At 60.7% G+C, this 53,286-nt stretch carries 62 protein-coding genes and 4 pseudogenes; 38 read left to right on the top strand and 28 right to left on the bottom strand.

The window, feature by feature from the left end; all coding sequences use genetic code 11:
- Positions 1–56 precede the first annotated feature (56 nt).
- Positions 57–314, bottom strand: coding sequence for a hypothetical protein (locus ACZIRK_RS32235; protein WP_035691600.1), 258 nt, complete (start codon positions 312–314; stop codon positions 57–59).
- A gap of 638 nt (positions 315–952) precedes the next feature.
- Here ACZIRK_RS32235 and ACZIRK_RS32230 point away from each other — a divergent pair.
- The 3 genes from ACZIRK_RS32230 (at position 953) to ACZIRK_RS32220 (ending at position 2,522) form a co-directional block, all read left to right on the top strand.
- Complete coding sequence (locus tag ACZIRK_RS32230) at positions 953–1,774, top strand: YihY/virulence factor BrkB family protein (RefSeq protein ID WP_245287502.1); 822 nt, start codon at positions 953–955, stop codon at positions 1,772–1,774.
- Positions 1,775–1,895: 121 nt separating this feature from the next.
- Positions 1,896–2,072, top strand: a complete 177-nt coding sequence (locus ACZIRK_RS32225; protein ID WP_165435233.1) for a hypothetical protein — start codon at positions 1,896–1,898, stop codon at positions 2,070–2,072.
- Between the two features lie 147 nt (positions 2,073–2,219).
- The gene (locus ACZIRK_RS32220) at positions 2,220–2,522 is read left to right on the top strand and encodes a hypothetical protein (protein WP_130226125.1); all 303 of its coding nucleotides are present in this window, start codon (positions 2,220–2,222) and stop codon (positions 2,520–2,522) included.
- A 156-nt stretch (positions 2,523–2,678) separates the two neighbouring features.
- On the opposite strand, the gene ACZIRK_RS32215 is transcribed toward ACZIRK_RS32220, so the two are convergent.
- Together ACZIRK_RS32215 and ACZIRK_RS32210 are read right to left on the bottom strand one after the other, a co-directional pair.
- A complete protein-coding gene (locus ACZIRK_RS32215; RefSeq protein WP_245474734.1) occupies positions 2,679–3,422 on the bottom strand; it encodes a C13 family peptidase in 744 nt (247 codons plus the stop codon).
- A gap of 21 nt (positions 3,423–3,443) precedes the next feature.
- Entirely contained in the window at positions 3,444–3,800 is a 357-nt protein-coding gene (locus ACZIRK_RS32210; RefSeq protein WP_130226126.1) for an Mth938-like domain-containing protein, read from the bottom strand.
- A 472-nt stretch (positions 3,801–4,272) separates the two neighbouring features.
- On the opposite strand from ACZIRK_RS32210, the gene ACZIRK_RS32205 reads away from it, so the two are divergent.
- From ACZIRK_RS32205 to ACZIRK_RS32195, 3 genes are read left to right on the top strand one after another with little or no spacing between them, the layout of a single operon-like run.
- The gene (locus ACZIRK_RS32205) at positions 4,273–4,725 is read left to right on the top strand and encodes a (2Fe-2S)-binding protein (protein WP_130226127.1); all 453 of its coding nucleotides are present in this window, start codon (positions 4,273–4,275) and stop codon (positions 4,723–4,725) included.
- A gap of 1 nt (position 4,726) precedes the next feature.
- Complete coding sequence (locus ACZIRK_RS32200; protein ID WP_474418824.1) at positions 4,727–7,045, top strand: xanthine dehydrogenase family protein molybdopterin-binding subunit; 2,319 nt, start codon at positions 4,727–4,729, stop codon at positions 7,043–7,045.
- 55 nt (positions 7,046–7,100) lie between these two features.
- Positions 7,101–7,361, top strand: a complete 261-nt coding sequence (locus ACZIRK_RS32195) for a hypothetical protein (RefSeq protein ID WP_130226129.1) — start codon at positions 7,101–7,103, stop codon at positions 7,359–7,361.
- A gap of 187 nt (positions 7,362–7,548) precedes the next feature.
- Here ACZIRK_RS32195 and ACZIRK_RS32190 read toward each other — a convergent pair whose 3' ends face one another.
- The 3 genes from ACZIRK_RS32190 to ACZIRK_RS32180 all read right to left on the bottom strand — a co-directional run bounded on the left by ACZIRK_RS32190 (position 7,549) and on the right by ACZIRK_RS32180 (position 10,356).
- On the bottom strand, positions 7,549–9,276 hold the full coding sequence (locus tag ACZIRK_RS32190; RefSeq protein WP_130226130.1) for a methanol/ethanol family PQQ-dependent dehydrogenase: 1,728 nt from the start codon (positions 9,274–9,276) through the stop codon (positions 7,549–7,551).
- A gap of 90 nt (positions 9,277–9,366) precedes the next feature.
- Positions 9,367–9,957: a QcrA and Rieske domain-containing protein gene (locus ACZIRK_RS32185; RefSeq protein WP_130226159.1), complete on the bottom strand. Its 591-nt coding sequence runs from the start codon at positions 9,955–9,957 to the stop codon at positions 9,367–9,369.
- A gap of 120 nt (positions 9,958–10,077) precedes the next feature.
- Positions 10,078–10,356, bottom strand: coding sequence for a hypothetical protein (locus ACZIRK_RS32180; RefSeq protein WP_130226131.1), 279 nt, complete (start codon positions 10,354–10,356; stop codon positions 10,078–10,080).
- A 1,311-nt stretch (positions 10,357–11,667) separates the two neighbouring features.
- Between ACZIRK_RS32180 and msrA the strand changes: the two genes are divergently transcribed.
- On the top strand, positions 11,668–12,213 hold the full coding sequence (gene msrA / locus ACZIRK_RS32175; RefSeq protein ID WP_130226132.1) for a peptide-methionine (S)-S-oxide reductase MsrA: 546 nt from the start codon (positions 11,668–11,670) through the stop codon (positions 12,211–12,213).
- Positions 12,210–13,849: pseudogene (locus ACZIRK_RS32170) on the top strand (acetolactate synthase large subunit). The gene msrA and the pseudogene ACZIRK_RS32170 overlap by 4 nt, the downstream one beginning before the upstream one ends.
- Positions 13,850–13,913: 64 nt before the next feature.
- Here ACZIRK_RS32170 and ACZIRK_RS32165 read toward each other — a convergent pair.
- Positions 13,914–14,060: a hypothetical protein gene (locus ACZIRK_RS32165; RefSeq protein WP_165435234.1), complete on the bottom strand. Its 147-nt coding sequence runs from the start codon at positions 14,058–14,060 to the stop codon at positions 13,914–13,916.
- Between the two features lie 687 nt (positions 14,061–14,747).
- On the bottom strand, positions 14,748–16,262 hold the full coding sequence (pdxR, locus tag ACZIRK_RS32160) for a MocR-like pyridoxine biosynthesis transcription factor PdxR (RefSeq protein ID WP_130226133.1): 1,515 nt from the start codon (positions 16,260–16,262) through the stop codon (positions 14,748–14,750).
- A gap of 77 nt (positions 16,263–16,339) precedes the next feature.
- On the opposite strand from pdxR, the gene ACZIRK_RS32155 reads away from it, so the two are divergent.
- Both ACZIRK_RS32155 and ACZIRK_RS32150 read left to right on the top strand, forming a co-directional pair.
- A complete protein-coding gene (locus ACZIRK_RS32155) occupies positions 16,340–16,960 on the top strand; it encodes a CinA family protein (RefSeq protein ID WP_474418823.1) in 621 nt (206 codons plus the stop codon).
- Positions 16,957–17,955 carry a CobW family GTP-binding protein gene (locus tag ACZIRK_RS32150; RefSeq protein WP_474418822.1) on the top strand — a complete coding sequence of 333 codons (999 nt, stop codon included), beginning with the start codon at positions 16,957–16,959 and terminating at the stop codon, positions 17,953–17,955. Before ACZIRK_RS32155 ends, ACZIRK_RS32150 begins: the two co-directional genes overlap by 4 nt.
- Here the strand turns inward: ACZIRK_RS32150 and ACZIRK_RS32145 are convergent.
- Positions 17,918–18,844, bottom strand: coding sequence for a ribose-phosphate pyrophosphokinase (locus tag ACZIRK_RS32145; RefSeq protein WP_130226135.1), 927 nt, complete (start codon positions 18,842–18,844; stop codon positions 17,918–17,920). The genes ACZIRK_RS32150 and ACZIRK_RS32145 overlap by 38 nt on opposite strands.
- 183 nt (positions 18,845–19,027) lie before the next feature.
- Here ACZIRK_RS32145 and ACZIRK_RS32140 point away from each other — a divergent pair, with 183 nt between their 5' ends.
- The 10 genes from ACZIRK_RS32140 to ACZIRK_RS32095 all read left to right on the top strand — a co-directional run bounded on the left by ACZIRK_RS32140 (position 19,028) and on the right by ACZIRK_RS32095 (position 28,835).
- A complete protein-coding gene (locus ACZIRK_RS32140) occupies positions 19,028–19,759 on the top strand; it encodes an orotidine 5'-phosphate decarboxylase / HUMPS family protein (protein WP_474418821.1) in 732 nt (243 codons plus the stop codon).
- Between the two features lie 2 nt (positions 19,760–19,761).
- Entirely contained in the window at positions 19,762–21,222 is a 1,461-nt protein-coding gene (locus tag ACZIRK_RS32135; protein WP_130226137.1) for an aldehyde dehydrogenase family protein, read from the top strand.
- 116 nt (positions 21,223–21,338) lie between these two features.
- Positions 21,339–22,595 (top strand): metal-dependent hydrolase family protein, encoded by a 1,257-nt coding sequence (locus tag ACZIRK_RS32130; protein WP_130226138.1) that lies wholly within the window; start codon positions 21,339–21,341, stop codon positions 22,593–22,595.
- Positions 22,596–22,611: 16 nt separating this feature from the next.
- Positions 22,612–23,502, top strand: coding sequence for a carboxylating nicotinate-nucleotide diphosphorylase (gene nadC / locus ACZIRK_RS32125; RefSeq protein WP_130226139.1), 891 nt, complete (start codon positions 22,612–22,614; stop codon positions 23,500–23,502).
- Between the two features lie 46 nt (positions 23,503–23,548).
- On the top strand, positions 23,549–24,292 hold the full coding sequence (locus ACZIRK_RS32120; protein ID WP_474418820.1) for a pyrimidine 5'-nucleotidase: 744 nt from the start codon (positions 23,549–23,551) through the stop codon (positions 24,290–24,292).
- A gap of 148 nt (positions 24,293–24,440) precedes the next feature.
- On the top strand, positions 24,441–25,574 hold the full coding sequence (locus tag ACZIRK_RS32115; RefSeq protein WP_474418819.1) for an ABC transporter substrate-binding protein: 1,134 nt from the start codon (positions 24,441–24,443) through the stop codon (positions 25,572–25,574).
- Between the two features lie 16 nt (positions 25,575–25,590).
- A complete protein-coding gene (locus ACZIRK_RS32110; protein WP_130226142.1) occupies positions 25,591–26,475 on the top strand; it encodes a branched-chain amino acid ABC transporter permease in 885 nt (294 codons plus the stop codon).
- Positions 26,472–27,368, top strand: a complete 897-nt coding sequence (locus tag ACZIRK_RS32105; protein WP_130226143.1) for a branched-chain amino acid ABC transporter permease — start codon at positions 26,472–26,474, stop codon at positions 27,366–27,368. Before ACZIRK_RS32110 ends, ACZIRK_RS32105 begins: the two co-directional genes overlap by 4 nt.
- On the top strand, positions 27,365–28,138 hold the full coding sequence (locus tag ACZIRK_RS32100; protein ID WP_130226144.1) for an ABC transporter ATP-binding protein: 774 nt from the start codon (positions 27,365–27,367) through the stop codon (positions 28,136–28,138). The genes ACZIRK_RS32105 and ACZIRK_RS32100 overlap by 4 nt, the downstream gene beginning before the upstream one ends.
- On the top strand, positions 28,131–28,835 hold the full coding sequence (locus ACZIRK_RS32095; RefSeq protein WP_028167117.1) for an ABC transporter ATP-binding protein: 705 nt from the start codon (positions 28,131–28,133) through the stop codon (positions 28,833–28,835). The genes ACZIRK_RS32100 and ACZIRK_RS32095 overlap by 8 nt, the downstream gene beginning before the upstream one ends.
- Before the next feature lie 363 nt (positions 28,836–29,198).
- Here ACZIRK_RS32095 and ACZIRK_RS32090 read toward each other — a convergent pair.
- The 3 genes and pseudogenes from ACZIRK_RS32090 to ACZIRK_RS32080 all read right to left on the bottom strand — a co-directional run.
- Positions 29,199–29,339, bottom strand: a pseudogene (locus tag ACZIRK_RS32090) (integrase core domain-containing protein); the annotation flags it as partial.
- Positions 29,340–30,357: 1,018 nt separating this feature from the next.
- Positions 30,358–30,978, bottom strand: coding sequence for a general stress protein (locus ACZIRK_RS32085; protein WP_028168916.1), 621 nt, complete (start codon positions 30,976–30,978; stop codon positions 30,358–30,360).
- A gap of 14 nt (positions 30,979–30,992) precedes the next feature.
- The gene (locus ACZIRK_RS32080) at positions 30,993–31,313 is read right to left on the bottom strand and encodes a PepSY domain-containing protein (protein ID WP_028168917.1); all 321 of its coding nucleotides are present in this window, start codon (positions 31,311–31,313) and stop codon (positions 30,993–30,995) included.
- A gap of 473 nt (positions 31,314–31,786) precedes the next feature.
- Here ACZIRK_RS32080 and ACZIRK_RS32075 point away from each other — a divergent pair, with 473 nt between their 5' ends.
- On the top strand, positions 31,787–32,602 hold the full coding sequence (locus ACZIRK_RS32075; protein ID WP_165435236.1) for a hypothetical protein: 816 nt from the start codon (positions 31,787–31,789) through the stop codon (positions 32,600–32,602).
- Positions 32,603–32,933: 331 nt separating this feature from the next.
- Here the strand turns inward: ACZIRK_RS32075 and ACZIRK_RS32070 are convergent, their stop codons facing one another.
- The 3 genes from ACZIRK_RS32070 to ligD form a co-directional block, all read right to left on the bottom strand.
- Positions 32,934–33,119, bottom strand: coding sequence for a hypothetical protein (locus tag ACZIRK_RS32070; protein WP_028168919.1), 186 nt, complete (start codon positions 33,117–33,119; stop codon positions 32,934–32,936).
- Between the two features lie 314 nt (positions 33,120–33,433).
- Positions 33,434–33,649, bottom strand: a complete 216-nt coding sequence (locus ACZIRK_RS32065) for a hypothetical protein (RefSeq protein ID WP_130226147.1) — start codon at positions 33,647–33,649, stop codon at positions 33,434–33,436.
- A 199-nt stretch (positions 33,650–33,848) separates the two neighbouring features.
- Positions 33,849–34,769: a non-homologous end-joining DNA ligase gene (gene ligD, locus ACZIRK_RS32060; protein WP_130226148.1), complete on the bottom strand. Its 921-nt coding sequence runs from the start codon at positions 34,767–34,769 to the stop codon at positions 33,849–33,851.
- Positions 34,770–34,893: 124 nt separating this feature from the next.
- Between ligD and ACZIRK_RS32055 the strand changes: the two genes are divergently transcribed.
- On the top strand, positions 34,894–35,085 hold the full coding sequence (locus tag ACZIRK_RS32055; RefSeq protein ID WP_028168922.1) for a DUF3606 domain-containing protein: 192 nt from the start codon (positions 34,894–34,896) through the stop codon (positions 35,083–35,085).
- A 735-nt stretch (positions 35,086–35,820) separates the two neighbouring features.
- Here the strand turns inward: ACZIRK_RS32055 and ACZIRK_RS32050 are convergent.
- Together ACZIRK_RS32050 and ACZIRK_RS32045 are read right to left on the bottom strand one after the other, a co-directional pair.
- Positions 35,821–36,147, bottom strand: a complete 327-nt coding sequence (locus tag ACZIRK_RS32050; protein WP_130226149.1) for a hypothetical protein — start codon at positions 36,145–36,147, stop codon at positions 35,821–35,823.
- 531 nt (positions 36,148–36,678) lie between these two features.
- A complete protein-coding gene (locus tag ACZIRK_RS32045) occupies positions 36,679–36,891 on the bottom strand; it encodes a DUF6894 family protein (RefSeq protein ID WP_130226150.1) in 213 nt (70 codons plus the stop codon).
- Positions 36,892–37,289: 398 nt separating this feature from the next.
- Between ACZIRK_RS32045 and ACZIRK_RS32040 the strand changes: the two genes are divergently transcribed.
- The 4 genes from ACZIRK_RS32040 to ACZIRK_RS32025 all read left to right on the top strand — a co-directional run bounded on the left by ACZIRK_RS32040 (position 37,290) and on the right by ACZIRK_RS32025 (position 39,664).
- Complete coding sequence (locus tag ACZIRK_RS32040; protein ID WP_130226151.1) at positions 37,290–37,592, top strand: hypothetical protein; 303 nt, start codon at positions 37,290–37,292, stop codon at positions 37,590–37,592.
- A gap of 711 nt (positions 37,593–38,303) precedes the next feature.
- Entirely contained in the window at positions 38,304–38,627 is a 324-nt protein-coding gene (locus ACZIRK_RS32035) for a DUF2934 domain-containing protein (RefSeq protein ID WP_474418818.1), read from the top strand.
- Between the two features lie 99 nt (positions 38,628–38,726).
- Positions 38,727–38,906 (top strand): hypothetical protein, encoded by a 180-nt coding sequence (locus tag ACZIRK_RS32030; protein ID WP_130226154.1) that lies wholly within the window; start codon positions 38,727–38,729, stop codon positions 38,904–38,906.
- Between the two features lie 533 nt (positions 38,907–39,439).
- Complete coding sequence (locus ACZIRK_RS32025) at positions 39,440–39,664, top strand: hypothetical protein (protein WP_130226155.1); 225 nt, start codon at positions 39,440–39,442, stop codon at positions 39,662–39,664.
- A gap of 322 nt (positions 39,665–39,986) precedes the next feature.
- On the opposite strand, the gene ACZIRK_RS32020 is transcribed toward ACZIRK_RS32025, so the two are convergent.
- The 4 genes and pseudogenes from ACZIRK_RS32020 to ACZIRK_RS32005 form a co-directional block, all read right to left on the bottom strand.
- On the bottom strand, positions 39,987–40,367 hold the full coding sequence (locus ACZIRK_RS32020; protein ID WP_130226156.1) for an NUDIX hydrolase: 381 nt from the start codon (positions 40,365–40,367) through the stop codon (positions 39,987–39,989).
- A 200-nt stretch (positions 40,368–40,567) separates the two neighbouring features.
- Positions 40,568–40,828, bottom strand: a complete 261-nt coding sequence (locus ACZIRK_RS32015; protein ID WP_028168930.1) for a DUF768 domain-containing protein — start codon at positions 40,826–40,828, stop codon at positions 40,568–40,570.
- A pseudogene (locus ACZIRK_RS32010) lies at positions 40,825–41,485 on the bottom strand (SOS response-associated peptidase). The gene ACZIRK_RS32015 and the pseudogene ACZIRK_RS32010 overlap by 4 nt, the downstream one beginning before the upstream one ends.
- Before the next feature lie 328 nt (positions 41,486–41,813).
- Positions 41,814–42,227, bottom strand: a complete 414-nt coding sequence (locus ACZIRK_RS32005) for a hypothetical protein (protein WP_130226157.1) — start codon at positions 42,225–42,227, stop codon at positions 41,814–41,816.
- A gap of 509 nt (positions 42,228–42,736) precedes the next feature.
- Here ACZIRK_RS32005 and ACZIRK_RS32000 point away from each other — a divergent pair.
- The 4 genes from ACZIRK_RS32000 to ACZIRK_RS31985 all read left to right on the top strand — a co-directional run bounded on the left by ACZIRK_RS32000 (position 42,737) and on the right by ACZIRK_RS31985 (position 44,882).
- Positions 42,737–42,964: a hypothetical protein gene (locus ACZIRK_RS32000; protein ID WP_080664150.1), complete on the top strand. Its 228-nt coding sequence runs from the start codon at positions 42,737–42,739 to the stop codon at positions 42,962–42,964.
- A 234-nt stretch (positions 42,965–43,198) separates the two neighbouring features.
- A complete protein-coding gene (ku, locus tag ACZIRK_RS31995) occupies positions 43,199–44,125 on the top strand; it encodes a non-homologous end joining protein Ku (protein WP_130231612.1) in 927 nt (308 codons plus the stop codon).
- A 20-nt stretch (positions 44,126–44,145) separates the two neighbouring features.
- Entirely contained in the window at positions 44,146–44,367 is a 222-nt protein-coding gene (locus ACZIRK_RS31990) for a hypothetical protein (RefSeq protein WP_130231614.1), read from the top strand.
- A 281-nt stretch (positions 44,368–44,648) separates the two neighbouring features.
- Complete coding sequence (locus tag ACZIRK_RS31985) at positions 44,649–44,882, top strand: hypothetical protein (protein WP_130231616.1); 234 nt, start codon at positions 44,649–44,651, stop codon at positions 44,880–44,882.
- Positions 44,883–44,925: 43 nt separating this feature from the next.
- On the opposite strand, the pseudogene ACZIRK_RS31980 reads toward ACZIRK_RS31985, so the two are convergent.
- Positions 44,926–45,191: pseudogene (locus ACZIRK_RS31980) on the bottom strand (hypothetical protein).
- Between the two features lie 148 nt (positions 45,192–45,339).
- Entirely contained in the window at positions 45,340–45,534 is a 195-nt protein-coding gene (locus ACZIRK_RS31975; protein WP_130231618.1) for a DUF3072 domain-containing protein, read from the bottom strand.
- Between the two features lie 97 nt (positions 45,535–45,631).
- Here ACZIRK_RS31975 and ACZIRK_RS31970 point away from each other — a divergent pair, with 97 nt between their 5' ends.
- A complete protein-coding gene (locus tag ACZIRK_RS31970; protein ID WP_474418817.1) occupies positions 45,632–45,865 on the top strand; it encodes a hypothetical protein in 234 nt (77 codons plus the stop codon).
- Complete coding sequence (locus ACZIRK_RS31965) at positions 45,859–46,083, top strand: hypothetical protein (protein WP_130231620.1); 225 nt, start codon at positions 45,859–45,861, stop codon at positions 46,081–46,083. Before ACZIRK_RS31970 ends, ACZIRK_RS31965 begins: the two co-directional genes overlap by 7 nt.
- Before the next feature lie 25 nt (positions 46,084–46,108).
- On the opposite strand, the gene ACZIRK_RS31960 is transcribed toward ACZIRK_RS31965, so the two are convergent.
- Positions 46,109–46,327, bottom strand: coding sequence for a hypothetical protein (locus ACZIRK_RS31960; RefSeq protein ID WP_349645144.1), 219 nt, complete (start codon positions 46,325–46,327; stop codon positions 46,109–46,111).
- A gap of 1,317 nt (positions 46,328–47,644) precedes the next feature.
- Between ACZIRK_RS31960 and ACZIRK_RS31955 the strand changes: the two genes are divergently transcribed.
- A complete protein-coding gene (locus ACZIRK_RS31955) occupies positions 47,645–47,848 on the top strand; it encodes a cold-shock protein (protein ID WP_474418816.1) in 204 nt (67 codons plus the stop codon).
- Positions 47,849–48,920: 1,072 nt separating this feature from the next.
- A complete protein-coding gene (locus ACZIRK_RS31950) occupies positions 48,921–49,184 on the top strand; it encodes a hypothetical protein (RefSeq protein WP_474418815.1) in 264 nt (87 codons plus the stop codon).
- 16 nt (positions 49,185–49,200) lie between these two features.
- On the opposite strand, the gene ACZIRK_RS31945 is transcribed toward ACZIRK_RS31950, so the two are convergent.
- Genes ACZIRK_RS31945 through ACZIRK_RS31935 form a run of 3 tightly spaced genes read right to left on the bottom strand, consistent with a single transcriptional unit; the run spans position 49,201 to position 50,150 of the window.
- Positions 49,201–49,344, bottom strand: a complete 144-nt coding sequence (locus ACZIRK_RS31945) for a hypothetical protein (protein ID WP_165435677.1) — start codon at positions 49,342–49,344, stop codon at positions 49,201–49,203.
- Entirely contained in the window at positions 49,325–49,669 is a 345-nt protein-coding gene (locus tag ACZIRK_RS31940) for an integrase core domain-containing protein (protein WP_474418814.1), read from the bottom strand. Before ACZIRK_RS31940 ends, ACZIRK_RS31945 begins: the two co-directional genes overlap by 20 nt.
- Complete coding sequence (locus ACZIRK_RS31935; RefSeq protein ID WP_474418813.1) at positions 49,584–50,150, bottom strand: hypothetical protein; 567 nt, start codon at positions 50,148–50,150, stop codon at positions 49,584–49,586. Before ACZIRK_RS31935 ends, ACZIRK_RS31940 begins: the two co-directional genes overlap by 86 nt.
- 586 nt (positions 50,151–50,736) lie before the next feature.
- On the opposite strand from ACZIRK_RS31935, the gene ACZIRK_RS31930 reads away from it, so the two are divergent.
- From ACZIRK_RS31930 to ACZIRK_RS31920, 3 genes are all read left to right on the top strand, one after another.
- Complete coding sequence (locus ACZIRK_RS31930; RefSeq protein WP_130226832.1) at positions 50,737–50,991, top strand: FitA-like ribbon-helix-helix domain-containing protein; 255 nt, start codon at positions 50,737–50,739, stop codon at positions 50,989–50,991.
- Positions 50,988–51,410: a type II toxin-antitoxin system VapC family toxin gene (locus ACZIRK_RS31925; protein WP_130226796.1), complete on the top strand. Its 423-nt coding sequence runs from the start codon at positions 50,988–50,990 to the stop codon at positions 51,408–51,410. The genes ACZIRK_RS31930 and ACZIRK_RS31925 overlap by 4 nt, the downstream gene beginning before the upstream one ends.
- A 70-nt stretch (positions 51,411–51,480) precedes the next feature.
- Positions 51,481–51,675 (top strand): hypothetical protein, encoded by a 195-nt coding sequence (locus tag ACZIRK_RS31920; protein ID WP_130226797.1) that lies wholly within the window; start codon positions 51,481–51,483, stop codon positions 51,673–51,675.
- 45 nt (positions 51,676–51,720) lie between these two features.
- Here the strand turns inward: ACZIRK_RS31920 and ACZIRK_RS31915 are convergent, their stop codons facing one another.
- Positions 51,721–52,194: a TRAP transporter small permease gene (locus ACZIRK_RS31915; protein WP_474418833.1), complete on the bottom strand. Its 474-nt coding sequence runs from the start codon at positions 52,192–52,194 to the stop codon at positions 51,721–51,723.
- A 254-nt stretch (positions 52,195–52,448) separates the two neighbouring features.
- Here ACZIRK_RS31915 and ACZIRK_RS31910 point away from each other — a divergent pair, with 254 nt between their 5' ends.
- On the top strand, positions 52,449–52,865 hold the full coding sequence (locus ACZIRK_RS31910; protein ID WP_474418812.1) for a hypothetical protein: 417 nt from the start codon (positions 52,449–52,451) through the stop codon (positions 52,863–52,865).
- The last annotated feature ends 421 nt before the right edge of the window (positions 52,866–53,286 follow it).

Raw genomic sequence — 53,286 nt, 5'->3', positions numbered from 1 at the left:
AGCGAGGGCCGCTTGTGGCCCATCGCATCATTTCGCTGAGTTGCGGAATTCAGCCGCTATCCGGGGTAAGCGGACTCTGCCGAGCCGTCCGCCCCGAAGGTTTGTGGGTTTACACCTAATGTGGTGACTATTCCTTTGCCGCACAGGCTGCTGCGGCGCGAGCGGCCGACCGCCATCCAGTCCCGCAGCAGGCCTCGGTCCTCTTTCGAAAAGGACGCGCGCCGCTTGAGATCCGCCAGCGTCTCGCCAGGATGGCATCGCTCGAAATCCTCGCGGATCAGCGACTCGAGGTGGGCCGTCTCCTGACAGGTCATTGTGGTGGCAGGAGCTCTCTGCTGCCGATCCAGCGCAGCGCATCGGACTGCATCGGATCGGCGTCAACCTGCGCTGCCTGGATGGTGCCGCATTTGGCGCACCGCAATGTCCAATGCTCGAAGCCGCACGGGCCGGGGCCACATACTGCACGGTCATATGGGCTTGGCACCTGGGACAGCGCCGGTGCTGCGTCGCGCGCGGCGGCAGGACGGTGGCGGATGTCTGCGTAACGGACATGGCAATGCACGTCTCAGAGCAGGATCTACTTAGGTAAATTTAAGGCGGGCAAGTTTCGCTGCAATGGAGTTGGCGGTCGAAATTCGTGACGGAGCCCTCGTTTCGCGGGCGCGAAAGACTGAACGAGGGCGGATCTGGCACGATCGTGCGGCGATCTCATACGCCTAGCCATGGAGCTCTAACAGTCTACCCAGGATCGGCGGGCGGTTTCAATCGCGATCGGAACGCAGGTGTCCCGGACGAATTGGTCCGGCGGGCCGTGCGAAAATGCTGGCCTGCGTGGCCTCGCCTCCCCAGCCCCCATAGTCCCCAAAGGCGGGGCCGCGCTCAGAGCGGTGGCTCGCTGGCGAGTGCAGGCTCAGGCGCGGACAGAAAACTGATGGGACGGCTGTGGCAGATATTGAAGGCGGCGTTCTCAGGCTTCCTGACGAACGATGCTCTGAGCCGCGGGGCGTCCATCGCGTTCTACGCTGCGACCTCGCTGGCGCCGGTGCTTCTGATTGTCGTGGCAATCGCTGGCCTGGTCTTCGGGCAGGATGCCGCTCGCGGGGCGATCAGCGAGGAGCTCGGCCAGCTTCTGGGTCCGGCCGGCGGCGAGTTCATCAAATCCATCCTTGAACGCTCCAGCGATCCTGGCTCTGGGACCATCGCGACAGTTCTCGGCGTCGTCACCGTTCTGATCAGCGCCTCGGGCGTGTTCGGCGAGATGCACACGGGGCTGAACAACACGTTCAAGGCCAAGCCGAGCGAGGAGCCGATCTCCGCCTTGATCCGGACCCGCGCCGCCAGCCTGGGCCTGGTCGCTGCGCTCGGCTTCATGCTGGTGGTGTCGCTGGCTGCCAGCACTGCTTTATCCGCCCTCGGCGACGTTTTTGCGGGGCTGCTCGCCGGCAAGGTGCTGCTGGCCGTCCTCAACACCGTCGTGTCGCTGGCCATCTTCACGCTGCTGTTCGCCGCGATTTACAAGGTGCTTCCCGACACCCCGATACCCTGGCGCGACCTGATGCTGGGAGCATTTGTCACGGCCGTGCTCTTCGCCATCGGCAAGTCCCTGATCGGAATCTACCTAGGCCGCGCCGCGCCCAGTTCACCCTATGGCGCGGCCGGCGCGCTGATCGTCCTCATGTTCTGGACGTACTATTCGGCGCAGATCTTCCTCTTCGGCGCCGAGCTCACCAAGGCCATCGCCGATGAGCGCGCGCCCGCCGATCGCCGGGCTTGAAACGAGAAACCTAACAGCGGGCGGGCCTGAAGGTTTGGAGCCCTTCAAATTGCCGCTTCCGTAACAAACCACCGCGCCGCGCATTGGCCCGTGGGACAGAGCATCGAAGCAAGATGACGCCATGGCCAGAAGCAAGGAGTTCCTGCTGGAGCAGATCGCCCGGGCGCAGCGCTTCGCGCAGGCCATGAACACCGTCGCCGACCGGGAACGATTTGAGAAGATGGCGGCGGATCTGCGAACCGAATTGGACGCCGCCGAAGCGGCGGAGGGCCAAAAATCTGCCGCAGCGACCGCATGACGCCGTCGGACGGGATTTTGATGGGTCTGCCGGCCATTCCACTTCTCCATTCGGTTGCCGGAGCAACTCCCGCTTTTTGAAATCCGACTGAGAAAGCGCGGCCGGGCCTGCAGGTGGTACCTGTGCACGACCGATGGCCGCGCCGTCATGCAGGGATCGGAAGGAAGCCGGACCGCCGCCAGGTACCGCGCTGTTTCTGATGCTGCTGGTTTCGGCCTGTCGACCGCCCGGACCAGGTTCATCAAGGGCGTTGCCGCCGGCGCCGGCCCTGCTGCGGCGGCCGGCGTGCCTCTGACAGTTCTCGACACAGGCGCAGCGGAGTCGCCCGACGTCTATCGGCACTCTCTGTTGCTGGCTCGTCCAGATCAGCATGTCGCGTGGCGTGGCGACCGGCTGCCGGACAATCCCGTAGCGCTGATGAACATTCTTCGTGGCAGCCAAGGCGTCTAGCACAGACAAACAGGACCATTGACCAACGCCCGGCGGGCGGCTCGTCTGCGGGCACGGCGGATGCGCCGATCGAATGGGGGGCCATTCGCCTCTGTGATTCGACATACAGACGAGGTTTTCGGCAGCCCGGTGTCGGCTGCGAAGGCCGCCGGTCGCTCAAGGACGCGCAATGAGCAACGGCTGGACGTGTTGGCCGCCTGCCATGAGCGGATTCGACGGCTCGAAGTGCTCGCGCAGTTCCCGCTTCTTGACGAGCGAGCGCGCCACAACAAAGGCGTCCTCCAGGTGTCTAGCTTGCCGAAGCGCGACATTGAAAAAGGCGTTGCCGAAATACGTCCACTTGGCTTTGTCCCGGCAGCCGAACGATGGATGGTCTGCATCGGCCGCGGTGATGACCATCGTATCGGGGTTCGCGAGACGAGGGATAAAGACCCCGGAATAACAGGCCAAGATGACCACCACCTTGTATCGCATACCACTTCGCGCCAGCATGGCAGCGAGATTGGACGGCGTGAGCGTTTGCGTAAGCCGTCCCGCTTTGATTGCGAGCCCGTTGGGGGAGCCGTGCGAGGTGAGAATCAGGAACAAAACATCGTTCCCGGTGTCCATCCCCTTGGCCGCCGCCTGTAAGGACCTAGCCAAGCCTTCAATCGTTGCATCTCCGCCTTTCTTCGAATTGTATTGCACGTTGATCGGGCCGCTCCCGAAACGGCCCGCTATGACCTGTGCTGCGCCGAATGCCTCGTTTCTAAATACGGTCTGATCCCCGAAAAGGCCGAAGGACACCACGCTCACCTTGCGAGCATCCTCAAAGGCGTGCGCCGGCGAAACCGACAGCGCAATTGTCAAAACAAAGGAGATGAGCAGCGCGCCGAACCAGCTGATCCAACGTGGAAGCACAGCTTCACCAGGCCATTTCGTTCAACAGGTCACGTGAAAGAGCCCGATCCTCCTGGCATGCGACCGGTTGAACATCCGGATCGCCTCGGGTGTCGGCCTCAACAGCACCTCGCAGCCCTTCCTTTCGAAATAGGCTTCAGCTTCCCGTGACAGGTGCACGTTGCCCATTTGACCAGAACCAATGACGACCTGGTCGCACCCCTTCTCGAAGAGAAACTTTGCCTCGTCTTTTGAAAGCACGTGCGAGGTACCATAGAGCTTCTTTGATAGCTTCTTTTTCCGCTTCACAACTTCGCTGGAAAGACGAATGACCACGTCATGCTGATACGTCGTCCCGTCAATCGTAATCGCGCCGAATGTAGTGCTGTCAATCTTCATCGTGACCTCCTGATCAGAGTTCAGCTCCAATATGCAGCAGTGAGGCGCCTCGACCTCGGCATCATCTCCCTCAAGAGCGTTCCAATACGACACGTCGATCTTATAGCCGCATACAGCGCCTCGAAAAAATCCCGTCTCGTAGGGGCTACTGCGTAAGGGGCCTTGACCAAAAGCACGCCGTTCGAGCAGCCAGCCCTCGCCAAAACACAAAAGCAAACAAGGCGCTTGTGAATCATATTCGGTCGCGTTTTGTGTTAAGCTTCCAGGTGTCCATACCTTGAACAAAGCGAAACTATTAAAACAGGAGGATGGGCGCGACACACACAATCATCAGATCCTACGGTGCAGTCTGCGGTTTCTCAGCGAGGTCAGTTTTGCCTGAGACCGTGCAAGGGATCTCCTAAGAAAGGTTTTCTTGCTCGCCTCGAAGACACGCTCATGACGGCTCCTGTAGGAACAGGGAGAGACGATCATGATCAAGGTGAAGATTAATGGCCAGGAACAAAATTGGGATGGCGATCCCGATCTTCCGCTACTCTGGTTTATCCGTGATGAAGTGGGCCTGACCGGCACCAAGTTCGGCTGTGGCCAGGCGCTGTGCGGCTCATGCACCGTCATCGTCGACAAGCAGGCGGTGCGCGCCTGCATCACCTCCGTGTCCGACGTCGGTGGCCGCGAGGTCACCACCATAGAGGGCCTGCATCCGACCGGCGACCACCCGGTGCAGAAGGCCTGGCGACAGCTCAACGTGCCGCAATGCGGCTTTTGTCAGACCGGCCAGATCATGCAGGCGGCGGCGCTGTTGATGGACAATCCAAAGCCGTCGCACGACCAGATCCGCGAATCCCTATCCGGGAATATCTGTCGCTGCGGTTGCTACCAGCGGATCGAAAATGCAGTCCATCTCGCATCGACGGGGGTGTGACATGAATATCCTCATCAATCCCACCAAGCGTCGCGGCTTCGAGAAGCACATCAAGGTCGAGAACGTTTCGCGGCGCAGCATCCTCAAGGGCCTAGGCCTCGCCGGCGGCTTCGTGCTCGCCGCACCCGTGATGACGCGTACGGCCTTTGCATATGAGACCGGCGCCAGCCTGATGCCGCACGGTACTGTGGTCGATCCGCGCGTCTTCGTCTCGATCGCGTCAGATGGAATGGTCACCATCGTTGCGCACCGCTCCGAGATGGGAACCGGCGTGCGCACCAGCCTGCCCCTGATCGTCGCCGAAGAACTGGAGGCCGACTGGAAGCGCGTTCGCGTCCAGCAGGCGCATGGCGACGAGGTCAAGTTCGGCAACCAGGATACCGACGGCTCGCGTAGCACGCGGCATCATCTGATCCCGATGCGCCAGATCGGTGCTTCGGCCCGCACCATGCTCGAGCAGGCCGCCGCAAAACGTTGGGGCGTGCCGGCAGCCGAGGTAAAGGCCGTCAATCACGAAGTCGTCCACGGCGCGAGCGGACGCAAGCTCGGCTTTGGCGAATTGGCCGCAGATGCGGCCAAGGAGTCGGTGCCGAGCGTTGAAGGCCTGAAGCTCAAGAATCCCAAGGATTTTCGTTACCTGGGCAAGGGCGAGATCGGCATTGTCGATCTCCACGACATCACCACGGGTAAGGCTCAATACGGCGCCGACGTGCGGTTGCCCGGCATGAAATATGCCGTGATCGCCCGCCCGCCGGTGACTGGCGGCAAGGTGGCGTCGTTCGATGGCGCGGAGGCGATGAAGGTTTCCGGCGTCGAGAAGGTGATGGAAGTCAAAGGCTGGCCGTGGCCCTCGAAATTCCAGCCGCTCGGCGGGGTCGCCGTAATCGCACGCAACACGGGCGCCGCGATCAAAGGCCGCGACGCCCTGAAGATCACTTGGGAAGATGGCGCCAACGCCAAATACGATTCGGTCGCCTATCGGGCCGAGCTCGAGGACGCCGCGCGCAAGCCCGGCCTCGTCGTACGCAAGGAAGGTGACGCCGAAGCCGCGCTGAAAGGTGCCGACAAGGTGATCGTGGGCGAATACTATTTGCCCCACCTTGCCCATGTCGCCATGGAGACGCCGGTCGCGGTCGCCGACGTCAAGGGCGACAAGGCGGAGATCTGGGCTCCCGTGCAAAGCCCGGGCGGCACCCGCGAGGACATCGCCAAGACGCTCGACATCCCCCAAGAGAACGTGACCGTCAACGTCACGCTGCTCGGCGGGGGATTCGGGCGCAAGTCGAAGTGCGACTTCGCGCTCGAAGCCGTGCTGCTCTCGAAAGAGCTCGGCGCACCGGTCAAGGTGCAGTGGACCCGGGAGGACGATATCCGCAACGGTTTCCTGCACACCGCCTCGGTCGAGCGCATCGAGGCGGCCCTCGACAAGAGTGGTAAGGTGATCGCCTGGCGGCATCGCAGCGTCGCCCCAAGCATCGCCTCGACCTTTGCAGCCGGCACGGTGCACCAGGCGCCGTTCGAGCTCGGCATGGGGTTGGTCGACATGCCCTTCGAGATCGCCAACATCCAGTGCGAGAACCCGGAAGCGGCCGCGCACACCCGCATCGGCTGGTTCCGTTCGGTGTCCAACATCCCGCGCGCGTTCGCGGTTCAGTCGATGGTCGCCGAGATCGCGCAGGCCACCAACCGCGACCCGAAGGATATGCTGCTGGAGCTGATCGGTGCGCCGCGGACCCTCAACCTCACCTCGGTGAAAGACTTATGGAACTATGGCGAACCCTATGACAGCTATCCGATCGACACCGGACGGCTGCGCAAGGTGGTCGAGCTGGTCGCCGATAGGGGCGGCTGGGGACGCTCGATGCCCAAGGGCCACGGCCTTGGTATTGCGGCGCACCGCAGCTTCGTCAGCTATATCGCGACCATCGTTGAGGTTGCCATCGACGACAAGGGCAAGTTGACGGTGCCACGGGTCGACACCGCCATTGACTGCGGCACCTACGTCAATCCCGAGCGCATCCAGTCGCAGATCGAGGGCGCGGCGATCATGGGGATGAGCCTCGCCAAACATGGCGAGATCACCTTCACGAATGGCAGGGTGCAGCAGGGCAATTACGACGACTTCCCGGTGATCCGGATCGACGAATCCCCTGCAGTGACCAATGTCTATATCGTTCCGCCGGCCAGCCCCGATACGCCGCCGAGCGGTGTCGGCGAACCCGGCGTACCGCCCTTCGCGCCGGCCCTGATCAACGCGATCTTCGCCGCGACCGGCAAGCGCATCCGGGCGTTGCCGATCGGTAAGCAATTGGAGGCGTGAGGCGGAACGTAACTTCGCAACAGCCGTTTCATCGGTCTGAACAGGAGACGGACCGATGAAACAGATCTCAGCGGCGCTCGCGGTATCGCTACTGTCGGGCGCTTTTCTTTTGAGCGCGCAAGCTGCGAGCGCTCAGACGAACCCGCCGCCGGCCACTGCTACACGGCCGGCAAAGACGCCGAAGGATCAGACCTCTGTACCAAGCAATGCACCGAAAGCCACGCGAACCCAAACCACCGGCGAAGGCAGCCGCGATCCGACGGTGAAGGAAATGAACGTGAAGGAGAAAGGCAAGGTCGAACGGATGGGCAAGTAGTTTGGCCCATGACATTTGACCTTTTCGAGTGCAGTTCGGTTCCACTTTGCTCGAAACGCTTGAGCGCTTTGATCTGGAAAGGCGGGAGCCGATGAGAGCGGATGATGATTCGAAGAAAAGGCATCGCGCTGAAACAGCAGCGGCGGACCTTTCGGTCCGCCGCTTTTTTCCCTCCGTTCTCGCGCGGCTATTTCTTGACCGCGAACACCCAGACGACGCCGCCCTGGGGAACGTTGTTCTCCACGCCGATATTCTGGGTGGCCAAGGCATCCTGGATGCGTTGCGCATCGACGCCCCAGCCGGACTGGATCGCAATGTACTGCGTGCCGTCAACCTCATAGGAGACCGGCATGCCCATGATGCCGGAATTGGTCTTCTGCTCCCACAACAGTTCGCCGCTCTTGGCGTCGAAGGCGCGGAGGTAGCGGTCGTTGGTCCCGCCGACAAAGACGAGATCGCCAGCGGTCGCCAGCACCGAACCGAAAAGTTGCGATTTCGGGAAGGTGTGCGACCAGACCTTCTTGCCGGTGGCGGGGTCCCAGGCCTGCAATTCACCTATGTGTTTGGCGCCGGGACGGATCGTCAGACCGATGTCCTCCGGCTTGGTGCCAAGCCAGAGCTGGCCTGGAACCAGCGCCATCTTCTCGCCAGAGAAGCCGCCGCAGGTGTTCTCGAGGGCCGGCACATAGACATATTTCGTTTTCTGGCTGTAGGCCGCCGACGGCCAGTCCTTGCCGCCCCACAGTGACGGGCAGAACTCGACCCGCTTGCCAACCACCGGCTTGTGCGCGGGGTCGACAATCGGCTTACCGCTCTCGGGCTCAATGCCTTTCCAGACATCCGTGTAAACGTAGGGCCAGCCGGCTACGTAGCTGATCTTGTCCGGCTTGCGCTCCAGGATCCAGAAGATCGCGTTGCGTCCCGGATGGATCAGACTCTTGATAGATCGGCCATCCCTTTGCAGGTCGACCAGCATCGGCGCCTCGACCTCGTCCCAGTCCCAGGAGTCGTTCTGATGGTACTGGAAATGTGCCTTGATCTTGCCAGTCTCAGGATCGAGGCCGAGCACGGAGGTCGTATAGAGATTGTCACCGGGATGAGCGTCCCCGGGCCACGGCGCAGCATTACCAACACCCCAATAAATGGTCTTGGTGTCCTTGTCGTAGTTGCCGGTCATCCAGGCAGATCCACCGCCTGTCTTCCAATCGTCGCCCGTCCAAGTATCATGACCGGGTTCGCCGAGCCCAGGGATAGTGAAGGTCCGCCACAGCTCCTTACCGCTATTGGCGTCGTAAGCGGCGATATAGCCGCGGACGCCGAATTCACCGCCGGATCCGCCGACGATGACCTTGCCGTCGACAACCAGCGGCATCAGGGTCAAATACTGCCCCTTCTTGTAGTCCTGGACCTTGGTGTCCCAGACCACCTTGCCGGTCTTCGCATCGAGCGCGACCAGGTGATCGTCCGTCGTGGCGAGATAGAGCTTGTCCTGCCACAGGCCGACGCCGCGGTTGGTCGGATGCAACTGGAACAAATCTTCCGGAAGTTGCCGCTTATGGCGCCAATATTCTTCGCCGGTCTTGGCATCAAGCGCGATCACCTGGCCCATCGGCGTCGTGACAAACATCACGCCGTTGTTGACGATCGGCGGAGCCTCATGGCCTTCGATGACGCCGGTGGAGAAGGTCCATACCGGCGTCAGGCTCTTCACGTTCTGCGTGTTGATCTGCTCGAGCGGGCTGTAGCCCTGCCCATCATAAGTCCGCCGATACAGCATCCAGTTGCCGGGTTCGGGATTTTCAAGGCGGGCTTGCGTCACCGGACTGTAATTTTCGATCGGACCGGCGACAGCAGCGGTTGAGATAAGGGTTGTGAACGCAACACAACCCCACAATAGCCATTGCTTTCTGGTCATGGACGCGATCTCCCTGTGCTCTTGTCTTCCATCCCTACAGTGGGTGGTGCGATTATCTGGGGCACCGGAATCGAATGCGACCGCGCCCCATCACCCTGGCTGTTGAGCACCTATCTTTCCAACGAAGGTTGCAGCTATGGTGAGCGAGCCGTCGGCTATCGCCAACGGCAGTGCGGGCAAACGCCGGGGCGCAGGCCCGAACACGACTTGGGCGCGTTCCCGGGGATCGAACTCTGAGTTGTGACAAAAACATTTAAGAACGTCTTTGTCGCCCGTCTCGGACTTCAGCCAGCCCGTGACAGAACATCCCGCGTGAGTACAGATCGCCGAATAGGCAACGATGCCTTCAGCAGAGCGTGATCGGGTCTCCTCATCCATTTCGGCGAGATCAAGCCTCATGACGAGAATCTCGTTCAGGCGCGAGCCGTTGCGGATTACCGAAGTCTTGGGGTCCTTTGGCCAGGCGTGCAGCGGAGGGTCACCGAGCTTCAAATCATCGATCTTGATGACATCGCCGGCACGCTCGCCTTCGGAGACAACAAGGAGATCCCCTTTCTCCGGCCGGTCGCTGCTGCCGGGCTGATCTTCCTGCGCCACAGCGAACCTATTCGCCGCCAAGCACGCTCCGGTGGCGAGCGTCGTCAAGAGAAGCGAGCGTCGCGCTTGGTTCGGACACCGCATTGTCTTCTCCAGCTCCGCCTGAATTTCAGCCGCGCGCAACCTCCGCGCCCAACGGCAAAACGCTTGAACCAGCACGTGAGTGGACGCGGTCACATGCAGCCTTGCTAGCCTCTACGAGGCTCAGCGCGGCCTTTCACCGCTGCCAGCCGCTCCCGGCGAGGTGCCGGTGGCTGAGCCCGTTGTCGGTGGAGCAGTGTCAGTCTTCCCGGGAGCGTGGGGGGAAGCGCCCGGCTTTTCCTGCTCGCCGACATAGCCTGACTCGCCGGACTGTCGGGTCTTGGCACCCTTGTCGGCCTCCTCTTGCATCTGCGGGTTGGGTGCCGTCTGCTGCTGCGCCAGCGCCGGCAGGGCGATCATGGTTCCGCTCGCGACAAGCATCGCAACGATTGTGGTTCGCATGGAAGGTCCTCCCCATCGTAGCGTCACTTTGTACGAATACGAACGCGCCGGTTCGCGAAGGTTCCTAGTTCAACCTCATATTTTCAAGACAAGGGATGCGGCGCAGCCGCGCAGCTGTGAAATGCGGGACATGGAAGCAAACTCGCCGACTCGGCTTAATGTGATCCCAGCGCGTCGGAGACCTTAAGCCATTTGGCCGCGCCACTGTTTCGTTCCTCTCGCCGGGAGCGCCTGACGTCCTGCGCGACGCCAATTCACCGTTGAGCTGTTGCCACGGCGCGCCGACCCATCGCGGACGCCAGCATCCTCTCTTCGAGCCAAGCAATGGCGCAACCGGATCATCGGTGCCATGGAGGCTCTGCGAATACGGAACGCATTGCGAGCGTCGCCGCCGCCGACGGAGATGGCCCGGCGGCCGCGTTCAGATCAACCGAAGATGGCACAGAGGCTTGGGCGCAGCGGGCGCACGGGTGCACCAATTGCTGTAGCCGGAATCGTAGGTTCCTACGTTCTTAAATGAAAGACAGCTTGTACATCAATGGGAGTTGACTGACCCTCTCTTGCAGCACTACTTCTTGTTTGTATTCGGCTGTTCGAAGCGGCAGTAAATCAATGAACAGTGCGACAATGGTTGTTGCAGCTAGTTCTACCCCTAGTCAGCCCGCAAATTGTAGCTTCAGAACTTGCGGAAGGAAGTATTTTGACGAAGAAAATTAGCGCGCAACCCGGAGTCGCTGGTTGTCGGCGCGAAACAGAGACGAAAACCTCGGTTAGATCGCCACCTCCACTGAATGTCGGTATCGGTGCTTGCGCCTCCACGATTGGACCTGCGGCGATGTCATCGGTCGCGGGGCAGGGAGGAAAGGGCGGTCTTCTGTTTAGTCGTTGGTGGGATGACACTGTCTCTGATCGGTTCTAATTGGATATCGGTTGTTGGAGCTAGCTCAAACTTGCCCATGATGGATTGGAGCGAGAGTTCAATTTTTTCAATTAGTTAGAGGGCGGTATGTGCACGATGTGTGCACCGAGACATAAAAGAAAATCTAAAGACCGCCAACGAGAGCAGGCGTTCTAAACGCTCATTAGTGTCGGCGTGGGCTGTGAATGCCTCCGAGAGTGTTTGATCATGTTCCAAGGCGGACGAGATTAATCCGACTCCCAGTCGGAGGAATGAGCGCGTATCGAACGGCCGCTCTTGGGCGCAAAGCGGACATTCGTGGATCATTGCGCTTCCACATCGTTCGGCGTCATTATCCGTCCCCTGATAGAGTTTCGGGAATGACGCCCGCAGCGTATCCAGTGAGGACAGATATGACAGTTTCGACGGAACGCGCAGTCCTGGCCGGCGGCTGCTTCTGGGGTGTGCAGGATCTGCTACGCCGCTATCCCGGCGTGATTTCAACCAGGGTCGGCTACACGGGCGGCGAGGTGCCAAACGCGACCTATCGCAACCACGGCAATCACGCTGAGGCCATTGAGGTTACCTTCGATCCGCAGACCATCAGCTATCGCAGGGTGCTGGAGTTCTTTTTCCAGATCCATGATCCCTCGACGCTGAACCGCCAGGGCAACGACCTGGGCACCAGCTACCGGTCGGCCATCTTCTATACCAGCGACGCGCAGAAGCAGATCGCGGAAGACACCATCGCCGATGTCGATGCTTCCGGCCTTTGGCCGGGCAAGGTTGTCACCGAGGTGGCCCCTGCCGGACCGTTCTGGGAGGCCGAGCCCGAGCATCAAGATTATCTGGAGAAATATCCTGACGGCTACACCTGTCACTTCATTCGGCCAGAATGGACGTTGCCGCATCGGGCGGAGAAGGCTGCAACAGGCGCGAGCGGAGTTTCGGCCGCATGACAAAGGCCTCCGATTTGCTGGTGGCCGCTCTTGAGAACGAGGGCGTTCGGTACATCTTCGCCATTCCTGGCGAGGAGAATCTCGACGTGCTGGAATCGCTGCGCCGCTCGAAGATCAAGCTGGTGCTGACGCGGCACGAACAAGCTGCCGGCTTCATGGCGGCCACCTGCGGGCGTCTCACCGGGCGCGCGGGCGTCTGCCTGACGACGCTGGGTCCCGGTGCGCTCAATTTGACGACGGCTGCGGCCTACGCGCATTTGGGCGCGATGCCGATGGTCATGATCACAGGACAGAAGGCGATCCGGAGCAGCCGCCAGGCGCGCTTCCAAATCGTGGACATCGTCGCGACCATGCGGCCGCTTACCAAGATGGCGACGCAGATCGTCTCCGCGCAGAGTATTCCGACCCTGGTTCGCGACGCGTTCCGGGTCGCGCAGCAAGAGCGGCCGGGCCCCGTGCATCTCGAACTGCCCGAGGATATCGCGGCCGACGAAGCCGCGCCCGACATCATTCCCCCGCATGTCATCGAGCTTCCGGTCGCGCCTACGGCCGCCATCGATCGCGCCGCAGCGATGATCATGGGCGCCAGCAGGCCGCTCGTCATGCTCGGCGCCGCAGCGAGCCGCCCGCATCTCGCCGAGCCGCTGTCGGCGTTCGTGCGACGATGCGGAATTCCGTTCTTCAACACCCAGATGGGGAAGGCGCGGTCAATGCCGGCTCCAATCTCTATATGGGCACGGCCGCGCTGTCGGAGCGGGATTGGGTTCACGAGGCCGTCGACCAGGCCGACCTGATTATTTCGATCGGCCACGACACCGTCGAGAAGCCGCCCTTCCTGATGGGCCATGGCGGACCGCAGGTTATCCATGTCGGCGCCACGCCGCCGACGGTGGAACAGGTATACTTCCCGCAGGCGGAGATCGTCGGCGACGTCGGCGCGAGCCTCACGAGCCTGGCCGATCGCCTCGAAGGCAAGCTCCCCAATGGTCAGGCATTGCTGGGTTTGCGGGAAGGGATCCTTACCCGCCTCGCCGAGCGGGCGACGGAGGATCGGTTTCCTTTGACGCCGCAGCGCATCGTGCATGACGTCCGCCAGGTCATCCCGCCGGACGGCATCGTGGCCCTCGACAACGGCATGTACAAGATCTGGTTCGCCCGCAACTATCGCACCAGCGTCGCCAACACGCTGTTGCTCGACAACGCGCTTGCGACCATGGGGGCGGGTCTTCCTTCGGCGATCGCAGCGTCACTGATTTATCCGGACCGGCGCGTGCTCGCCGTCTGTGGCGATGGCGGCTTTATGATGAATTCGCAGGAGCTTGAGACGGCCGTGCGGTTCAAGTTGAATCTCGTCGTACTCGTGCTCGAGGATCGTGCCTACGGTATGATCCGATGGAAACAGGAAGCCGACGGATTTTCCGACTTCGGCCTCGACTTCGGCAATCCCGATTTCGTGGCCTATGCCAAGTCATATGGCGCCAAGGGCTCCCGCGTAAGCAAAGTCTCGGAGCTCTCGACGATGCTGGAAGCTGCTTTCAGCGAAGGCGGCGTGCATCTCGTCGTAGTGCCCCTCGATTACACCGAGAACATGCGCGTACTTGTCAACGAGTTACCCCCGCTAGTCGAGGCCAAGTGAAAAGCCCCCGCGTCGGTCTCGTGCGCGAAAGTTCACTCGCGCGCTTGTTGAAAATGCCGGTCGCCTAGCCACATTCAAACAGCGCGAGGACATCGACATCTTCAAGCCGCCAGACCTGGGTCCCGAGCGTCTGATACCAGACCGCCTCATCGCTCATGATGGCGGTCTCTTCCTGAATGTTGGCGCGTATAGTTGGTAGCAGTTGCGCCATTGATGCTTGGCCTGTGTGTACCGAAAACCTCATGCGAGTTGATGAGGTGACGAATCACCTAAGCTGGCGGAATGATCGGGCTTCTGTATTTCGTCCTGGCCGTCTTGGCCTCGCCATCAAGTCGAAGGTGAGGCTTGAGGCTGAGAACGCGGTGCTTCGACATCAGTTGATTGTTTTGCGGCGCAGGCTACCCGGCCGTGTCCAATTCGCGAACAGCGATCGCCGGTTCTTGATCCGGCTGTATCGCTGGTTCCCGGCTATCCTTCAGGTTCTTACCATCATCCGGCCCGAGACGGTCATCTGCTGGCACCGGTCTGGCTTTCGTTACTATTGGCGTTGGAAGTCACGATCTTTGGGAGGCCGGCCGCAGATCGCGGTGGGGCTGCGCGTTGATCCGGCAGATGAGCGTCGAGAACCCACTTTGGGGCGCGCCGCGCATCTATGGCGAACTTCTCAAGCTCGGGTTCGAGGTCGCTCAATCGACATCAGAACGCATCGGTCATTAAGGGCAGAAATCGAGCTGCGCATTGCGATTTCGAGCCCTCTCAAGGCCAAGATAGGGGTTCGATCCCCTACGGAGCGCCACCCGCATCTGTCGTGACTGGCGAACTTGGTCGTGAATTCGACTTTGCCGTTTGTCGGCCGAGTTCTGGCGGAGATATCGCGCAATCCAGACAGAAAGCGCGCCTAGATCGGTACAAGCGGTGTGCGGTGGCTCCGCGCGCCAGGCTGCAGCATGTCGTTGAGCGCCAGAACCTCCGCAAGGCGGTCGATCCCGGCACGGATCTGGTCTTCAGTGAGTGACGCGTAGCCGAGCAGAAGCCAGTTCGTCTCGAAGTGGTCCCCGTCGTATTCGTGGCCGCCGCCTGATTGCACGGTATAAACCCCGATATTGCGGGTACGGGCGACGGCCTTTATGCTGTGAGCCGGTACCAGTGAGGCCGGTAGGCGCCAAGCCACGTGTGTGCCAGCATCCGTGCCCATCAAATCGACATCGCCGAACCGTTCGCGCATCCGCGCGATCAGCGCATTGCGTCGCGCATAGTAATGCTGCTGGCAACGCCGCAGATGCCGCACGAACCCGCCGCCTTGCATGAAGCGCGCCAGGGCGGCCTGTTCCAGCCAGACCTGACCGTTGTCGAGCAGCGCCTTGGCGGTCGCGGCAGCGTGGACGAGATGTTCCGGAAATATCGCAAAGCCCGTGCGCAACCCGGCGCCGAGCGACTTCGAGAACGTACCGAGATAGATCACGTGATCCGGTGCGAGGGCCTTTGTTGCCGGGAGCGGAGCGCCGTCGTAGCGGAACTCGCTGTCGTAATCGTCCTCGATCACATGAGCACCGGTCTGCTGCGCCCAGCGAGCGATTGCGCGTCGACGCTCCAGCGACAGAGTCGCGCCCATTGGAAACTGGTGTGACGGCGTCAGGTAAGCGAGCTTTGCATTGGATGCAGCCACCTTTTGTGCATCTATGCCCGCGTGATCGATCGCGATCGGTAGCAGCCGCATGCGATAGCTTTCGAACAGATAGGCCGCGCCCTGATTGCACGGGTTCTCGACGGCGATCTCGTCGTCGGGAGACGCCAAAAGGCGCAACACCAAATTGAGCGCGAGCTGTGCGCCGGCGACGATCACGACCTGTTCGGGGCGCACGCGAATCCCGCGTGTCGCTCCGACGTGCTCGGCGATCTCGATGCGTAGAGGCATCAGTCCGCATGGATCGCCGTATTCGGTCAGGTTGTGTCCGGCCGCGGCGAGCGACTGCATCACCAGGCGCCGCCAGGTCTTCAGGGGAAAGGCGCGTGGGTCCGTTCGCTGGGTCCAGAAATCGATCGGAATATTCGAATTGTTGAGGATCGCGTGCTGCCGTCCGATGAAGACGGGAGCGGTGCGGGCGTCGGAACCTTCGGAGGAGAGATCGCTGGTCTTCTCCGCCGAGACCGAGCGATCCGGCAGGACATCGGTGACGAAAGTGCCGACCATCGGCTTGGCGACGAGGTAACCTTCGTTGATCAGGCGCTCGTAGCCGAAGATCACGGAGTTACGCGAGACCTTGAGCTGAGTGGCGAGCAGTCTCGACGACGGCACGGATGCGCCAGCGCGGAGCGTACCAGCCACGATCTGCTCGCGGATCCGCTGATAGATCTGTTCCTGCAAGCTCTCCGCGCCGTTGCGGTCGAGCGTGATCAGCACCTTAGTCCCCATTCATTGCGCCCGGCACAGCAAAGACCATAATCGGCCTTGCAGCAAGTTCAAGTTACGCAGCGCAGGTCCAGTTCGTGATGATCTTCTGGGACCACCCGCCGCCAGTCGTTGACTTCAAAGGCCACCGGCATTCATCGTTGGAAAAACCAACTACATGTGAGCCTGCAATGCCGATGAACCAGCAGTTTTTGAACGAGGGTCAGACGATTTTTCCTGCGGCGCTGCTCGACGCAGCGGCTGCGGCACTCGATGCCGCCAAACGAAAGGGCGTTCGCCTTGCCGCCGCTGAAACGGTCACTGCGGGTCTCGTCAGCTCCTGTCTGACGTCGGTCTCGGGCGCGTCGCAAATATTCGATCGGGGCTATGTCCTGTATCACGAGACTGCGAAGGCGACCGGCCTTGGGGTCGCGGAGGAGGTTTCGGCTCAGCACGGCGCTGTAAGCGCCGAGGTGACGCAGGGACTGGCCGAAGGCCTGTTGTCAAACTCTGGCGCGGCCGTCACTGTTGCCATCACCGGTTACGCGGGCCCTGGCGGAGGCAACGCGAGGAATCCGGTGGGTACAATCTACATCGCAGCGGCCCGCAAGGATGCGCCGATCATGGCGGAACGCCACGTATTTTCAGGAAGCCGTGACAACGTGCGGCTGTCGGCGGTCGCCGCCGCCATTTGCCTGCTCCAAAAGCAAATCGAGGCGTGAACCGCATCCCGCTGGTCCTGCTGACGGGCTTTCTCGGCTCGGGCAAGACGACGATGCTGAATGCGCTGCTCGCGAGCGAGGACTTCCGCGACACTGCGGTCGTGATCAACGAGGTCGGTGATGTCGGTCTCGACCATCTGCTGGTGGAGCAGGGCGCGGATACGGTCATGGTGCTCGAGGGCGGCTGCCTGTGCTGTCGCGCCAAGGGCAGGCTGGCGCCGACGCTGGAAGGCCTGCTACGGCGCAGCCGTGATGGGAGCCTCCCACCGTTCAAACGCATCGTCGTCGAGACCAGCGGGCTGTCGGATCCAGCAGCCGTGCTGGAGGGTTTGATTTCGGATGCCTTCTTCAACCATCGTATCTCGCTGGCCGGAATCGTCACCGTCGTTGACGGCCGTGCGTTTCTGCCTACGGTCGACAAGCACATCGAAGCGCGGATGCAGGTGGCGCTGGCGGACCGGCTATTGATTTCGAAGGCAGATATCGCGGATACCGACGATGTGACCGCCGTCCTGCAGGCGCTGACCTCAATCAATCCGCATGCAAGACAGTCGGTGATACACCCGCAGACAGTAACGATGGACATGTTCTGGCCGAATTCGCTGGATCTGCCGCGGTCGCTGATGAAGCCGTTGCGCCTGATGTGTTCGGCCGAGCCTGCGCCACTCGCGACTGCCTCGCTCGCGTTCGACGGCGCGATTGCGCCCGACGTGCTGGAGGCTTGGCTCGATCACACGATTGGTCTGTTGGGGTCGATGTTGTTGCGCATGAAGGCGATGCTGGATATCGAAGGCGCGCCCGGTCCGACGGTTCTGCACGTCGTGCAGGGATTGCTGCACCAGCCGACCGATCTTGAGGAATGGCCGGTCTTGGAGCAACGCAACAGGATCGTGCTGATCGGACGTGACGTCGAGGAGCAGATTCTCGTCGATGCCCTGGCGCGACTACAAGTGACGGTCAGGCAAACAGCGAGGATACCGAGCGTTCTTCACTGATCCGGAGTATCGCCTCGCCGATCAGCGGGGCGACCGAGACGTGGCGAAGCTTCGGGCGGTGTCGATTCGTTTCCTCGATGCTGTCTGTCACCGTCAACGACGTGAGACGCGAAGCCTCGATTCTATCCAGCGCGGCGCCAGACAGCACGCCGTGAGACGCATAGGCGCAGACGTTAGTCGCGCCGCGATCGAGCAGCGCATCGGCCGCATTGCACAGCGTGCCGCCGGAATCGACGATGTCGTCGATCAGGATGCAGGCCTTTCCTTCGACCTCGCCGATCACATTCATCACTTCGGAAACGCCGGCCTGTGGCCGGCGTTTGTCGATGATGGCGAGGGGGGCGCCAATCCGTTGCGCGAGCAGCCGGGCGCGCACGACGCCGCCGATGTCGGGTGAGACCACCACGGTATTGCCGGGGACGAAACGGTCGGCGATATCTCGCGCAAACAGAGGTGCGCCGAACAGATTGTCGGTCGGAATATCGAAGAAACCCTGAATCTGGCCGGCATGAAGATCAAGCGTCAGGATTCGATTGGCGCCAGCGATGGTGAGCAGATTCGCGATGAGTTTGGCCGAAATCGGGGTCCGCGGGCCGCTCTTCCGATCCTGCCTGGCATATCCGAAATACGGAATTACCGCGGTGATACGCCGCGCCGATCCGCGGCGCAATGCGTCGATGCAGATTAGCAGTTCCATCAGGTGATCGTTCGTCGGCGACGCGGTCGGCTGGACGACGAAAACGTCGGCGCCACGAACGTTCTCAAGCACCTCGACATAGATCTCAGCATCGGCGAAGCGCCGCACATCGGCCTTGACGGGAGATAGTTTGAGATAGTCGCAGATCCTAGTAGCAAGGGTTCGGTTGGCGTTGCAGGCGAGGATCATCATGAGATGTTGTCGTCTCCCGATCACCTTCACCCTATGTGTTCGAGACCGGCGATCTCAGCGCCAGTGGCTCCTCAACTCATGGAGCCAGCCTGCGCCCTGGTACCAAAAACAAGTCATGCGGCGGACCTTGGGGTCGGCGAGGCGGCGGCCTAGCGTCCTCCGACACGTCATCGAGAGGACCACATGGCAAAAATGTTGAAGGGCGAGATGGGCATCGTGCCCGCGCTCGACATCGATTCCCACGACCAACTCGAGCAGGTGGTGCGCGAAACCTCGAATCGCGAGGGTGTCGCCGGCTACAAGCTCGGCCTGACCTCCGTGATGCGTTTTGGACTGAAGGAATCGATGCGCCGGCTGCGCGATCTCACCGATCTGCCGATCCTCTACGACCATCAAAAGGCCGGTCCGGACATGCCGGACATGGCGACCAAGTACACCGCGATGTGCAAGGACGCCGATGTCGACGGGTTGATTCTGTTTCCCGTTGCCGGGCCGACCGCGGTCGATGGCTTCGTCGGCGCAGCGATCCGCGCAGGCATCGTGCCGGTGGTCGGCGGTGAAATCCCGGTGCCGGACTATGGCGTATCCGGCGGCGGCTACATGCTGGACGACGCGCTCGATCGCATCCTGGCGCGTGCTGTGACCAACAAGGCGAACCATTTTGTGTTGCCGGCGCACGACGTCATCAAGATCAAGCGCTGGTCGGAGTGGATCGCTGCGAACGTCCAGTCGCCCGTCGTGCTGCTGACCGGCTTCGGTGCGCTCGGTGGCAGCATCGAGACCTCTTTCGCAGCCGCGGCGGCTTGCCCGCGGCGTTTCGCCATCGTCGGCCGTCTGATCACCGGCGCCAAGGCGCCGGGCGACGCAGCTGCACGGATGTTCGAGCAGATGCAGGCCACGAAGGCGCTGGCCTGAAAATGACGATTGCACTCCCGCCAGTTCGGCTGACGCCATTCATCGGCGGCATTTTCCAGGAGCCCGGCGAGCGCGAAGAGGCGATCCTGGATCCAGCGACAGGCGAACTCGTCGCCCGCGTCGCCCCGGCAAGTTCAGGGCAGGTCGTCGAGGCGATCGCTGCAGCCCGCCGCGCGTTCGATGAAGGCGGCTGGCCGCGGATGCCGGTGTTCGAGCGTGGGCAAATGTTGCGCGCGATCGCCGACCACATCATGGCGAGAGCCCAGGATTTTGCACTGCTGGAAGCCGTGAACGGCGGCAAGCCGATCTCCGGAGCCCGGCGCGAGGTCGCCGGCGCGGCGCGCGTGTTCAGTTACTACGCCGGTGCGATGGACAAGTTCTTCGGTGACACCATCCCAGTCGCCGACAATTTGCTGAACTTCACTCTGCGCGAACCGCTCGGTGTCGTCGCGCAGATCACGCCATGGAACTTTCCGTTACTGGCGGCGGCATGGAAGCTGGCGCCTGCTCTCGCCGCGGGCTGCGCCTGCCTGCTGAAGCCGTCGCCGCTGACGCCACTATCGACACTGCTGCTGGCGGAGGTCATCGCCGATTGCGGCGTGCCGCCCGGCGTCGTCAACATTCTCCCCGGCGGCGCAGAAATCGGGCAGTTGCTCGCTGAATATGACGCCATCGACGGCATTTCCTTCACCGGATCGACGGCCGTCGGCACCGCCGTGATGCGAGCAGCTGCCGGCACCATCAAGAGCGTTGCGCTGGAGCTCGGCGGCAAGAACGCATGCATTGTGTTTGCCGACGCGGATATCGGAAAGGCCGCCAAGAGTGCGATCGGCGCCGTGTTTGGCAATGCCGGCCAGTCCTGTTCAGCCCGCTCCCGTTTGCTCATCCAGCGGTCGGCCGTTGAAGCGTTCACAGAGGCGCTGGTCGAGGAGGTCGCAGGCCTGAAGCTCGGTTCGCCGCTCGATGCCGCGACCACGCTGGGACCTTTGATCTCCGCGGCTCATTGGGACCGTGTCAACCAGAGCGTCCGCAAGGCGGAGCAGGATGGTGCCCGGCTGGTGACCGGTGGTCACCGGCCCGCTGGTCTGCCGAACGGCAATTTCTACCTTCCCACGATCTTCGCGGACGTCGCGCCGGAACTCGGGCTCTATCGCGACGAGGTCTTCGGTCCGGTCTGCAGCATCACACCATTCGACACCGAAGCCGACGCGATTGGCATGGCAAATGCTTCCGCCTATGGCCTGAACGGTTCGGTCTGGTCGCGTGACATCGGTCAGGCCCTGCGCGTCGCGAAGGCCGTACGGACCGGAATGATTGCCGTCAATGGATTGCCGAGTGCCAGCTCCACCAGCGTATTCGCGCCGTTCGGCGGCTACAAGCGCTCCGGACTCGGCCGCGAACTGGGGATGAATGCGCTGTCGTTCTACACCGAGACGAAGACCGTTACCGTGGACCTGACATGACGGGACAATCTGTCGCACAGGACCAGTCCGGTGGACCCATGGATTGAACGGCACTTGGTACTTCGCCCCGGTTTCGGCCCTGTTAGCCTTTCCCTTGAAACAAAGGACGTTTCTGAATGCTGTCTGCGATTGTCGGGGGCACCTTGATCGATGGACTCGGAGGCGATCCGGTCAAGTCCAGCGTCGTGGTGATCGAGAGCGGGAGAATAATCGCTGCGGGCTCCGAGGCAAATATAGCAATTCCTTCCGGCGCACTGCGGCTGGACGCATCAGGACGCACTATTCTTCCCGGCTTCATTGACTGTCACGTGCACGGCACTTATCGGGCACGCGATATGCGCCAGCATCTGCTAAACACGCCGACCTACAACGTCCTGCGCTCGATCGACATCCTTCGCGAGACGTTGGCCTGCGGAATCACGACGGCCCGTGACATGGGCGGAGCCGATGCCGGGTTCCGCGCCGCGATTGAAGAAGGGCTGATCGATGGTCCTCGGCTGCTGATCTCGCTCGGCATGATCTCGCAAACCGGTGGTCACGGCGACTATTGGGTGCCGGCGGACATGCGCATCAAGAAGCGAGCCTGGCTACCCGATACGGTTGCCGACGGCGTCGAGGACATCCGCCGCCTGGTTCGCGAACTGCTGATGCGCGGCGCGGACTTCATCAAGATCTGCGCGACCGGAGGCATCACCTCGGTCACCGATAGCTGGGACGAGCCGCAGTTCACCATCGACGAAATCCGCACGGCCGTCGAGGAGGCTGCCGCCAAGCGGCGACGCGTTGCGGTGCATGCCGAAGGCATAGATGGCATCCGAAACGCGGTGAAGGCCGGCATCCATACCCTCGAACACGGCTGGTTTCTCGACGAGGAAGCTGCCGACGAGATGATCAAGATGAACACCTGGTGGGTGCCGACCCTCGCGCTGGTGCCGCTATCGGTAAAGAAGCGGGCCGACGACAAGTCCTGGGCCGGGCACCAGATGGGTCAGGAAGACGTCAAGGACAAGCAGATCTACAACCTGATGCAGGATCAGATTCCGATCTGGAAGGAAGCGGTCCGGCGCGGCGTCAAGGTGGCCATGGGCACCGATCAGTCGCATCGCCTTCTGGTCGGCGAGAATATGGTCGAGCTGAAGTTCATGGTGGAATGGCTCGGCATGACGCCGATGGAAGTGATCGTCGCATCCACCAGCAAGGCCGCGGAATGCATCGAACGGCCCGAGCTTGGAGCGCTTGCGCCCGGCAAGGTGGCCGACGTCCTGGTGGTCGACGGCGATCCGCTCGCGGACATTGGCGTAATGGCAGATCGCTCGCGGCTGCACCTCGTCATGAAGGCCGGAAAGGCTTTTACCAACAAGCTTTCTTCCTGATCAAAGGATCAATCCGATGAAACTGAATCGCTTTATGATCCGGCCGCTTGTCGAGCAGGCTCTGCGCGAAGAACTTGGGCCCGGCGACACTACCGGCGGCTTCCTGGTCGGGGAGGATCCGGTCCAGGCCGCGCAGATCTACGCCAAAGGCCACGGTATCGTTTGCGGCCTGCTGCTGGCCGACGAGACGATCAAGCAGATCGATCCCGATGCGCGGGTCGAACACGCCGTCCAGGACGGTGACAGCGTGAGCCCAGGCACCGTGCTCATGCGCGTCCAGGCACGCGCCTCAACGTTCTTCATCATCGAGCGCAATTCTCTCGACTGGCTGCAGCAGATGTCGGGCATCGCGACCAAGACCCGCCGCTATTTCGATCTGGTCAAGCACACCAAGGTCCGGCTGACCGATACGCGCAAGGGCTGGCCGGGACTTCGGATGATCATGAAGTACGCCGTACGCGTCGGGGGTGCTCACAACCACATCTTCAGCCTGGCCAACTGCATCCTGGTCAAGGACAATCACATCAAGATCGCCGGCTCGATCACCAATGCGATCGAGACGCTGCGGGCGACCGCTCAGCACACGTTCAAGATCGAAGTCGAATGTGAAACTCTGGAGATGGTCGAGGAAGCACTGTCGTGCGGCGTCGAGATCATCATGTTCGACAACATGGACATCGGCGAAATGCGCGACGGGCTGAAGCTCGTCAACGGCCGCGCCATGACTGAAGCATCGGGCGGCATCAACGAACAGACCATCGTCCCCATCGCCGAGACCGGCGTCGATATCATCTCGGTCGGCGATCTGACCCACTCGATTCGAGCGCTCGATATCAGCCTCGACGTCAAGGACATCAAGCCGAGCGCCCATCGCGCGATTAAACGGATGAAAGAGGCTGTGGCCTGAGGAGGAGCAAACGACCCATCTCGACTTCCAGCCATTGAGCGACGTCATGATCGTCTCGGCAAGTGCAGGGGAAGTTCAACGAGACGGCGACGTGCGCGAAGCCTTTGCGCATGTCGAGAACTGGATTTTCGATCTCGACGACACGCTCTATGCGCGCTCGATTGGTCTGCACGAACAGCTCAGGCGGCGCGTGGTGGCGTTCATCGCCGACCACATGAAAATACATCTTGCTGCTGCGGAGGCGATGCATCTCGACTATTACGAGCGATTTGGCTCGACGCTGCAGGGAATGGTCGAACTGCACGGCGTGGCGCCGGACGAATTTCTCGATTTCGTGCACGACATCGATCTGTCGGCGCTGAGTCCGAATCTGCGCTTGATCGCAAGCATCACGGCACTGCCGGGCAAACGCGTGGTTTTCACGAACGCATCACGCGGCCACGCATTGGCTGCGCTCGCTGCGATCGGCCTATCCGACGTCTTTGACGTCGTGGCCAGCATCGAGGACAGCGGCTACGTCGGAAAGCCGCATCGGAGCGCCTTCGAAAATCTGTTTGTCAGGCACGGGATCGATCCAACGGCGACCGCGATGTTCGAAGATCGCGCGGGGAATCTCGTCGCCCCTCGCGAGCTCGGCATGAAGACCGCGCTTGTCGTCGATCCGATCCTTCATGTCGATCGGTTAAACGGTGTGCAAGAGCCTGATCACGTCGACGTCGTCGTGACGAATCTCGCGGTGTTTCTCGATGAACTGCAATTCAAGCGTGAGTGCGGAAAGAACGGCGCGTAGCGCGCACGAGGCGTAGAAAATTGGTTTAATAAGTAAGCAGAGAATGTCTGATCTTTGCTCTCGCGTGTGAACAAAAGTGATGTAGCTTTATTTTCGGTCGATCGCGCGAGTAGTTACCGCGAGAGACAATACTCGAAGGGACTTCTCGATGAAGAGATCGGTGTTTGCGTTGTTGCTTTCTGCAGCCGGTGCGATGGCATTTTCCAGCGCGGCTCTGTCGGAAACGCCGGTCAATATCGGCATCGTGCAGGCGACATCGGGTGGGTCGGCCGCCCTGTACGGTCTAATGCAGAAGAACGGCGCGGAACTTGCGATCGACGAGATCAATACGTCGGGCAAGCTCGGTGACTACAAGCTCGTCGGGATTCATCAAGATGACGCCGGTGACCGTGGTCAGTCGGTGAATATCTTTCAGCGCCTGATCAATCAGGAAAAGGTCGCGGTGATCCTGGGGCCGACGCTGGCGACCTCCGCATTCGCTGCCGACCCGCTGGCGCAAAAGGCCGGCGTTCCCGTCATCGCGAGCTCGAACACCGCGCCTGGCATCACGGACATGGGTGACTACATCTTCCGCACCAGCCCGCCGGAATCGATGGTGTTCCCGGGCGTGCTGGCTTACGTGAAGAAAAAATACTCGCCGAAGACAGCCGCGCAGATCTACGGCATCGACGACACCCTGATGAAGTCGGCCTATGCGGTCCACAAGAAGGCGCTGGAGTCCGAAGACATTAAGATCGTCGCGACCGAGACGTTTCAGAAGGGCGACGTCGACTATTCGGCTCAGCTCACCAAGATCAAGGCAGCCAACCCCGACATTCTGGTAATTGGCGGCCTCGCCGAGGAAACCGCGAACATCGTCCGCCAGGCCCGACAGCTCGGTATTCCGCCGTCAACGGTCATTCTCGGTGCCAACGCGGCGATCTCCAACAAGCTCGCCGAGCTTGCCGGTGCCGCGGCGGACGGTTTCACCGTCGGCTCAGGCTGGTTCATTCAGTACGACAGCCCCAAGAACAAGGCGTTCGTCGAGGCCTATCGCAAGAGGTACAGCTCCGACCCCGACAACTTCGCAGCTCAGGCCTATACATCGGTCTACGTCGTTGCCGATGCGGTCAAGCGCGCTGGCGGGGTGTCGGACCTCAAGAAGCTGCGCGACGCCATCGCGGCGACCAAAGACCTGGAAGCGAACAACGGCAGCTTCTCGTTCGATGCGCACCGCGAGCCGGCAGTGACGCCGAAGGTCTTGGTTATGAAAGGCGGCAAGTTCATCTTGGCCGCCGACTGATCCGTAGGGATCTGCGATGTCGACCTTCTTGCAGCAGCTCGTCAATGGCATCTCGCTCGGATCAACCTATGCCGTGTTCGCGATGGGATGCACGCTGATCTTCGGCGTGTTGAACATCGTCAATATGGCGCAAGGTGCGTTCTTCATGGGCGGGGCGTATTTTGGTCTCGAAGCTGCGCGGCTGGGGTTGCCGGCGCCGCTGGCGCTCGCGGTGGCGCTAGCCGGTGGTGGTTTGCTCGGGATGCTGAGCGAACTGGTGATCTTCCGCACGTTGCGGGCACGCGGCGGGCATCGCTGGATGGGATTGGTGGCCAGTCTCGCCCTGGCGCGCATGATGGTCGGATTGGCGCAGGAGATTTTCGGCACCCAGGTTCAACGCTATCCGGCAAGCGATCTCATGCAGATCTCCTGGGAAATCGCGGACGTCAGGATCCAGTTGTTGCAGGTCGTGCTTCTGGTTGTTTCGCTGCTGCTGATGGCGTTGCTGGCCTTCGTATTGCAGCGAAGCTCGATCGGCCGGGCGATCAGAACCGTGGCGTTCAGTGAGGATGTCGCGCGCATCGTCGGCGTTCCAGTGGGCCGAACAATTCTGGCGACCTTCTTCCTGGCGGGTGCGCTGGCCGGTGCGGCGGGCATGCTGCTCGGCAATCTGTTCAACGTGGTTTCGCCGTTCATGGGCGAGCAGATGCTCGTGAAGGGGCTCACCGTCATCATTCTCGGCGGTCTCGGCAATGTGCCGGGTGCCGTCGCCGGCGGCTTCCTGCTGGGATTGATCGAGGTCTTCAGCGTCGCCTACGTGTCGTCGTCCTTTCGGGATGCGATCGGTTTCGGGTTGATCTTCGTCATCCTGCTGGTCAAGCCGAACGGATTGTTCTCCGGCTTTGAAGAGCGCCGCGCATGAGCGCCTGGATCAGCCAGTTTTTCGCGAGCTATTCGAACATCATCGATTTATGCCTGCTCAATTCGCTAGTCGGCTACGGCCTTTTCCTGGCGCTGAGCGCCAACATGTTCTCGCTGGCGACCGGTGGCTTTATGGCGTTGGGGGCTTATTGCAGCGTGTACTGCACGATGGAGCTCGGCTTTCCGTTCGCGCCGGCGGTCTTCGCGGGCGCGCTGCTGGCGGCCCTTGGGGCTGCAGCGATTGGAGCGCCGGTGCTCCGTTTGCGGGGCGACTACTTCATGCTCGCGACGTTCGCGTTCACCGAAGTGATTAGAGTGATCGCATTGAACTGGGATAGCGTCACCGGAGGCGCCATCGGCATCTTCAGCATTCCCCGTCACACCGAGACGTGGCACCTCGCGCTCGCCGTCGCCGTCGTCATCTACGTCGCTTACACCCTGCGACGTTCCTATTTCGGCCGCGCGATCGCCGCCATCAAGCAGGACGACGTGGTCGCCCAGTCAATGGGCGTCAATGTGTTCATGCATCGCCTGTCGCTGTTCATTGCCAGCGGATTCATCTGCGGCGCAGCGGGCGCGCTGGCCGCGCATCTCAACTATTTCATCGGGCCGGGCGATTTCGGACTGGTGCGCAGCGTCGATGCGCTGACCTATCCGATCCTGGGTGGCGTCAATGCACTCGCCGGTCCGCTGATCGGCGCGATCTTCACGACGCTGCTGCCGGAGGCGCTGCGCTTCTCGAATCAATTGCGCGAGATCCTGATGGGCGCGCTGGTCGTGGCGATCGTGCTCTATCTGCCGGGCGGTGCGATGTCGGTCTTCAAGCTGCGCTGGTTCGGAGTGCGGGCTGGTGAGACAAAGCTCGCGGCGGCTACCGAGCAGGCGCAGTCATGATCGGCGTCCAACTCGAAGTATGGAAAATCGCCAAGCGCTTCCAGGGCATCGTGGCGGTCGACAGCATTTCGTTCGTGGCCGCAGCCGGGCAGGTCACCGGCCTGATCGGACCGAACGGCTCCGGCAAGACCACCACAATGAACATGATCACCGGGCTATATCCGGCCGATGCGGGCCGGATTACGCTCGATGGTGTTCCGCTGACCGGCTCGCCGCCGCATCAGGTGGCCGCGCGCGGCGTGGCGCGCACGTTCCAAAACATCCGGCTGCTCGCCGACCAGTCGGTGCTCGCCAACGTGACGCTCGGAACGCATCTCGGTCATCGTCGGAGCATTCTGGCGGTGCTGGCGCGTCTGCCGGGCGTCGCTCGCGAGGAGAGGGAGGCGGAGGGGCGCTGCCGCTCGCTTCTCGACGAACTCCGTATTGGACATCTTGCCGAGGTGTTGGCCGGGAATCTTTCCTATGGCGACCGGCGTCGTGTCGAGATCGCTCGCGCCCTGGCAACACGACCGCGGCTGCTGCTGCTCGACGAGCCGGCGGCCGGAATGAATCATTCCGAGAAGGAGCAACTCGCCGATCTGATCCGGCAGATCAAGGCGTCCGGCATTACGGTTCTGCTGATCGAGCACGATATCGACCTCGTCTCCAAGGTAACCGACCACATCGTCTGCTTGAACTTCGGCCGTGAGATCGCTGAGGGTACGCCTGCGGAGATCCGGAACAGCCCGGCTGTCATCGAAGCTTATCTGGGGCGCGACGAGGCTGCTTGAGATCCGCAAGCTCAGTGCCGGCTATGGCCCGGTCGATGTGCTGGAAGGCATTTCGCTTTCCGTCCCTACGGGATCGTGCGTCTGCCTGATCGGTGCGAACGGCGCGGGCAAGACCACGACCTTATCGGCTATCTGTGGGCTGGTCGCAGCATCATCGGGTGACATCCTGCTCGAAGGGCAGTCGATCCGCCGCGCATCTGCCGACGTGATCGTCCGACGGGGCGTGAGTCTGGTGCCGGAAGGCCGCCGGGTGGTATCGAACATGAGCGTCGAGGACAATCTGCTGGTTGGCGCCTATACGCGACGCGACGACCAAGTCGGCGCCGATCTGGAGAGCGTGTATCGTCGTTTCGGCCGCCTGCGTGAGCGGCGCAAGCAATTCGCCGGCCAGATGTCCGGCGGTGAGCAGCAGATGTTGGCGATCGGCCGCGCGTTGATGGCGCGGCCGAAGCTGCTCTTGCTGGACGAGCCGTCGATGGGCCTCGCGCCGCAGATCGTCAACGACATCTTCCGCACCATTCGCGAGATCAACGCCGCCGGCACGACGGTGTTGCTGGTGGAGCAGAATGCGCGCAAGGCGCTCTCGATCGCCAGCTACGGCTACGTGCTCGAATCCGGCGGGATCAAATTGGAAGGTCAGGCGGGTGACTTGCTGAAGTCGCCACAGATCGTCGCCGCGTATCTCGGCAGTGCGTAGGACCGATCCATGAGTTGCTCGACCATCTCGTGCGACAATTTGACTGCCAAGGCCAGGTTCTGCTGCATTTTCGATCGGAGCTGCCGCAATTCGAAGCAATCGGGCTGCCGCGGTCGAAGCAAGCATACGAGCCGTGCCAAATCGCGCGGGGGCGATGGAACGCGTGTGATCACCCGTTGAGCACCGATCCCGGCAATCCCTCCTGTCTGTACCGAAAACCTGAGCTCGGGCGTAGTGGTGGTGAAGTCCGCCAAGGATGGCGTGTGATTTAATGCTTCCGGTTCGCTGAACCGGGCGAGCAACCGGCGCGTCTTTGTCCAACGACCGGCGCGTTCGGATGTCGTTGTAATAGCGTGCGTAGGATCGCAAAATCCGTCGTAGATGCGTCTCACCAAAGACGAGGATGTGATCTAAGCACTCGCGGCGGATCGATCCGCTCAACCGTTCGGCAACTCCATTCTGCCACGGCGAGGCCGGTGCAGTAGGCTTGTCGCGGATGCCCATGGAGCGCATTCGGCGCGACGACGCTGCCATAGATCCGGTCGAGATCTCGGATGAGGTAGCGCGGAGCCTGGTCCCAGGGAAATGCCTCCGTGAGTTGACGTGCAACCCATTCGGCCGTCGGATGTGCTGTGACGTTGATCCAAACGAGGGCTCTGCGATCGAGCCGGACGATGACGAGAGCATAGAGCGGTTCGAAACCGATCGTTGGAACGACGAACAAGTCCATGGCGGCAATGTCCGGCGCGTGGCTGCGCAAGAACGTCCGCCATCCCTGGCTGGGCGGCCCGCGTCGCCTGACCATGTACTTAGCGACGCTCGACTGCGCGACCTCAAACCCGAGCTTCAGCAGTTCGCCGTGGATGCGCGGCGCGCCCCAAAGCGGATTTTCGATGCTGATCCGCCGGATCAACACGCGCAGCTCGGTGTCGATCTGCGGTCGGCCTCCCGAAGATCGTGACTTCCAACGCCAGTAGCAGCGAAAACCAGTCCTGTGCCAACGCACGAGGGTCTCGGGCCGGACGATCGTGAGGACGGACGAGATTGATGGAAACCAACGATACAGCTGGACAAAGAACCAGCGATCATGGTTCGTGAGCCGGACGCGACCCTGCAGCCTCCGCCGCAAGACCATCAACTGATGTCGAAGCGCCGCGTTCTCAGCTTCAAGCTGCAACCTCGACCTGAACGGCGAGGTCACGACGGCCAGCACGAAATAGAGAAGCCCGATCATCCCGCCACCTTAGCCGAATCCGTCACATCATCAACTCGGACAAGGTTTTCGGTACACGCGGCGACCATCAAGGGCCGCCGCCAAACAGGCGAGCCCGATGATGTAAGGCATGTCACGTTTCTCACGCGGCGTCATCGCATCCTGTCTCAGGAGAGGGGCGCTAACTTTCGTGGGGGGAGCGCCGGGGCTGCGCTTTCATCTGCGGTCGATCATTGGGCTCAAGGCGGCTAATGAATCAACGCTCTTTCCGGGAAGAAAGAACGACCCGCCGAAGCGGGTCGTCCGGCGCTATCGCCTTTGTGCAGTGTAAAGCTCACGCTCCCTGCGCACGTCTTCGGCTCCGTAGGGTTTGGCCGACGGATCGAAACTCTTCCAACCCGACTTTCGCCAAGCGGAGCTGCGGTCGTGGAGATTCACAGCGGACTGATCGAGGATTGATTCCAGCCGTCCTCGATCGGCGTCAGCAACCCGCGCTGATACCAGCGTACCACCGCGACGAACGCCCTCGGCGTATAGCGGAGCCTCTTCCTCCGAGACCCCTGCTTGGGTCAAGGCGCCAACAACACCGCCAGTGGCAGCACCAGCAGCCGCGCCCGCCGCCGTGGAGACGAGCCACCCGGCAGCCACCACAGGTCCTAAACCCGGAATGGCGAGCAACCCGAGCCCCGTTAACAATCCAGCCGCAGCCCCAACTCCGGCACCGATCCCGGCGCCTTTACCGGCACCTTCGGCGCGATCATCCACGCCGTCGGCATCACGATCCACCTTTCTATCGGCGCTGTACCAGTTGTCCGAATTATTGGCGACAATGCTGATGTCAGAGTGAGGCACGCCTGCCGCCTCCAGGCCGGTAACGGCCCGTTGCGCATCGGCGTAGTTGTCATAAAGGCGTGAAATTGTAACGGTCATGTCGAGGTGCCCTCTTACTTAGCCGAGTTTACGTTGCCTTGAAAATCCAAGCTGACATCGGTCGGCGAGCCGCCTTTGTTGGCCTTGGCGCGCCACACGCCGTCGTCGTCCTTTTTCAGAGACGTGACATTCGAGTAGCCCGCCTGCTCGATCCTCGACTTTGCCTGGCTCTCGGTGAAGCTGTTGCGGCCAGCCACGGGGGCGCTCGAATTGTTTTGTCCCGAACTGTTAACAGCACTGTTGTTCGGGCCAGATTGGGCGGGGGGATTTTGCCCTATCGCCGGGCTCGCTGAGAGCACCGCAGTCGCCAACACTGCCAGTAAGGTACGCTTCATTTGTTATGATCCTCGTTGGAAGATGCAGAGGTCCAACAACTGAGCGCTGAATGATGTGTTCCTATTTTTCCCAGTCGACGCTGTCGCATCCGCGCACCGAGTCATGTCTCATAAAAGAGAGCCCCCGTTCCGTCGGGGGCTTCTGCATTGTCGCAACTGAAGGCCAAAGGACATCTATCCCCAACAGCCGGAGCCAACCTGCCATGCCGACCGGGAGTTCAATCACGTGCATTAAGGAAGGCGGAGTTCGACCGCCCCGGCGCCCGACGAATCAGGAGGGGTTGCGCTGGGGCGTCGCGTGCTCTCGGCTGACCCTTTCGGAGCACCCTAGTGATCAGCGGGAGAGAGCGCTTACCGAAACAAGGCACACTCGATGCCGCGCGTCTGTGCACTTGTGACCAAATGGCTAAGAAAAAAAATGACCGTGCAGAGTGGCGCGATCATTTAGCTGGTTAGGTCGGGCTGCATTCACCTTGCTCTACGACGAGCTCTCGGCAAATCGGGCAGGTGATGACTTCCCCCTCGGCCTGGTAAGCCGTGTCGGCCGGGACATCCTTCCCGCAAAGCGTCCAGAGCACCCTGACGCCGGGATGTATGTCGGCGCCCTCACAGGCATGCACAACGCCGCGACCATCGCGCCAATAGATCGGCTTGCCGTCGATGGTGCGAAAGTCGCCGGCTCCGGCTCCGACCACTCGCGTGGTTCGATCGAGCTTTCGATCTCCTCGCCAGGAATCCGCCGCATGTGGCTCCCGGTCATCGAGACCGCTTCGAAACCCTCGGGCAGGTCGGGCGGTGTCTTCTCATCGCTCGGATTGCAGGCCGGGCAGGGCATGCCGGCGCCGCCGCAGGTGCAGGCGTGCTCGCCCAGCCACGGCTTGGCTGGATGGTTCTCGCAGACCCAGCGGCAATTGTCGCAGCGTGCGCACCACTTCATTTCAGAGGTGCCTTTGAGGCGCCGCACCTTGCATTCGGCCGATTTCGGTCGCTGGTTGCGGGCACGCGGATTCTCAGCCTGCATGCCTCCGGCCAGCCGCGCGCAAACATCGCCGGAACAGATCCGCGGCTGCTCACTTACTCTCTGCTGCTGCCACTGTACATTGCCTGGTGACGCTATGAGAGAAGGCGATCGCAACATTCTGCTGCTTCGTATTACCAAGAATCTATCAGACCGTCTTACGCAGGGGGTACGCTTGAGTCGTACTGCCGAGGATCTGTCAGCCCGCCTTCAGCAGGTGGCGCGCTTGAGAGCAGAACTGGAAGGACGCCTCGGCCACCTCATCGCCTGAGCTTAGGAACTCGCTTTCCAGCTGACTACCGGAACGACGACGCGCGGCTGATCGTTGTCGATGTTCCCGCGGGCCGTCATTAGGTCCTCTGGCTAGCCAATCTCGACCTCCAGCAGCACCATCGCGACTGCGACAGGCCTTGGTCGCTGCAGAAAAACGATAAGTCTTCTTCGTTTTTGCACCGCCGGCAGATAAGGAACAAAGGGTCCGCGCGCGAAGTTGGATGGGTGCGCACAGACGATCACCAACCGGGTGTGCGCTGCCCCCTCGCCGCTCGGTCTTACCCCCGGCCGGGCTGCGTTTTATCCCCGCAATGGCCGGCGGTCGGGATTCAATCGCTCGGATCTACCGAGGAGGCCGCGATCGCTTGCTCTACATCCCTGACCAACGCTCGGTGGTGTTCGGCAAGCTTGGCAAAGAGTGCTTTCTTCGTCGCGTTGGTCGCGAGCTTGCTGATTAGATCGCACTCGTCGGCTTCATTCCGAAGCTTTTCCAAGTGCGCTTGCATGTCTTTCATTTCGCCTGACCAAACTTAGGGCTTCGTCCAGCTCAGCTGCCCGTTCGGCTTGCCTCGCTTGCCGGAGCAGCTTATCCTGCTCGGCGCCCGGTGCAAGATTTCTGGCGCGCGTGCGAGCCTGCTGGGCTGGGCTGAGGTGACGAGCCGCTCCCGCAGCGAGCCGATCGGCGTGGATCGATTCTCGCTTTCGTTTGCATCCCATGCAGAATTTTCATCGCCGGTCTGCCCAGATACATTAAACTATGTAAATGCCCTGCGCACGAGGCCTTGATGAGGCGCGGCGGCATGCGTCCCGCGTCCAAGAGGAAAATTCATCAGGTCTCGACGCTGACCAGCTCGAACGTGTTACGCAGGTCGATGCGCTTCAGCACCGCGTGGACGTCTCGATTGTCCAGCAGTCCCAGCAGCCGATGAACGGTGACGGTGGCGTTGCGCGGCTGTCCCGGCTCTATGTTCTCCCCGAGCACACGACGGGCAGCTTGAACGGCGTCGACAATGATCTCGTAATCGGTGCGCGCGAATAAGCTCAATCGGTACCGTCTTCCTTTGTGATCGTGTCAGCCTTAAAGCCCTCCGGCAGGTCTGGCGGCGTTTCCTCGTCGCTGCGGTTGCAGAACGGGCAGGGGATGCCCGCTCCACCGCAGGTGCAGGCGTGCGCCTAACCACGGCTTCAGCGGGTGATTCTCGCAGACCCAGCGGCAATTGTCGCAACGGGGGCACCATTTCACCTCAGAGGTCCTCCCGCAGGCCTTTGAAGAACGGATGCCGCACCTTGCCCTCCGCCGATTTGGCGCGGTACTCGACCTCGGCGAGCAGCTTCGGCTCAACCCAGATGCCTTTGTGCGCGATCCGCTTCGTGTAGGGCTGCGTCTTGCGGATCAGCGGCGTTAGGCGCTTCTGCAAATCGGCGGCCGACACCTTGTCGAAGCCGTGGTCGACCTTGCCAGCGTAGATCAGCTCGGCGCCCTTGCGCCGGCCGAGATAGACGCCGTCCCATTTTCCTTCGTCCAGGGCGAAGCCGGCGATCGTCAGCGTCTCCCGCTGCGCATACGGTGTCTTCACCCAGTTGCGGCCGCGGCCTGAGACATAGGGGCTGTCGGCGACCTTCGAGACTACGCCCTCGTAGCCGACCCTGCAGGCGTGCTCGAACATCTCACGGCCGCCAATCTCGAAACTCTCGCTGAACTGGATGTCGGTGCTGGCGATAAGTTTCTTCAATGCGGCCTTCCGCGTGGAGAGCGGCAGCTTCCGCAAGTCGTGGCCATCGAGATAGAGCAGGTCGAAGGCGACAACGACGATTTTTTTCGATCGGCCCTTGAGCTCGTTCTGCAGCACCGAGAAATCCGTCGTGCCGTCTTTGGCCGGCGCGACCACCTCGCCGTCGATGACGTCGCTGCCGGCGGAGATGTGCCAGGCGTCGTCGGCGATTTTGCGGAAGCGACGTGTCCAGTCATGGCCGCGCCGAGTGAAGATCTTGACGGCCTCATTGGCGATGTGAGTTTGGACGCGGTAGCCGTCGAACTTGATCCCGTGAATCCATCTGGCGCCGGTCGGCACCCGCTCAATCTCCGTCGCCAGCGCCGGCTCGATGAAGCCCGGGTATGGCGCCTTGGTACCGAGCGCTGCCGGCCTTCTGCGCTGAAACGCCACTCGAAACCTCCACGCAAAGAAGGCGGATTCAAACTGGTATAGGTCAAATCGTTCCGACGATCGCGGCAGACCGGAACCGCGAAACCCTATCCTGCGTTGCGTCATGACGACAAGGGAGGCCAGAATGGCAAAAGCGAAGAAGCAGACGACGCGAGGCCGCAAGCAGGACCGAGCGCGGGTCGCCGGCGGACAGCGGCACGAGGTCAGCTACGAGTCGAAAAAGACAGGCCGATCGGCATCCGCCGTGAAGAAGGCAGTGAAGAAGGTTGGCAATAGCCGCAAGCGGGTGGAGAAGCGGCTCGCGCGCAAGAGATAGAAACGGCTCGGCCCAGAGTGCATTACTAGCGCGGCCAAGCCGTGCCAACGCGAGCGGCCCAGCCAGCCGCCGACCTCGGGACCTCAGCATCCACTTTGCCGAAGCCCTTCTTACATGAGGCACGAGCGCCCCAAGGTCCAACCCGATTGCATCTTTTTCCCAACCTGCGGAACGGAGGCGTTGCTGATTTCGTTCTACAGTCGGGCGATTCCGGTGCGATGGCGATGGAAGATTTGCTTCAACTTGTCTTGGTTGTTGTCTTTGCTGCGGTGTTGATGGCGACTAGCCAAGCGTTTACGCATTATCGATCGTCAAGAAACGCCGACGTGCCTGCTGCTGCAGTGATTTTGCGTGCGGAGAGACCGGCGTTCCCTCCTATTTGAGCACGCCTTGGTATCAAGGGAAAATGTCAGCTCTGCTTCCTGCGGCGCCTGATCAGCCAATAGACGCCGTAGCCAACGGCAAGGATCGGAAGACTTGCACCAGCGATCGGCCCGGGGGCTGCGCTGACGTTTTTGTTCTGACCGGGCGCGTTCTCGCAATTTCCCCTGTCATTGCAGGCTTGCGCAGGCGGGGGCATCGTCGTCAGAGCGAGGGCCAAAATCGCGGCGGCTATGCCAAAACCGACCTTCATTGCCTTCTCCTTTGTTGCCGACCGACATTTAATGTGAAATTAAATGACATATTAAAAAGTTAAAGCTGCAATAAATTAATTACCGAACTTTCCCGATCATATCAGGTTACTTCCTTTCCAAAGAAGGAGGGCGGCTGGTATGCGCGCTTCAGCACGCAGTGCCAAAGAACTTTGCGAGCAACTCGCGTCAGATACCGATGTGCTCGCACAAAAGATGTCGGATTTGCTTTCGCTTCGAAAATTCGTTGCTGACGCTGAAATCGTCGCCGCTTCGCATGGTAGCATACCGAGCGCGCCGCTAATGGGCCTTGATGGCCCTGCTGCTGGCGGAAGGAGCGGGCGTTTGCCGTATCGAACTGTTCAATAGATCGCGCAATGCAATCAAGTTTTCCAACGTCATCACAATGCGCGCACGAACGCGCTTTCATGTTCATGCTCAGAGAAAAAATGTCGGATCTCATTTCGCTTCGAAAGATCGTTGCAAACGGAAGGGGAGCGCGAAGCAGAAGATTGAGAGCATCTGCTAAGGAGAGAGAGGGGATCGCGTCACACGTCTGACGTGGGCTGGCCTTCCACGACTCGTCAAGTCAGTGGTGACGTCACACAAACTGGCCACGTTTTATTTCGCCAGGGGTCACCGGTCGCGAGCTTAAAGTCTGCGCCCGCGACCGGTTTACGTTCTGTTCGCCGTCGGCCAAATGCCCGTATTTGCAGGTGCCGAAAACGAGACGGCTCTAGTAGGGGGCCGAGGGGCCGTTTCGGAGGGCTCCAGTTTAAAGAACGGAAGCGACCCCGCTTCGTGGAGACGGAGCGAGGTCCACTCCCGCTATTTCCCGGCGTCCCAACAGACGCGCTTTGCTAAGAGCAGGCAAATTTTTGGGGCAGGTGTCCTAACTCGGAGAGCACTTGGTGCTCGTCAACGGGCTGGCTTTATCGTGGCTCCGTAGCGGGCGCGCTGTTCATCCTTCTTCGCTAGTGATGCCGATTCGGTAAAGCAAACGATCACCAGCCTTGACATCGAGGCTCCAACTCTGCCCCGGCTGAAAGGATGTTTCGATGTCGCGGGTCAGCAACAGAGCTTCCTTCCAGGCGGCGCGATCGTCTCGAAGCTCCGTTCCGACTTCGTCCCGAAATGGGAACTTTCCGCTGATGTGAAAGGAGTAACGGGGCATTGACGGCAAATCACGACTTTCCGTTCGCAAACGCGACCTTCCGCAAACCGTTCCTAGACGGCTGGGCTAGGAACGTTAAACCGGTCGGGTGAATTGAAGTTGATGCGGGGCCAATCGGCGCCCGGGAAGCGAGCGCGGACCAGTGTACCGGTCATGGCTGAGCACGGAGATATTTGCCGCACGCGAGCCGAGCACTGCCGGCAACAAGCCGCGAAGGCCGCCTCTTCGATAGACAAGCAGCAACTGCTGCGGCTTTCCGAAGAATGGCTGAGGCTCGCACAGCGACCCTCATTCGGGGACGAGTGGGCTGCCGACGGCAGTCAGGCTATCGGCCCCGCTCTCAGGCATCCACCGGTTCACTGAGCGCCCGCAGTCAGATGAGTGAGAAGGAAAGAACCATGAAGACGATCTATTTCGCTTCGGTTTGTGGCGCCATCCTTTTGGCAGTCACCAGCTTCGCAAATGCACAAGGAACGGGCGTTAGTGCAAACCGCGATCAGGGCGTCACGCCCAAGCAATGCTGGGACGTCAGCAATAACATCATTCGCGAAAAGAACCCGACCTCCGCTGCATCGTCGGAAAAGGCACCTGAAACGACTGTGGGCTCAACCGCGCCGGGCGCAACCGGTTCTGGCGCTTCTGGCTCAACCGGCTCCGCTGGAAATGCGTCAGCACGTTCGGCGGGAATGCCGGATTGCTGACACGCCAAAGAGCTTTGCTTCGTCTAGGCCGCGGTGGGCACCTTCCGTTCGGGGATGTAGGTCACTTTCTCCCCCTTTCGCGCAACCGGCCGGAGGTTGCCGGAGGGGTGCCTGGCTCGGGCTTTTAATGCCGGAGGCGGGGATTCGACTCTTGGCCGACCTCATAGATCCTTCTGCTTCAGAAACTGCGTACCGAGGCTGTGTGCACTTTTAGACCGAAGCCAGCACTGATTGGGCGTAGGCTGGCTTCATCGCCGTACCGTCCCAAGGCTATTTAGCGGTGACTGAGAGTGTTGTGCTCCCGCCTGCATTAAGGATGGAGCGCGTCATGAAGAGACGCCGTTTCAAACAAGTTTTGTCCCTCCGTGATCGCTTGATCGAGCACGCTAAGCTGGCCCGCCAGCAAGCCAACAAACTGCCGCCCGGCAAAGAGCGCGAAAACCTACTGCGAAGGGCGCGGCAAAGTGAGACAGCCTCCCACATCGATGAGTGGCTTAGTTCGCCCGGCCTGCGGGCACCGCAATAGACCATGCCGGAGTACCGAGCCTATACCGTCGGGCTGGACGGCCATATCATCAGCTCAGAACCCATGATCTGCGCTGATGACGAAGAAGCGATCGAAAGGGCTCGGCGGCTGGTCGAGGGCCATGGCATCGAGCTTTGGAGCGGGGCGCGCCTCGTGGCCCGGCTTCCCGGACGAACAAGCCGAAGATGAACAATTTTGCCCCCGCCGATTTATTTCTGGCGGAGGTGACCATGAGCCATAGCATCGATCGCCAAGAGTTAGAGCGCCAACTCGAACAGGCGAAGCGGCTGGCTTCTGAGATAACCGACCAAACGACCTATCAGCGGCTCAAGGCGTTCGTCGAGGATCTGAGGGAGAGCCTGCAACGGCGCCTAGCCGCGCGGCGGTCCAAGCAAGCAATCAGGGCTCGCGCCCACGAACTCTGGGAACAGCACGGGCGGCCTACGGGCCGAGACCTCGAGTTCTGGTTCCTGGCAGAGCGGGAACTTAGCGAGGATGAAAACGAGTGAGCACGCGTCCCGAAGGGGACGCACCCAGCCAAGCGAGAGTTCGGGGCGGCCCCGGTACTTAGAGCGTGCTATCATGGCGCCTCACAGGAGGGAGTCGCGATGTCAGCTTCAAAGAAACCGCTAAAACCCGATGATTTTCCAGTGCATGCCGAAGGCAAAAAGATCAAGAAACAGGACGGCACGCCGATCGCGACCACTGAAGATTTACCGATCGCCGATGACGTGGCGGAGCGCCTCAATGAGGACGAAGCCCGCCGCGAAGAAGATAAGTGGGCCTGATCGTCGATGGACATGGGGGTGGTGTCCGTATTTAACCACTTGGTGTCCTAAGTTGAATTTGGCAGTGTCCTAGTTACATGCGAATGCCGTCGGCATCGCGTATGGAATCTGGATGGTACACGCTATTTGAGCGAGCAAATGTCACCATCGTCGAATCGCGACTTCTGCGATTGGAGCTTCAGCGACGCCGCTTCGAATATGAACAGATGCGCCAGCGGCTGCGGAAACGGACGCTGGAGCTAGCGAGATTAAATGCTCAAGTCAGAAATAGCGTAGCCCGCAGTTCTCCGGCCGTGAACATGTTCCGGCGGGACACTTGAGCTAGATCAATGGTCGGCGACCAGATCGCCCCAGGCTCAAACATGGACCGCGATGTTCTCTATTTCAGATTATCCTTGGTCGGCGCGAAGAAGACAAGTTGTCAGCCTGACTGTCTGACCTAGTCAGCGCATTAATTCCGTCCTTTGAAACTCGTATCTCGCTTTAGCGTTTGGGGTCAGGTGGCTGGGGCAATAACAAGAGGAGGAAATCAAATGGCCGATCAGAACTTAGACGTCCGCGGCATAGTCAAAGAACAAGAGAGTCGCGCGGCTGCCAGTGCCTCCCTCGGCTTCAACGCTGTAAAGCCACTCGTTGAGTTCCAAGCGTCGATGATGCGGCTGTTTGCCGAGAATGTTGATCAGGCGGCGAGCAACTATGAAAAGAGCTTCGAAGCCGTCAGCAAGCTCGTTGAGCGTTCGAGACGCGAGGCAGCGTAGAGTTTGATGGAAAAGAAAACGCCCGGCACCTCTCCGGAGAAGCTGCCCTAGGCGCGGCGTAGCTCGCCTGATTGGGGCATTAATTGCATAGCTTTCCTGGTCCGGGTTCGTTCAAGGGGCGCCGTACCGCGCTCAAAGCGAAACGCCTTGAGCCAGCCGCGCCCGATTGCGAGCTTGAGCTGGCGCCATATTCGGACGGCTTGGCCTTCTCGTGATCCATGAATGGGTAGTTGATCTTGTCGATGTGGATGCGGCCGTCCTGCAAGGGGTTCGACGGCGCGAGCGAGTTCCAGTAGCCGGCGAGCGGCGTATTTCATGCGCGTTACTTTCCGGGGAAGAGCTTGTCTCGAATGTAGCGGGAGGTGGGCGTCAACCGAATGCCCCGGGGCTTGCGCCAGACGGCGCGGTCGATTTCATTCTTGTCTCCGATGACCAAGGGACCCTTCGCTTTCTCCGCGATGAAGATGGCGCCGCTCACCTTACGGCCCGAGCGCTTGTTCTTTGCTTTGATCTCCTTCCAGAGTCGCACCCTGCCCAACCTGAGCCGGGGAAGTTCTTCCTCGATCTCCCGCCGAAGGCATTCCGTTTCCGTTTCTCGCGGCCGCTTACGTCCGCCAGGAAACATCCATAAGCCATCGCGCCGGCGACGCACCAAGAGTACTTTGCCGCGCCTAGCGGCAACGAGCTTGGCAGATTTCGACAAGTAGAAAAATCTCCGCGCATGAAGTAAGCGCTAGAATCGCGCAAGAATACCGTTTGGCCGCTATAGCGACAATGAGGGCGCTGGTCGGACATTCTGTCGCTCAACAAAAATGGTGCGCAGCGTCGCATCACAGGCCATCTTCGCTCGTCGGGCCTGTTCCCGGGGCCCGGCACTGCGAGAGCGCCGCAGGGGCCCCAGCACTATCCGCTTGAGCTGGGGCCTTTCTCGCGCTGCTGCCATTCGGCTTCGACCTTGTTGGCGGCTTCAAGCTTGCGACCGATAAACTCCGCCAGGTTGCCGATCTCGGCATTGATGTCCTGTTCCGAGATGCCCTGGTCTTCTGCCATCTCGAGACAGCGCCGCGTGAGTTCCGTGACGTCTTGCGAAGCGCCGTGCGCACCATCGCCGGCGTGAACGCTGTTCTCGATCCAGAATTCGATAAACTCCCGCGCCTTAGTCATGCGGCTTGTCTATCCTCTTTATCGGGGCCGCGCAGCACGATCTTCAGGGCGTCGTCGGAGCGGCCGCTGGAGCGCCTTGGCTTCATCCCACGGCGCGCGCAGCCACACGTCGCGCTCCTCGTCCGTCGTCAGGATCACCGGCATCGCCTTGTCATGGATCGGTTCTACGACCGCGTTCGCTTCGGTGGTCAGGAAGCCGTAGACCAGGTGAGGTCCGGGGATCGGCTTCGACTTGGTGCCGCGGTCGCCCTTGAACTCCGTCCAGATCCCGGCAAAGGCCGTGAGCGGCCGGTCATCACCGAGCGCGAACCAGACCACGTCCTTTTTCTTCGTGGCCGGGTTCGGCTCTGGTGCGTATTCGGCGAAGCTGTTGAAAGGGACCAGGCAACGGTTTTCCGGATTGAGCCAGGCGCGCCAGTATTTCGAAGGGGTATTGCGGATGTTCGTTACTGGTCCTCCGGGTTTTTGCGGTGGCGGCGGCATGCCCCAGCGCATCAGCACCAGCTCGCGGCCGTCGCCGGCGTTGCGCACCACGGGGGCCGGATAATCAGGAAACACGCCCGGCATCGGCGGCAGGTTGCCGACGTAGCGGTTGATCACGCGAAAAAGCGCGCGGATCGCTTCCTGGTTGGTGGTGATGCTGTAGAGGTTGCACATTACGAACTTGCTGCGCTGATCATGGTGATAGGCGGTAATGCCATCAGCGCCATACCCGAAAATAGAAGCATCCCACTATCCCAAGCAGGCCAAGGAAAAGCATCCCGAGATACGTCCCAAATTCCCATACAAATCGCCCCGGTTCAGCAGTGTAAGACAATGGACGATGTAAGCCCGCATGCATCGCGAGTTGGCCCGTCTGATGCCAGCCATACAGTTCGTAGCCTCCTACACAGATAAGAGCCGCGCAAAATATCAACAGACCAATGGTCCGGAACATTTCCTTCGTCACGCGCTTGCTCCGCCCCGCAGCTAGAAACCAAAACCTTCAGCGTTCGCCCGGCCACCACGTCGAGGGCGGATCACTTGCAGATATCTTCCTCGGCCGCAACGCGACCAGGTGGCTTCGCTTGTAGGGATAGCCGCGCTCCTCCGAGCACAGCTTGCAGCGCATGTAGCGTTCGAGTTCGTGGATGGGAGTGGTCTTTCGCCGCCGGACGATATCCAGCGCCACCGTCTGGTGCGTGTTGCAGCCCAGGCATTTGACCTCGAGGTACAGGTAGCCGGCATTGATCGCGTCCCCGAGCGTCGGGGAGGGCTGGGCAGGGCCCTGGAAGGCGAGCATGCGCTTATTCCAGGCCTCACAGGCGAGCTTGTCGGCCTGCCTGCGGGCTTCTGCCGCGCGCTCCGCTGAGGCGCGTACAGAGGCGCCGTAGATGCTCTCTCGGGACTTCGTACCCATGCCTCAGCATTGCGCCCGCGCGGCGCCAGAGCAAGCCGCTAGGGCCTGTGGATTGACGCGGAAATGGGCTACGGGCCCGAACTCCCAAAGAAGCAGCTCGGCCCCCGGGGGTAGAGGCCACCCAGACAAGTGACGCAACAAAGCTTGGCACCCTTAACATGTGTGATTGTACCAGCAGATCGCGACGACAAGTCGCTACTAGGTTTGGCGCTAGCGTCGATTTGGGAAGAAGCGATGATCAGCGAGGAGTTTAACAAGAAGACTCTAGGCGCGACGGATTTGGCGCTAGAGCGGGCAATGAGCGCCCCGCAATGAGGTGGAGTGCAAGCGCTTCAAGGCCCGGCCGAGCCTAAACTTCCCAGGGTTCTTCCCGGACAGGTGCTGATCCTCTGCCTCATCGCCTCGTCGGGCGTCAGCCTCTCGGCAGATTGCGCTGAGTATCGGCATGTCCGTCCAGGAACCGCGGACGCCGAGCTACGTTTCGTCCCCATCAACATAGGGAGAACGTTATGCGTTCGGCTGTCCTGGTTCTGGCCATTTTGCTGGCCGAGACTGCACTATCTTTTGCACAGGGCCACATGGGCACCCCACAAGAACAACAGGCCTGCCGGCGAGATGCGCAGCGCTTTTGCAGAAAGCAATTGGACAATGATTTTGCGGTACAACAATGCTTGCAGCAGAACAGGACCAGGCTGAGCAAAAGCTGCCAAAAGGTATTTGCCAGCCACGGGATGTGATATCTTCTTGCTCGGCTGGTCGCGCGATGATGCAGCTCGCTGCGTCGCGAAGAACGACCGGGCGCCGACTCTGGAGATGCCATCGACGCGTCGAGCCTTAAGGTACGCCGCAGTTTTCCTGAAGCCAGCCAGCGGTTTTAAAAGTAAAATGAAGCGGCAAGGGCGGGAATTGTCGGAACAAGCCTTCCTTGATCGTCTTGAATCCAGTCGCATCGAAACCGGAATACTGCGTACATGGCTCCCCGCGCCAACTGGAAAGGCTTCCTGCGTCTGTCACTCGTGACTTGTCCGGTGGCGCTGTACCCGGCCACATCCGAGAGCGAGAAGATCTCGTTCAACCAGCTCAATCGAAAGACCGGCCACCGCATCAGGTATCTGAAGGTCGACGCCGACACCGGCGAGGAGGTCGCCAACGAGGACATCGTCAAGGGCTACATGCTTGATAAGGACACTTTCATCGAAGTGTCGAAGGAAGAGCTCGAAGAAGTGGCGCTGGAATCGACCCGCACGATTGATATCGACGAGTTCGTCGATCGTGAGCAGATTGACCCGCGATATCTGATCCGCCCTTACTATCTTCGGCCAGACGGCAAGGTCGGTCACGACGCATTTGCGGTGATCCGCGAGACCATCCGGGAAATGAACAAGGTTGCGATCGGGCGGGTGGTGCTAACGAACCGCGAGCACATCATCGCGCTCGAGCCCGTCGACAAAGGCCTGGTCGGGACGCTGCTGCGTTACCCGTACGAAGTCCGCTCCGAGGACGAATATTTCGACGAGATCCAGGACGTCAAGGTCACGAAAGACATGCTCGATCTAGCCAAGCATATCGTGAACCAGAAGTCGGGGCGATTCGAGCCCGACAAGTTCGAGGACCAGTACGAGACGGCCTTGATCGACCTTATCAACCAGAAGCGAGCCGGCAAGCCGATCACCCCCAAGGAGCGACCGCGCGGAGAGAACGTTGTCGATCTGATGGAGGCGCTGCGGCGGAGCGTCGGCAAAGAAGTGGAGCCGGCGAAGGTCGCCAAGCCGGCCAAGAAGCCGCGAAAGGCGACGGCCGGCCAGAAGGAAATGCTGATGCCAATCCAAGGCAAGAAACAGGCGAAGGAGACGGCTGCGAAGAAGCCGGCGAGCAGGCAACAGCGACAGTCGGCCTGACGCCAGAGGAGGAGAGCCTTATGGACATGAAAGATGCCTCGGCAATGACGGAAGCTTCCGGACTGATCAACGAGGACGGCGTCGAGCAGATTTCGGAAGCGCACCGGCGACCGCCTCAGTCGCCTTCACAGGATGCCGCGATGCGCTGGGCCGATCGGCTGCGCGAGATCACCGTGAAGGCTCCGTTGCAGTCGCTCTTCGCTGCCTTTCTGCTTGGGGTCTGGGTCGCTCGCCGGCGCTAGGAGCTCCGCGAACGGCGCGAAAAGGCGACGGCAAAAGCGCAGGCGGCGCTGGACAAGGCCGAGCGCGAGCATGCGAAAAAGGCCGCGGCTATTCAGGTTGAGGTCGAGGCTATCGGGAAGCGAGCGCGGGCCGAGGACGACCGGTGGGAAAAGGAAAGAGAACGGCTGCAAGCCGCCCTGCGGCGCGCGCAGGATTAGCCGGCAAGAGCCATTCGCTTCTCCGGAACGGAGTTCGACCGGATCGCGTTGACTGCTCGATCTTCATGACCGGAGGAACGCACATGAGATGGATTTCGGCGGCAGCTTGCGTGGCCGCAATTTCGCTTGCTTTCGCGCCCGCGGCGGACGCGAAGGGCTGCATCAAGGGTGCTATCGTCGGCGGCGTCGCCGGCCATATGGTGGGACACGGCAAGCTGGGCGCCGCGGCCGGGTGTGTCGTCGGCCATCACGAGGCGAACAAGAAAAACCCGAACAACGCGAACGCTCAGCAGCAGGCGCCTTCGGGGCAAAGGTGAGAACGGCGACGATGGCGGAGGGCTAAGGTTTCGCCGGAGGGCATCAGGCCTCGGGCGGGCACCCCGGGCAGGTGTCGCCGATCGAGTCCAGCACTTCGGCGAGCGCGACGGCGGCCGCCTGAGACGAGACGCCAAGCGGCGGGTACTGGCGGGCGATGTCGAAGGCGCGATCGCGGGCATGCGGTCGGCGCGGTCCTGCATCCACCCGTGCTCTTCGCATTCGCGGATCGCGCCCGCTTCTTGCAGCACGGAGATGGCCCATCCTCGCAGCGTCCGGATCGTCGCGCGCCGTTCCCTGGTCATCAGCATTTGGAAGGCTCCTGGTGCGCGAAACGAATCCGCCAGCTCAACTTGCGTTCCGGCGAGCTAGCACAGGGCAGGGATTCGCAAACGCGGGAGCAGTTGCTTTTCCACCGCGAGATCGGTGCGGAACGGCGGCCGCTGACGGGAGGGCAGGCTATTTCCCCAACCCAACCTTCTTCCGCAGCTTCTCGATCAGCTCGGACGCCTCTGCCTTCGTGAGTTCCTTCTCTCCAGGGACGGGCTCGTGCGCCTGCTCCGCAAGGGTTTTGAGGTACGACGCTTGGGCGCCCGTCATCGGATCATGTCCTGAAACCCACTCATTCGGGTCCTTTTCCGTGTTGTCGGCCATGATGAACCTCCAAAAAATCTGGCTCCGGTCCCAACTTGTAACTTGAAAGAATGTTCCCGTTTCGTTCTAGTAATGAGCTCCACGAAGAGGGGCCTCCATGCCGGATCTCGAGTTCGTCCGTCGGCAAATCGAATACATGCGCGTCCAGGTCGGGCGTCAGCGAAACGACATTTTGAAGCTACAACGGGCAGGGATCTGTACCGCGTCTGCCGAAATCCTCCTGCAGCGGATGCTCGCGAAGATCGAAGGGCTTTGCGCCGAGCGCGACAGGCTCAGGAAGGAGTTGCCAGGGCCGACCGCCGGCAAGGTGTTAGGAGGCCGGAAGTGGTGAACTACTTCTCTGACAGTCCGGAGCAACCTCCCTTCTTCAAGGCCCTTGCGGAGGTGCGTCAGTTGGCGACGCGGGAAGGGTGGTGCTTTCACCACGTCCAGGCAATCATTGTTGCTATCGACCAATATGCCGAAGCGGCCACGGGCAATCGGTTGTTCTTTTTGAACCGGCGGCATTCAATCGGTGGCGGCCGGACGCGCGGAGATGATGTTCCCTAGAGGCGCCGGCTACGACAGCATGAATTCAGTGAGCGAACTGCTTCGGCAGGACCATCACGATGTTGACCTCGCGCTTCAAGATCTTAGAAGCCGTGATCTGGATGTGAAGTGAGAAGTTGTCCTCCACCTCGGTCGCGATCTCCTCATCCTTCGCGTAGACGAATAGGATGTCGCCGTCGAGCTCATCGAAGTGAATGCCCGCGAACAGCCGGTCAAACGTGTTCGCGCCTACGATCAGCGCCATGCGGGCTTGTATTGCCTGGTCTTGGACTTCTGTCAGGTTCATGCACTGAAGATAGAGTCCATCGGGTCGATTACAAGGACGAGTGAGCGCGCGGTGCGCTAAAGGCTCGCGCAGTTCGCCTGATCGCTTTAGCGGTCTGGCGAGCGCTCTCGATCCTGATCACACGGTTGGTGACAATCGGCAACAATGTCTTCGGGGGTGATTTGCGGGGGAGGGCGATGCGCGGGCCGATTTCCGATAACCGTCAGCCCTACGACGATGATTAGGATGTCGGTTGTTAACCAGTCCGGTATTCGCTTCGCAGGTTCAGCCATGGCTTGACCCTCCGCTACCGGCACTCTCCGACATGCCCGAGCGAGGCGATGTGAGCTGCCTCACGAAGGGTGGGAAAAAGTGGCAATTAGCTTTGAAGCATAGGGAGCGGAGCGGCTGCTTTCCCGCCGCTCTCTCAACGATGCGCCGCCGGGCTCGGGATGCGCTCTCCAGCGCGAGGGCCAGCAGCCCGGCACGGAGAGCCGGTCGACCTGCTTGGGGTAGTGCGCGCACGGTTGGTGCTGGTTCCTACTTCGCCTCCCGTAGTTATCCCGTGGTGACTCAGGTTGATTCTAGGATTGTCATGTGTGCTGGTTCGGTGGCGCGGGCGCAGATACTTTGCTCCGCAAATCACCGACCAGGGGAGGAGGCCGCCATGCTTGCGGAGAAGTTCTTTCTGGTTTTGGAGACCCTCAAAAGTCGGGCTTCAGACGGAAGCGTGCGCGTTGTCAGCACGACGCCACGAGTCCCTATAAGGCTTCCAACCAAGACAACCGATAAGCAGGTCGCCTCGCGCTGAAGATCTTTGGTTCTCTCGTCTCCGTCGGGTCGCTCGCGCTGCCCTCGATGGGTTCAAAATTGCGCCGCCGGGCTAGAAATAGCGTCCCGGCGGCGTTCATCTCACTGGTGCCCTGAAATACCAATACCGTCATCCATTGGGGTTTGTGTATGAAATGGCACACACTCGATGGCCAAAAGGAAGCAGCCCGGCCCAGGGGACAAATCCGGACCGAGCTGCCTGGGGCGCTACGCACGTGGATCCTGCGTGCGACCATTCAACGTTTCCACAAATGGACTGTTCCGCGTGGCCTCGCTTGCCGTGCCGACGGGCAAGAAGAACTTCGTTCTCGGACGAAGAGACTACGGGGCCCAGAGCCGGAGAAAACCAGCTCGCCCCGGGCATGGACCGAGCTGTCAGGGGGCAGGGTGCAGGCGGCTTTTTCTTGCCCTGAACCGTCGGGCCGCACTAAATTACCGCCATTGGTTCAAAAATGGAGTGCCGGCGTGGCAACGGGTATTGTGAAGTGGTTCAATGCAACCAAAGGTTATGGATTTATTCAACCTGACAAGGGCGGCAAGGATGTCTTCGTCCACATCTCGGCCGTTGAAAAAGCGGGGCTGAGCGGTCTCAATGAGGGGACCAGGGTCAGCTACGAAGAGATGACCAACAGGGGCAAGACGTCCGCTGAAAATCTAAGAGTCGGATGAATTCAAAACCGCCAGTTCACGCTGGCGGGCCCCTTTCAGAGTGTGTTGGCGAACCTCAGCCGGCGCTAGTTGCAGGGCGTATTTATCCACGCGCCATCGTATGGCCTGTATCCACACCCAGGCGGACCGGGAAGCCGCCCAGAAGGGCCATTAGGGCGCGGACCGCGCGGAGGCGGAAGCTTGGTCGTTGCGCATGGAAGGCTACGGCGGGACCAGCCATCCCTGATGCCCGTCGGCTCCTAGCTGTTGGCTTGCGCTCGGCTGCGCCAGCTCTCATGACCCAGCAACGAGATTCACGATTAAGGCGATCGTCGGCAATGCCGCCAAGGCAAGTAGACCAACCGAAATAGGAAGATCGTCCGCGTGTCGAGAGTTCATGGGTCGGTTGTCCATGTAATGCTGGGGGCGGAAGTGGGGCAGAACCCGCTCGATAGAATGCGTAGACACTCAATTTCGCACGTTTGTGAGGAGTTAGATGTAGCCTAGATCACGTTCCGAAATGCGAGGTTGAGCTTCCCAGAGGCCGCGCCGGTTCTTCACCATTCCGTCCGCATGTATTCGCTGCGTTCGGATATCAAAATCGCGCCCGGGGCGACTCCAGGGCTTGTGGATTGACGTGGAAAGGCGCGGCGAGAGTGTCGCCACCCTCTCCGAAATTCATACCGACGGCACCCCCGCCGTTATGGCGAACGTATCAATGCACCCGGAATGATGGTCGTGCCGACCACTCTCGCGAGGCGCACACTGCTCCATGCCAGAACGTTGAGCACTCCAGTTCTGACAGCCGCTATATGGAAGCCAGGCGCTCCACCGGAGTAGCGAAATAGCAATTGGTGAACGCGACATTGGTCGTCGTGCCGGGACTTGCGAAGATGAAAACAGTGCGATCGCCGTTCCAGAAAATGCAGTTGTTGTAAGTTACAGTTCCCGAGAAATTATCAGCCCACTGCATACAATCTGAACTGACAAAGCCAGGTTGAGGCTCATTATCATTGTAGCACTTGAAGCTACAATTGGTGAAGTTGACCGTCGCGTTGTCTCCCAGGTACGGGTACGCTTGGAACGCGTCAGAGTGATCGCCGACCTTGGCGACACAATTAAAGAAGCACTGGTCCATATTCGTGATACCGCCGCCGTTCTGGCGGGGACCTTCACGCCAATCGATTCGGCACTGGACAAAGTTGCTTACAAGGGAGCCGCTCGATTGGATCGCAAAGCACGCATCACCATTCTTGTAATTGGGACTGTCGATCCAATGTTTGTTGGCTTGCGTACCAGACGAGAATGGACCGCTGGATCCTGGAACATTGCCGGCGAACCTCGCGTCGCTGAGTGACACCGGGATCGTGATTTCAGACGGTGGCGGCGCGGCCGCCGCTGATGGACGAATAACGCAGGGACCCGCAATAATCAGTCCCGAGGCTCTCTTTATAAATTTCCTGCGATCCATGTTTGGCCTTGCCTCCGGCTTGTACGTCATGACGCAGCGCGTCCAATCGCCATTTCCGCCCCGCAATCGTTGTGTGTACCGAAAACTTGAGCTCGGGCGTAGTGGTGATGAAGTCCGCCCAGGATGGGGCGTGAACTGATCGCACCGGTTCGCTGAACCGGGCGAGAAATCGGCGCGTCCTTGTCCAAGGATCGATGCGTTCTGACGTTATTGTAATAGTCGGCGTAGGATTGCAGAACCCGACGCAGATGCGCCTCGCCCAAAACAATGACGTGGTCCAAACACTCACGCCGGATCGATCCGATCAGCCGTTCGGCAAACCCATTCTGCCAAGGCGAGGCTGGTGCGGTAGGCTTGTCCCGGATGCCCATGGCGCGCAATCGGCCGGTCGCGATCGCGGATGAGGTAGTGCGGAGCCTCATCCCAAGGAAATGCCTCCGTGATTTGACGTGCAACCCATTCCGCCGTCGGATTTGCTGTGACGTTGATCCAGACGAGGTCGCTGCGGTCGAGCCGGACGATCACAAAAGCATAGAGCAGGTCGAAACCGATCGTTGGAACAACGAACAAGTCCATGGCGGCAATGTCCGGCGCGTGATTACGCGAGAAGATCCGCCATCCCTGGCTGGGTGGCCCGCGTCGCTTCACCATGTACTTGGCGACGCTGGACTGCGCGACCTCGAACCCGAGCTTGAGCAGTTCGCCGTGGATGCGTGGCGCGCCCCACAGCGGATTGTCGACGCTGATCCGCCGGATCAACGCGCGCAGCCTCGTGTCGATCGGCGGCCGCGCTCCGATCGGGCGCGACTTCCAACGCCAATAGCCGCGAAAGCCGGCCCGGTGCCAACGCACGACCGTCTCGGGCCGGATGATCGTGAGGACCTGCAAGATCGATGGAAACCAGCGATACAGCTGAATGAAGAACCAGCGATCATCGTTGCTGAGCCGGACGCGACCCCGCAGCTTACGCCTCAAAGACAATCAACTGATGTCTGAGCGCCGCATTCTCTGCTTCAAGTCGGCTCTTCGACTTGAGAGGCGAGGCCAAGACGGCCAGTACGAAACAAAGCAGCCCGATCATTCCGCCAGCTTAGGCGATTCCATTACATCATCAACTCGGATAAGGTTTTCGGTACACACAGGGGTCGAAAGCGTCGGCCCCGTGCTGAACTTCTGCACTGAACGGTTGCGCTCTACCGGCTCCGAAACTCGAAAGGACAACGAGTGGACGAGCAGGATGTCTGGGGTCCGGCTCAAGTGCACGAAAGAGGTGACGCCCTTTTTTGCCCGTGACGGCGACAACGCTGTTACCAGTCGAGATTGGGAACTCGCCAGTTTCAAGACCGATGCGGCGCAAGCGCCGCCCCGTCCGACTTGCAAAATGATAGCAAACTATATATATTGCTATCAATGCCATCGTCAATTTTGGGGTGCCATCGTGCCCGCTGTCACAATCCGAAACCTTTCCGAGGCGACCCACCGAGCTCTCAAGGTGCGCGCGGCCCATCATGGTCGCAGTACCGAGGCCGAGATGCGCGAAATCCTCGAAGCTGCCGTCCGTCCCGAACGCCGTGTCCGATTGGGTACCGCACTCACTGACCTCGGCCGCCGCATCGGGCTTACGAATGAGGACCTCGATGCCTTGACGCGCGGTCGCGAGAAGAAACCTGCCGAGCCGATGAGCTTTGAATGATCGTCCTCGATACGAATGTCGTCTCGGAGGCGATGAAACCGCAGCCGAATCCAGATGTCCTTCGTTGGCTGGATGAACAAGTCGCGGAAACCATCTACATATCGAGCGTCACCGTCGCCGAGTTGCTCTTCGGCATCAACGCGCTTGCACCCGGCAAGCGCAAGGACAGGTTGGCTGAGGCGCTTAACGGCCTGATGGAGTTGTTCGCGGACAGGATTTTGCCGTTCGATACTGACGCCGCACGCCAGTATGCTGATCTGGCAGTCAGGGCTCGCGCCGCAGGCAAGGGCTTCCCGACGCCCGATGGCTACATCGCAGCGATCGCTGCATCGCGAGACTTCATCGTGGCGACGCGCGACGCCAGCGCATTCGATGCAGCAGGCATCTCTGTCATCAATCCTTGGAACACAAGCGCCTGACCTCCATTCGCTCGGTGCTTACGTTCCCGGCGACGTCCGTGCCGGCGCGTCTATCGTCATGGCTGCGGGCATGGCTGGCGCAAACTGGGGCGGAGTGCGTGATCGTTATCTCGACCCTGTGAACCTCGCCGATCCAACGAAGCCTCTGGCTGGTCAGCCGGGCAAGGCGATGAAGAACTACAGGCAGGAGCTCGCCGGCTGGCTGAAGACCCGTTATGGGCAGGAAGACAGGAAGGCAGGAAGAGGAGAACCTCGCTTACTTTGATGCTCTCGCCCCTGAGCATCAGCGCATCTTCCTGCGCGAAGTCTATTACGCGGAGTTGCGTGAAGGCGGAAACTCCCAACACGCCAAGAGCCAGTCCCCCGCCCGAACTGCCTGAAAACAAAACGACCATGGCCAGACCACTGCCGAAAGCACCGCACCGTGACGAGGATCCGGATGGGAATTGAGGCTGCCTTGCCCAAGGCAAACACCGTCATTGCCGCTGCGCCGATGGTGACGGGATAGACGAACATCCACTGCGGGTAGCCGCCGGGACTTTCCTGGCCGCTCACCGCATAGCCGAGCCGAATGCTGAGCACCACAAGGCTCGCGGCCACCACAACTGTGATGAGGGTACCGACGCCTTGCCGTATTCGCCTCGATGCCGGTCAGTTGATCGCGCCGCAGTGCGGCCGCCGCGCCGACGAAGGTGACAGCGATCAGAAGGACGCGAGCGGCCTCTTCGGCCCATTCGATAGGTTCGTGGAGCGCATATCGGTAGAAGACCGAAAGCAGAACCACGATCACGTTCAAAGCCAAGACCAACGCGCCGAGCCCGTCGACGAGAACTGCTTCGGGCCGAGGCTGGCGAACCGTCGCGTGGGCGCCATAGTGGCTTGCGTCATGCCGAGTATATCGACATGTTCCAGGATGCGTCGACCGAAAAACGATCGTTCAGCTTGGAGCGCTAGGACAGGACCACAACTTTCTTCGTAACTCATTTTAATTGAGCGCTTCGTTCATGCATCGAGGGCTCAATAACAAACGACAGACTTTTGCGCGTTCTCGAGCTACGTTACGGCGCTAGGATTGAAACTATCGGCCCTACTGAAATCATCGTGCTGCCGGTCAGCTGGAGTCCACAGATGCCAGTCGATCACGTGCAATTCTGCGCCAAAAAGTACCTGAAAAACTCCTACGGCTTTCGATCAGCGGCCGTGCGGCCGGATCTTGTCGAGAAAGCAAACGGCTGGTTGACGGCTAACGCCACCGGCATAGGGGCCGTGCTCGGCGTGCAGACGATCGCAGAGGACTCCGATGAGATCGCCTTCATCGTCGGCGAGAATGGGCTGTTTCTGGCCGACATAGCCAGGGCGTGTCTTATTCATCGATTGTCGGGACCCGCGCCGAATACCAAGACAAGCAGGAATTCCGCGCGATTGACCTCGATCTGGACGACGGCTCCAGCGTGAAGCTCAAAGTCGAAAGTGGACATGGCAAGCTTCGCGATGCATTCGCCGTCTCGTCTTTCCTCGGGCATTTGCTCCAACGTTTGAAGCAGGATCACCCGGCCTACCGGCCGTACTCGGGTTGAGGGATACTAGACTAGCGCAGACGTGTGTTGGCCCCCGGATTCGTGAGGGAGACCCAACGGCGACAGCGGCGATCAATTTGAGGGACGCACTTTGCCCAGCAGGTACCGTTTCGCCTGTCAACGCGCCAGGGTGTGAAGCGGCGCCCAACATTGACCCCTCGTATTGCCTCATCTGAGGATGTTACTTTCGCTTGACGGATGTAGCGCCGACTGTCGGCCGGTCCGAGGTTGCGTCATTGCTCGCAGGATCGGAGGGACTGGGGACGTCGCGGAGTGCCCATCACACGCAGCGGCGGCCC

It is taken from the genome of Bradyrhizobium sp. Leo114 (assembly GCF_055229415.2).
The sequence above is the reverse complement of the archived record's forward strand: the minus strand, read 5'-3'. Positions and strand labels throughout refer to the sequence as shown.

Excerpts from the sequence above, each read along its gene's own strand:
- ACZIRK_RS32235 (WP_035691600.1), bottom strand. The coding sequence starts at position 314 with ATGACCTGTCAGGAGACGGCCCACCTCGAGTCGCTGATCCGCGAGGAT.
- ACZIRK_RS32225 (WP_165435233.1), top strand. The coding sequence starts at position 1,896 with ATGGCCAGAAGCAAGGAGTTCCTGCTGGAGCAGATCGCCCGGGCGCAG.
- ACZIRK_RS32220 (WP_130226125.1), top strand. The coding sequence starts at position 2,220 with ATGCAGGGATCGGAAGGAAGCCGGACCGCCGCCAGGTACCGCGCTGTT.
- ACZIRK_RS32210 (WP_130226126.1), bottom strand. The coding sequence starts at position 3,800 with ATGAAGATTGACAGCACTACATTCGGCGCGATTACGATTGACGGGACG.
- ACZIRK_RS32205 (WP_130226127.1), top strand. The coding sequence starts at position 4,273 with ATGATCAAGGTGAAGATTAATGGCCAGGAACAAAATTGGGATGGCGAT.
- ACZIRK_RS32200 (WP_474418824.1), top strand. The coding sequence starts at position 4,727 with ATGAATATCCTCATCAATCCCACCAAGCGTCGCGGCTTCGAGAAGCAC.
- ACZIRK_RS32195 (WP_130226129.1), top strand. The coding sequence starts at position 7,101 with ATGAAACAGATCTCAGCGGCGCTCGCGGTATCGCTACTGTCGGGCGCT.
- ACZIRK_RS32190 (WP_130226130.1), bottom strand. The coding sequence starts at position 9,276 with ATGACCAGAAAGCAATGGCTATTGTGGGGTTGTGTTGCGTTCACAACC.
- ACZIRK_RS32185 (WP_130226159.1), bottom strand. The coding sequence starts at position 9,957 with ATGCGGTGTCCGAACCAAGCGCGACGCTCGCTTCTCTTGACGACGCTC.
- ACZIRK_RS32180 (WP_130226131.1), bottom strand. The coding sequence starts at position 10,356 with ATGCGAACCACAATCGTTGCGATGCTTGTCGCGAGCGGAACCATGATC.
- msrA (WP_130226132.1), top strand. The coding sequence starts at position 11,668 with ATGACAGTTTCGACGGAACGCGCAGTCCTGGCCGGCGGCTGCTTCTGG.
- ACZIRK_RS32165 (WP_165435234.1), bottom strand. The coding sequence starts at position 14,060 with ATGGCGCAACTGCTACCAACTATACGCGCCAACATTCAGGAAGAGACC.
- pdxR (WP_130226133.1), bottom strand. The coding sequence starts at position 16,262 with ATGGGGACTAAGGTGCTGATCACGCTCGACCGCAACGGCGCGGAGAGC.
- ACZIRK_RS32155 (WP_474418823.1), top strand. The coding sequence starts at position 16,340 with ATGATCTTCTGGGACCACCCGCCGCCAGTCGTTGACTTCAAAGGCCAC.
- ACZIRK_RS32145 (WP_130226135.1), bottom strand. The coding sequence starts at position 18,844 with ATGATGATCCTCGCCTGCAACGCCAACCGAACCCTTGCTACTAGGATC.
- ACZIRK_RS32140 (WP_474418821.1), top strand. The coding sequence starts at position 19,028 with ATGGCAAAAATGTTGAAGGGCGAGATGGGCATCGTGCCCGCGCTCGAC.
- ACZIRK_RS32135 (WP_130226137.1), top strand. The coding sequence starts at position 19,762 with ATGACGATTGCACTCCCGCCAGTTCGGCTGACGCCATTCATCGGCGGC.
- ACZIRK_RS32130 (WP_130226138.1), top strand. The coding sequence starts at position 21,339 with ATGCTGTCTGCGATTGTCGGGGGCACCTTGATCGATGGACTCGGAGGC.
- nadC (WP_130226139.1), top strand. The coding sequence starts at position 22,612 with ATGAAACTGAATCGCTTTATGATCCGGCCGCTTGTCGAGCAGGCTCTG.
- ACZIRK_RS32120 (WP_474418820.1), top strand. The coding sequence starts at position 23,549 with ATGATCGTCTCGGCAAGTGCAGGGGAAGTTCAACGAGACGGCGACGTG.
- ACZIRK_RS32115 (WP_474418819.1), top strand. The coding sequence starts at position 24,441 with ATGAAGAGATCGGTGTTTGCGTTGTTGCTTTCTGCAGCCGGTGCGATG.
- ACZIRK_RS32110 (WP_130226142.1), top strand. The coding sequence starts at position 25,591 with ATGTCGACCTTCTTGCAGCAGCTCGTCAATGGCATCTCGCTCGGATCA.
- ACZIRK_RS32105 (WP_130226143.1), top strand. The coding sequence starts at position 26,472 with ATGAGCGCCTGGATCAGCCAGTTTTTCGCGAGCTATTCGAACATCATC.
- ACZIRK_RS32100 (WP_130226144.1), top strand. The coding sequence starts at position 27,365 with ATGATCGGCGTCCAACTCGAAGTATGGAAAATCGCCAAGCGCTTCCAG.
- ACZIRK_RS32085 (WP_028168916.1), bottom strand. The coding sequence starts at position 30,978 with ATGACCGTTACAATTTCACGCCTTTATGACAACTACGCCGATGCGCAA.
- ACZIRK_RS32080 (WP_028168917.1), bottom strand. The coding sequence starts at position 31,313 with ATGAAGCGTACCTTACTGGCAGTGTTGGCGACTGCGGTGCTCTCAGCG.
- ACZIRK_RS32070 (WP_028168919.1), bottom strand. The coding sequence starts at position 33,119 with ATGAAAGACATGCAAGCGCACTTGGAAAAGCTTCGGAATGAAGCCGAC.
- ACZIRK_RS32055 (WP_028168922.1), top strand. The coding sequence starts at position 34,894 with ATGGCAAAAGCGAAGAAGCAGACGACGCGAGGCCGCAAGCAGGACCGA.
- ACZIRK_RS32050 (WP_130226149.1), bottom strand. The coding sequence starts at position 36,147 with ATGAAAGCGCGTTCGTGCGCGCATTGTGATGACGTTGGAAAACTTGAT.
- ACZIRK_RS32045 (WP_130226150.1), bottom strand. The coding sequence starts at position 36,891 with ATGCCCCGTTACTCCTTTCACATCAGCGGAAAGTTCCCATTTCGGGAC.
- ACZIRK_RS32040 (WP_130226151.1), top strand. The coding sequence starts at position 37,290 with ATGAAGACGATCTATTTCGCTTCGGTTTGTGGCGCCATCCTTTTGGCA.
- ACZIRK_RS32035 (WP_474418818.1), top strand. The coding sequence starts at position 38,304 with ATGAACAATTTTGCCCCCGCCGATTTATTTCTGGCGGAGGTGACCATG.
- ACZIRK_RS32030 (WP_130226154.1), top strand. The coding sequence starts at position 38,727 with ATGTCAGCTTCAAAGAAACCGCTAAAACCCGATGATTTTCCAGTGCAT.
- ACZIRK_RS32025 (WP_130226155.1), top strand. The coding sequence starts at position 39,440 with ATGGCCGATCAGAACTTAGACGTCCGCGGCATAGTCAAAGAACAAGAG.
- ACZIRK_RS32015 (WP_028168930.1), bottom strand. The coding sequence starts at position 40,828 with ATGACTAAGGCGCGGGAGTTTATCGAATTCTGGATCGAGAACAGCGTT.
- ACZIRK_RS32005 (WP_130226157.1), bottom strand. The coding sequence starts at position 42,227 with ATGGGTACGAAGTCCCGAGAGAGCATCTACGGCGCCTCTGTACGCGCC.
- ACZIRK_RS32000 (WP_080664150.1), top strand. The coding sequence starts at position 42,737 with ATGCGTTCGGCTGTCCTGGTTCTGGCCATTTTGCTGGCCGAGACTGCA.
- ku (WP_130231612.1), top strand. The coding sequence starts at position 43,199 with ATGGCTCCCCGCGCCAACTGGAAAGGCTTCCTGCGTCTGTCACTCGTG.
- ACZIRK_RS31990 (WP_130231614.1), top strand. The coding sequence starts at position 44,146 with ATGGACATGAAAGATGCCTCGGCAATGACGGAAGCTTCCGGACTGATC.
- ACZIRK_RS31985 (WP_130231616.1), top strand. The coding sequence starts at position 44,649 with ATGAGATGGATTTCGGCGGCAGCTTGCGTGGCCGCAATTTCGCTTGCT.
- ACZIRK_RS31975 (WP_130231618.1), bottom strand. The coding sequence starts at position 45,534 with ATGGCCGACAACACGGAAAAGGACCCGAATGAGTGGGTTTCAGGACAT.
- ACZIRK_RS31970 (WP_474418817.1), top strand. The coding sequence starts at position 45,632 with ATGCCGGATCTCGAGTTCGTCCGTCGGCAAATCGAATACATGCGCGTC.
- ACZIRK_RS31960 (WP_349645144.1), bottom strand. The coding sequence starts at position 46,327 with ATGGCGCTGATCGTAGGCGCGAACACGTTTGACCGGCTGTTCGCGGGC.
- ACZIRK_RS31940 (WP_474418814.1), bottom strand. The coding sequence starts at position 49,669 with ATGGGCATCCGGGACAAGCCTACCGCACCAGCCTCGCCTTGGCAGAAT.
- ACZIRK_RS31925 (WP_130226796.1), top strand. The coding sequence starts at position 50,988 with ATGATCGTCCTCGATACGAATGTCGTCTCGGAGGCGATGAAACCGCAG.
- ACZIRK_RS31920 (WP_130226797.1), top strand. The coding sequence starts at position 51,481 with ATGGCTGGCGCAAACTGGGGCGGAGTGCGTGATCGTTATCTCGACCCT.